Origin of the sequence: Compostibacillus humi, assembly GCF_014637175.1 — a bacterium.
GTDB classification, from domain to species: Bacteria; Bacillota; Bacilli; order Bacillales; family Amphibacillaceae; genus Oceanobacillus; species Oceanobacillus humi.
Map to the genome: position 1 here is coordinate 1 of NZ_BMEV01000008.1, position 57671 is coordinate 57671.

Consider the following 57671-nt stretch of genomic DNA (forward strand, 5'->3'; position numbering starts at 1 on the left):
CAGGAAGCCACCCGTCCTATTCAGTATAAAGGATTTTTTTATGGACAAACCACTAAATAATTGAACATTCTTAGTATTTTTTGTTTTTAGATTTAATTTATGCAATGCTAGTGTCTCCATCTGTTAAAGTCGTTACTTTCAATACCCATTCTCCGGCTGCAGGCAATAGCACACTCCCTGTATAAGTTCCGTCCCCATGATTCGTAAATTCCACGTCCTGCGTGCCGTAATCCTCTTTTTCCATCTGCATTTCGCCAGTAAGCTCCAATTCCGTTTCTGCTTCGCCCTCGTCATTTTCCGCCCGAAGCACAATTTCCGTCGGCTTGCCCTCTGTAAATACAGGATCATTTTCGACAACGTATGTCAAATCACTTCCGGAACACCCTGCTAAGAAAAGTGTTATTAATAATAGAATAATTAGCTTTTTCAATTTCATAGCACCTGCCCATTTCAGCAAATTTTCCCATACAGTAGTTAGGATAACACATGAAACGAAAAATTCTTCTGCCAATCAAGGAGATTTTCTAACAAATGAATTTCGTAACTTCAAAATAACAGAAAAAAGCTCTCTTTCGCGTTGAGGATAACGCGATAAGAGAACTTAATTTTGTTCCGCTTCAGCCAGCTGTTCGATAAACTTGCACCAGTGCATTCCCTGGTTGTAATAGTCTCTAAACAAACTGTTATGAAGTTCTACACCTTCATGGTCGGAATAAACGTTAATGTTCAAATAAGGAATTTCGCTGCTATTAAAGTAAAGTGTTAAATCTACACGATGGGCCAATTGCCTGCCGTCTTTTCTCGCCGTCACTCCGCCGAGAACAGCTCCAACTCCGCCGGCAAGCACTCCGCCTATAATCGCCCTTCCTGCCGCACTGGATAAGGACGTGCGATATTCCGTATCTTCATCAATTTTTAATTCACATCCAAGAATGTCAGCAGGAGGTGCAGCCATGGCCATTTCCTTACCCGGGTGATATACCCAAAGGAGGTTTTCATGCTCATCATAGATAATATAATGCCCGCTCCAAAAACGGTCCCACTTAGAAATCTGGATTCCCTGTTCCTCAATGAATGCGTCGAAACGTTTGTCGTCCCTTTTTCCTTTGATTGTACCAATGATGATGAGAATCCCAGCAAGCACAAATGCGCCAATGACACAAATAATAAAAAATGCAATAAATACAGCCATTTCTCAACTCATTTCTATTTTGTTTCTATTTATTTATAGATTTACTATTTAAGAATAATCATTACAAGATACAATAACAACTGGAAAATGGTGACAATGGCTAATCTCAAAACGATGCTTATTTTACTGTTGTAACGCCCGCCAGAATAGCAAATATATGGAGGAGGACGACGGTAATAATTATTATGGCAAACAATACGGTAAGACTGGCATTCGCAAAAATAATTGCCAACGCACCAAACACCGCACTGAATCCATAAATTATCAGAATCGTTTGCCGATGGCTGAATCCCTTATCCATAAGCTGATAATGAAGATGCCTCCGGTCGGCCTGCATAATATTTTCATTGCTCTTTGCCCGCTGATAAATAGCAAGCAGCGTATCGAAAATCGGCACAGCCAAGACAATAATCGGCACGATAAAACTAAAGAAGGTTAAATTTTTAAACAATCCGAGCATAGAGATAACCGCCACCATATACCCTAAAAAATTGGAGCCCGTATCCCCCATGTAAATTTTTGCCGGATGAAAATTGTGAAAGAGGAAACCGGCATTCGCTCCTAATAACCCGATAGAAAGCAGCGTCACAATGAACTGTTGATCCAGTATGGACATGATAAAAATACTGATTAGCGCAATAGACGTAACTCCGGTTGCCAGGCCGTCTAGCCCGTCAATTAGATTAATCGCGTTTGTAATCCCGATAACCCAAATAACCGTTATGAGTACGCTAAGAAAACCGAGATCGACCACACCGATAATCGGCAGCGTGATTCGATCGATAATTAGTCCGGAAGAAATCAAAAACGACGTTGCCACAAATTGCCCGACTAATTTTTGCAATGGTTTCAGCGTATATTTGTCATCTAGCACACCGGTAATAATGATGACGAGGGCTCCGAGAAATATTTCCAGCAAATGCTCATGCTCCGGCTCCAAATAAAGCATACCTGCCAACGTTCCGAAAAAAATAGCAAGGCCTCCAAGCCGCGGCATCGCCTTTTGATGGATTTTCCGTTTATTCGGCTTATCCATTGCACCGATACGAACAGCGAGACTTTTAATTGGATATGTTAAAAGCAAAGCGGAAATGAATGCAACAAAAAATCCGATTAACAACTCTTTCCAAAAAATCATACTTTTCTCCTGTTGGATATTGTTACCATTAATTTACCTGTTTTTTGCAAAAATATGTATGGAAACGTGGCGGAAGAATTAGCAGGGAAAGGTGTTATAACGGTTGAACTGGGAGAATCAACCGAGAGAGGGCTATCACGGTCGATTGCAACAGAAAAGTCGGCACAATCTGCCGTGAGAATGCTTATCTCGGTCGATTACAGCGGAAAAGGCAGCACAATCTGCCGTGAGAATGCTTATCTCGGTCGATTACAGCGGAAAAGGCAGCACAATCTGCCGTGAGAACAGTTATCTCGGTCGATTATAGCGGAAAAGGCGGCACAATATGCCGTGAGAACGTTTATCTCGGTCGATTGTTGCGAAAAAGTGAGCAGAATCTGCCGTGAGAACGTTTATCTCGGTCATTGTTGCGAAAAAGTGAGCAGAATCTGCCGTGAGAACGTTTATCTCGGTCGATTGCTGCGGAAAAGGCAGCACAATCTGCCGTGAAAGCGTTTATCTCGGTCGATTATAGCGGAAAAATCGGCACAATATGCCGTGAGAATGCTCATCTCGGTCGATTCCAGAGAAAATATCAGCACAATCTGCCGGGAGAACGTTTATCACGGCTGATATAGCCAAGAGAAGCGGGAAAATCAACCGAGAGAACACCTGTCACAGTTGATATCCTTAAAAAGGTGGAGGAATCGACCGAAAGAAATACAATCCCGTAGAACGAACCCCTTGAGCAACAACACTCACTGCTCCGTCCAAAACGAATATACGCCGGGCTCTATTAATAAAGGAAAATTTTCACCTGGCCTCACCCTAGTTAAAACCAGGAAGCACTTTTTGCCTTTCACTTTTCTGGAAATAGATAAAATATCCTATTTCTTCCTTCCCTTCCATATGATACGCTACTGATTGGAACATAAACGGAGGAGGAGACATATGGTCGAATACATATTTGTACTGGCAGCATTCATTGCTGTTACAGGCATCCTTATTGTTTTTAAAATCAACGTCGAAAAAATTAAGGAAAACCCGGAAACAATTCAAATCGCACAGCGAAACCTGTTTATCGGTTCAGCTATTAGCGAAACCATTCCGATTATTTTGATTGTTTATGGTTTTGCCACCGTCGAAACGGTTGAGAATATTTCAGTTCCGTTCATGTTGGTTATCCTCATATTGGCATTTTCTTTATTTTTTATTTTCTTGCAGTCAAAAGTGGACGTGGACGAGAACAACCGAGGTCCAGTTAAGCAATTCTCCACAATTTCGATGGCATTAGTCAGCGCTATTCCAATTATTGCGATCGTCTTTTTCTTTACATTTTCTTCGTAAAAATAACGATGTCGCCATGAGGCAGCATCGTTATTTAATTTGAATGTTATTTTTAGAAAAAGTCAACACTCGGAGATGGCCCAGAACTTCCGAATCAGTGTGAACTTGCGGATTCAGTTATTCTTCTTTATATTTTCAAAGATTCTTTATCTGCGCTTCGGTCAGTTTTATCAGCAGTTTCCGCCTGATTTCGGTTTTTCTGAATTTTTCCGAGCGCTGAAAAAATTTATCAGCCTTTCCGTATTTTTCGGCGCTTCCCTCAATTTTATCGGCGGTTTTCCACCAGATTTCTCGGACGCTGGAAAATTTTTTATCGGCTTTCCCACATTTTTCGGCGTTTCACACAACTTTTTCGGCGATTATTCGCCAATTTCAATTCGTCTCACCTTTCTATTTTTTCATCTGGCCCCTCACCTATTCCATACTCCTTCGCATTTTATTTATCCGGTCTGCATATCCAGCCTTTTTCCCTTTCCTTCCCTTCTTTCTATCCGTTATAATGGACGATAGACTGTATTTGAAGCAGGTGGGATTATGGAAGAAATCACTGTCGAACAAGTTTGTATATTGGCAGGCAGAATTATGCTGAAAAGCGGCGCGGAGACATACCGGGTGGAAGATACGATGAACCGGATTGCTGCGGCATGCGGTGCATACGATGCCCAAAGTTATGCCACGCCAACCGTCGTTAATTTTTCCATCGACTGGGCATCTACAACGAAATTTTCCCGGATCGAGAAACGCGCCACTGCCGATTTAGATAAAATTGCGGAAGTAAATAGCATCTCCCGGCAAATTGCGGATGGAAAACTGGATTTGGAGGAAGCGTATGAACTGCTGCTGGAAGTAGATAACGCTCCCCTCCAATATACTCCCCTTGTCCAGACAATTGCAGCTGCTTTTGTCAGCGGCGGTTTTGCCGTAATGTTCGGGGGGACGTGGCCAGATTTTCTTCCTGCGTTTATCGCAGGAGGTTTAGGTTTTCTCGGTTTTCTTGTGGTGGACCGGTTATTGGAGATCCGCTTTTTGGCCGAGTTTTTTGGCGCCTTCATTCTAGGGGTGCTTTCTTATCTTTTTATTTCCAACGGATTTGGCAATGCTTTGGATAAAGTAATTATCGGTGCAGTCATGCCCCTAGTGCCGGGACTGTTGATTACAAACGCCGTTCGGGATTTAATTGCCGGGCATCTCGTCGCCGGGGTGTCGAAAGGTGTCGAGGCCGTCTTAACCGCCTTTGCCATTGGTGCCGGCGTAGCCTTGATTTTTGCTTTTGTGTAGGGTTGCAGAGGTTTTGAGGTACTCGGGCAGTCGGGATGCTGCTGGGCCGAGCAAGGTGCTACGGAGTATTGGGATTACCGCTGTAGAGCGCTGCGGGGCTGTCGAGATGCTACTGGCCCGAGTGAGGCACCGCGTAGCATTGGGTGAGCGCTGCGGGGTTGTCGAAGCACTTCGGAGCCTTAGAGGTGCTGCTGAAGAGCGCTGCGGGCTGTTTCGATGCTGCGGGTGCCGTGGAGCAGGCGCTTGTCGAATTTTGTCGGGAGCGTAACGGGTGTTGTTAGTTTCTCGAATTTTGTCGGAGGTGCCACAAGCGATCAGAGTGTTCCCGAATTTAGTCAGAAGTGCCACAGGTGGCTAGAAATTTCCCGAATGTTGTAAAGAGCGTCACAAGCGGCCAGACTATTCCCGAATGTTGTCGTGAGCATCACAGGCGGCCAGACTGTTCCCGAATGTTGTCGTGAGCATCACAGGCGGCCAGACTATTCCCGATGTTTGTGAAAGAAGGAGGTTTGTCCAATGATTGTTAGCCAGCTGATTACGAGTTTTTTGGCTTCTGCCGGATTCGGCATTCTTTTTAATGCGCCGAAGCGGGCGCTGATTCAATGCGGTGTTATCGGTATGTTTGGCTGGATTCTCTATTACATCCTCGTGCAGGAAGGGATGAATCCGGTGCCGGCAACGATATTTGGTTCTATGCTCGTTTCCATTCTCAGCTTTATCAATGCGAAAATGTTCAAGATGCCCGTCATTACATACAATGTCTCCGGGATTATTCCCCTCGTACCAGGCGGGGTCGCTTACAACGCCATGCGCAGCTTTGTGGAAAACGACTACAGCACCGCCATTCAGCTGTCAGCCCACGTCATGCTCCTTGCTGGTGCCATTGCCATTGGACTCATGATTTCCGAAGTGTTCCATCAAATTTCGCTTAAACTTGGGAGACTGCGGAAAAATCATTTATAAATGTAGAAAAGAATATTCCCTTTCCTTCCTACAAAAACTATAATAGTTTTAATCAGGGCGGTCTGATTGCCGCCGCGGACCAAAATCTTATTAAAGAGAGGAATCATCATGAAAGATATACAACCGAAAGTAACGATTGTCATATTTGGAGCAACGGGAGATTTAGCCAAACGGAAACTTTTCCCTTCCATTTACCAGCTTTTTAAAAAAGGAAAATTGAGTTCTCATTTTGCCGTTGTCGGACTTGCCCGCCGGCCGTGGACAAACGAAGTGCTGCGAAAACATGTGGAGGAGTCCATCCAAAATGCTTTTTCGCCGGAAGAAGATTTGGAAGAGTTTACGTCCCATTTTTATTACCAGCCTTTTGACGTAACAAAAGAAGACACCTATCCCCAATTACATACGCTTCTTCAAGATTTGGAAGCAACTTATGAAACGGGCGGAAACAGACTATTTTATTTGGCGATGGCACCGAACTTTTTCGGCCTGATTGCGAAAAAATTAAAGGAATACGGATTGAAGGAAACTGCCGGCTGGACCCGGCTTGTCATCGAAAAGCCGTTTGGGCATGATTTGGAATCGGCGAAACAATTGAACAGTGAAATCCGCGAAGCCTTTGACGAGGAGCAAATTTTCCGGATTGACCATTACCTCGGGAAAGAAATGGTGCAAAACATCGAGGTCATCCGCTTTGCCAACGGGATTTTCGAACATTTGTGGAACAACCGGTTTATCTCCAACATTCAAATTACGCTCAGTGAAGTGCTCGGAGTGGAAGACCGGGCCCGCTATTACGACGAATCCGGCGCTGTCCGGGACATGCTGCAAAACCATATTTTGCAGATTGTGGCACTGTTGGCAATGGAGCCGCCGATTAAACTGACGACCGATGAAATCCGTTCGGAAAAAATTAAAGTGTTGCGGGCGCTGCGGAAGTTTAAACACGAGCCGATTGCCGACAATTTTGTCCGCGGACAGTATGACGCCGGTACGATTCACGGAAAATCGGTGCCTGCCTACCGGGATGAAGCAGAAGAACTGGCGGATTCTACGACGGAAACGTATGTGGCAGGGAAATTATTGATTGATAATTACCGCTGGGCCGGAGTGCCGATTTACGTCCGGACGGGCAAACGGATGCCGAAAAAATCAATTAAAGTAATCATTCAGTTTAAAGACTTGCCGATGAACTTATATTTTAAGTCGGATAAGGAACGACACCCGAATTTATTGACGATTAACATTCAAAATGAAGGTTTGAGCCTTTGCTTAAATGCGCGAAAAGCAGGGTCAGGAAAATTGGCGGAGCCGATTCATTTGCATTACCACCAGTCGGAAGTGCCAGGGATTAACACGCCGGAAGCTTACGAAAAACTGCTTTATGACTCCATGATCGGCGATGCGACGAACTTTACCCATTGGGATGAAGTGGCGTTATCCTGGCAATTGGTCGACCCGATTTTGGAAGCATGGTCAAAAGAAAAACCAGATTTTCCGAATTATAAAGCAGGCTCCTGGGGCCCTAAAGAAGCCGACGAGCTCCTGGCAAAAGACGGTTTCCACTGGTGGGACATTTAGGCTATTTATGCAGGTTGCGGGGGTGCCGGGGTGTCAGCACTCCGGGAATTTTTTCGAAAATGCCTCCTGAGCCAGGTACCTACTCGTAATTTGTCGAAAGTACCATTTATCTCAGTCATCTACCGAAATTTGCCGAAAAGGCCATTTATCTCAGTCATCTACCGAAATTTGCCGAAAAGGCCATTTATCTCAGTCATCTACCGAAATTTGCTAAAAGTACAACCATGCCAGACACGTATCGAAATTTGTCGAAGGTACTTCCTGTGCCAGGAACCAACTGAATTTCTCTAATGTGCATCTGTGACGGACACCTACTGTTTTGTCGAAAGTGCACCTGTTTCAGGCACTTACCAAAATTTATCGAAAGCCTACCTGTGCTAGCATCTCCCGAAAATTGTCGAAAGGATGATAAATATGAAATTTTACGATGTAACGGCAGAAGTGTATGAAGGGATGCCAGTTTATAAAAATAAAGAAGAGAAACAGCCGAAGTTTCAAACAGTTACCAATGGTCATGTGACGGAAACCCGGCTTTCCCTTGACTTACATACAGGAACCCATGTGGATGCACCCCTCCATATGATCAACGACGGAGAAACGATGGAGACAATCCCGCTTGAGCGCCTCGTGCGTCCGGTCAAACTGTTTGACCTTACCCATGTCAAAGACGGGATTACGAAAGAAGACATTGCGGACTTACCGATTGAAAAAGGGGATTTCGTCCTGTTCAAAACGAGCAACTCCTTTGATGAGGAATTCAATTTTGAATTTATTTACGTGAAGGAAGATGCGGCCCGCTATCTTGCAGAAAAAGGAATTGACGGAGTCGGCATTGACTCCCTCGGCATTGAGCGGGCCCAGGAAGGACACCCGACCCATCGCACCTTATTCAAAAACGATATCATTGTTATGGAAGGCTTGCAGCTGAAGGACGTGGAAGCCGGACAATATTTTATGGTCGCCGCTCCGCTTAAAGTAATCGGAACCGATGCCTCTCCAGCCCGTGTATTGCTGTTTGAACAAAGTCTGTAATTTTTGCATTAGGAAAGTGGAGTCAAACGTTTGTTTGAACTCCACTTTTTTTGTTTTTAGGACAATACCCGTGAGCAGTAGCGCTGATATTTTATTTTTTCCGTTAGAATAATCAGGAGTTACGCTGAATCTTTCCCGATAACCGCTGAATTCTTCAGTATAATCGTTAGAATCGAGTTACTGCGCTGATATTTTATTTTTTCCGTTAGAAAAATCGGGAGTTGCGCTGAATATTGACCGATACCGCTGAATCCTTTAACGAAATCGTTAGAATCGAGATGCTGCGCTGAAATTTTATTTTTTCCGTTAGAAAAATCAGGGGTTGCGCTGAATATTGACTGATACCGCTGAATCCTAAAACGTAATCGTTAGAATCGAGGCGCTGCGCTGAATTTTTTATTTTTCCGTTAGAATAATCAGGAGTTGCGCTGAATCTTTCCCGATAATCGCTGAATTCTTCAGTATAATCGTTAGAATCGAGGCGCTGCACTGAATTTTTTATTTTTCCATTAGAATAATCAGGAGTCGCGCTGAATATTGACCGATACCGCTGAATCCTCTAACGAAAACGTTAGAATCGAGGCGCTGCGCTGAATTTTTTATTTTTCCGTTAAAATAATCAGGAGTTGCGCTGAATCTTCCCAATAACCGCTGAATTCTTCAGTATAATCGTTAGAATCGAGGCGCTGCGCTGATATTTTATTATTTCCGTTAGAAAAATCGGGAGTTGCGCTGAATATTGACCGATACCGCTGAATTCTTTAACGAAAACGTTAGAATCGGGGCGCAGCTTTGCAACCTTTTTCCGTACTCATGACGCGCCCAGCCCAAATAACATGAGAAATGGAATACAAATAGGTTAGATTGCCTGCCCAGGTCCCGTACACAAAACTCCGCAACCAAAAAAGACAACTCCCGCATTGGGAGTTGCCTTCACTTACCTATTACTACGCTTTTTTCCGTTTTTTCCGGTTCTTAAATTTCTGGGACAGGTTGTCAAACATAATGTAGATCACCGGAACGAAGAACAAGGTAAACAGGGCCGACGTCGTTAATCCAAAGATAATCGTAACCGCCAGCGGCTGCTGCATTTCTGCCCCTTCTCCGAGGGCGAGCCCTAACGGAATCATGGCGAGCACTGTCGTCAGCGTCGTCATCAAAATCGGACGAAGCCTGCTACGGCCTGCTTCCACAATTGCTTCCGTGCGCTCGATGCCCCGTCTCCGCAAAATATTAATATAATCAACTAAAATAATCGAGTTGTTCACGACAATCCCGGCCAGCATAATAATCCCGATAAAACCAGGTACGCTGAACGGTATTCTGGTGACCGCCAAACCGAGAACGACTCCAATGACGGACGTCGGCAAGGCGAACATGATAATAAACGGATAGAGGAAGTTTTCAAACTGCACCGCCATCACCGCATAGACAAGAAAGATGGAGAAAAACAGTGCAATCGCTAATTCCGCGAAGGCCTCTACCATATCCTCCGCCTGGCCGGCCATCGTGTAGGAATAGCCTTCCGGAATTGACATTTCCTCTAAAACAGCTTCGATGTCTGTCATTACGCTCCTCAAGTCCCGGCCGGAGATAGCAGAAGAAACATTTATTTGCGGCTGCTGATTATGCCTGTTTAATGCTATCGGTCCTTGAATTTCTTCAATACTGGCCACTTCGGCAAGCGGTATTGCCGCTCCAGAATTTGTGCGGATTTGCATCGTCTCTAAGTTTTCGATACTGCTGCGATATTCTTCCGGATAAATGAGCGTAATGTCAATTTCCTGGCCTTCTTCCCGGTATTTTGCTGCCACCTGGCCCATAAACTGCATTTGCACTTGGCCGATAATTTGCTGTTCGGTCAGCCCAAAGGCGGCCGCTTTTTCCTCATCCACTTTCACCGCCAGCTGCGGAACGCCTTCCGATGCACTCGTCGTCGGATTAAACACCCCGTCGACTTTGGAAATTTCCGCCAGGACGTCCTCGGAAAACTCCCGCAGTTTGTCGTGCTCGGGTCCGTTCAATTGAATTTGAATCGGGTCACCGAGGCTTACGGAATGGTCTACCGCACTTACTGTAATTTCCGCTCCGGCAATTTGCTGGAACTTTTCATCGATTTCCACTACAAAATCATTTGTCGTTATCTCCCGTTCACTGGCAGGGATAAGCTGCATCGTATACATCGCATTGTTGGCAGAACCGCCAAATGGCCCGCCTCCGCCTACTGTTACATAGCTAACGTCGATCAGTTCGTCGTATTCATCCAAAATTTCATTTACCTGTAATACTTTTTCTTCCGTATAAGCAAAGGTCGAGCCCGGCTCTGTTTCCACTGTAATTTGCACTTGGCCCTGGTCGGAAGCTGGAATAAATTCGGCGCCAATCCACGGAATTAACGCTAAACTTCCGATAATTAGAGCGACAGTAACAAATACGCTCGTTTTCCGGAATTTCATCACTTTTCTTAGTCCGCCGGCATATTTGTCCCGCACCCAATCGAGGAACCGGTCAAACCAATACCGCTTTCCTTGACCATCCATTACTTTGGACAGGAATTTCGAGGAAAGCATTGGAACTAGAGTAATGGCCACGACGAGGGATGCGACGAGGGAAAAGACAACCGTCAGACCTAACGGAATAAAGAGATCTGCAGCCATTCCTTCCACAAAAACCATCGGCAGGAATACAACGAGCGTTGTCGTTGTGGAAGCGATGACGGCTGGCGTCAATTCGCTTGCCCCTTCAATGGCCGCATCTTTCAGGCTATATCCCCGCTTGCGGTACGTAAAAATATTTTCCAAAATAACGATGGAACTGTCTACCATCATCCCGACCCCAAGGGCGAGTCCCCCAAGGGATAAGACGTTTAGCGTCTGGCCGCTGAAATACATCAGCGCAAAGGTAGAAATAAGTGCAATCGGGATGGACAGGCCGATGACTAATGTGGCCCGGATGCTCTTTAAAAACAAGAGCAGGATGAAAAAGGCAATGGCTCCGCCGATGACGATGTTCTCCAACACCGAATCAATGGACATGACAATAAAATCGGACATATCAATTAACACTTTTAACTCCACATCGTCCGGCAAATCCCGCTTGAACCGCTCCATATTTTTCTGCACGGTCTCCGCCACTTCCACCGTATTGGCATCCGTCTGCTTCATCACGGAAAGGACTAGTGCTTCCTCGCCGTTGACGAAGGAGTTCGCCGCCTGTTCTTTAAACGTATCCTTCACCGAGGCAATGTCTTCAATATGGACGGTAGCGCCTGTCGGTGTTTGAACAATCGTTTGTTTGATATCTTCCACCGATTCAATTTCGCCGATAATCCGCACTTGCAAGTCCTGGTTTCCTTTATCCACCGTTCCAACTGATGCAGACGAGTTCGTTTCATTTAAAGCACTCATTACTTGCTGCGGGGAAAGGCCGTATTGTTCCAGCTGTACCGGATCCAGTTCGAGCTGAATTTCCCGCACCTTTCCGCCTTCCACGGTTACCGAGGCGACCCCCGGCTGCCGTTCAAAAAACGGAACAATCTGGCTGTCTGCTAAATTCGTAAGAGAAGCTGTATCTTTGCCGCTTAATCCAATGTACAAAATCGGCATTGCCTCAGGGCTGAATCGGAGTATGTTCGGATCATTTGCCTGTTCAGGAAGGAAGCTTTTCACCTGATCAACTTTTTCCCGAACGTCGAGCAATGCCTGGTCTAAATCCGTCCCGTTTTTAAACATCATAATAACGAGGGAAGCGCCTGCCTGGGACTGGGACTGGATCGTGTCGATTCCCTCTACCGTACTTACTGCCGACTCAATCGGCCGGGATATTAAGTTTTCCACGTCTTCCGGTGCTGCATCCTGATAACTCGTCGCAATGACCGCGACAGGCAAATCAATTTTTGGAAACAGGTCTACTGCCAGGTTGCGTACCGAGACTAATCCGAGGGCAATGATAGCAAGGACAATCATCGTTACGCCAACCGGGCGCAGAACCGAAGTTTTAATCAGCTTCAATGTTTATTCCCCTTTCAAAACTTCCACCTGTTGTCCGTCTGCCAAACCGAGCTGGCCGGAGACGACGATTTTGTCCCCCGCTTTTACTTTCCCTTCAATCGCTGAATTTTTTGACTGTACTTCAATCGGCTTTACGGGAACTTTTTTTACATGGTCATTTTGGACAACATAGACAAAGGTTTCCTCTTTTTCTTCTACAAGGCTTGCAGTCGGCACAATGAGGGCAGATTTAACTTTTTCTTCCGGTATGATTAGTTCAGCAACTATACCCGGCGCAATGTCCGTATCTTCCTCATCAATGGCAAAGGCAACCGGATACAGTCCCGTGTCGTCCGGCAGCCGGTCCACACTTGTTACCGTTGCTTCAAATTTTTTTCCGTTTACTTTTGCTGTCACTTTATCATCGACGGCTAAAATATCCAGCATGTTCGCCGTCACCCCGGCTTGAATTCGAATCGCATCCAAATCGGCAATGATTGCCAGCGGTTCTTCGCTGGAAGCCAAGTCTCCTTCTTTTGCTTTTAATCCTAAAATGACTCCGTCTTCCTTTGCGCGAATATTTTGGTTCCCCATTTGCGTTTTGATGACGGCAATCAAATCATTTTCCTCTACTTTGTCGCCGTTTGTTACTTCCAGAGAGTCAATTTCACCGGGAGCTGTAAGCATAACCGGAGCAGAACGATGGGGCTCCGTTCTTCCGTAAATTTTTTTCTCCAAGGTTAAATTTCCTTCCTTTACTTCCGCAGTTTCCACGGCAATAACTTTTTCCTCTTCCGTCTCTTCTTCCTCTGCTGTCTCTCCATTTGTACAAGCAGCCAGCAGGGAGATGAGCAGGATGAAACTTGTCAGTAGCAAAAGTTTTTTCATGTTTTTTCTCCTTTCCGACATTAAGCTTTTTGGCCTGATGCATGCCTTCCATAAGGCGGTGACCGTGCTATCCTTTGGCAATATTTTGTGCATTTATGTACACCATTTATTTGTACAGTTATGGCATATTTTGAGCAGCCTAATTTGAACTATCCAAAATTTGATACACGTATTTTATTATCGCACGGATAATGTCCCCTTTCCACTTTAAAAAACGGCAAAATAAAAAGGAGGGCATCCCCTCCACTTAGTACGAAGCAAGTAAGTGAATGTTTCATCTTTTTACCAACTTTCTGCGTATCCAAATAATTTCTCCCGATTTAAATGGACAATTACTTGACTCGTTCTTTTATATTGTTTGTCAAAAGCTGCTTCAGTAATATTGACAAAATAGCCTGTCCCATCGTAAAAATGGATGTATGTTCCTTTTTTATATGTTTCATAATGATGGACTTGATGATAGGCAATCCAGACGCAGCTGGGGTTTCTTATGGAAGCAGTCGGCATTAGGAAAATGCCATATTCGGGAAAGATTGGGACGGGCAGTTTTGTTGAAGACTTTAAAATTCCTTTAACTACGTCTAACCGCCCTTCCAGGGAGGCTTTGTAACTGAGGCAATTTCTGCCGATAATTTCTTCCGGCCGGTGAACGGAGTAATGCTCGCCTTCTTCTTCGACAATGTAGGAACGGTAATAATTAGAATCGGCATGCGTCAGCAGTTTCGTTTTCTTCGTAATCCGATAAACGGTATGCATTCCTATCCCCACCTACAAAAATGATATTTTCTGTAGACAAGAAATAGCATTTTTACCATTATACTAGCCTTTTTAAGAAATGAAATCAAGAATATTGCGATTAACATGACTGTTTTAAACATTTTTTAAATAAAAAATCAAGTGGATTGGGCTCTGTATCGCCCCTTGGTAACTCCACTTGATTTTTTTGAATAATTTATTCGTTATTTCTATCGTCATCCCCCGGCGGGACATCGTCATCGATTAAGTCATCATCCATATTGCCGTTTTCATCGGTGTTGCCGTTGGTGTCTCCGTCATTGAGACCGTTTCCTCCGTTATCGCCGTTTTGGTCATTGATATCTCCGTCATCATCGAGCATATCGCCGCCGTCATCTTCCATAGGGTTTTCCTCGTTATTATCATCTTCCTGGTTAAGCGGCGCTTCATCCTCCTCGACTGGATCCGGCTCATCATCGGTACCGCATGCAGTTATAAGAGCAAATGCAAACATTGGGATACCTAATTTTAGTAACAATTTTTTCATTGAAAAGTTTCCTCCTTTGATGTATGTTACTGTTTTTAGGTTAACCCATTTTATAAAATGTCATACTCCCATCTTTCCTTTTTTTGACTTTGTGTGAAATTTGCAGATGAGCCATTTATCCAATGAGCTTTGTTAGAGGAAACGATTTTACAATTTAATTGTTACGGTTCTTTTGGGAAATCAGCGGTTATCGGCTGTTTTTCAGCGATAAGCTTATTTATTCCAGCAGAAAAATTAGGTTTTCAGCGGTGTGTTTTGATTCTAACGCTTTGGAACGGGAATTCAGCGAAATTCGATTTTTTTCAGCGAAACTCCCGGTTTTTCTAACGGAAAAAATTATATTTCAGCGGTGCACCCAGATTCTAACGCTTTTGCCCGAGGATTCAGCGGTAATCGTAAAGATTCAGCGCTTCAGCCAATTTTTCTAATGAAAAAAGCAAAAATTCAGCGCTGCGCTTCGATTCTAACGGTTTGGATCGGGAATTCAGCGAAATTCGATTTTTTTCAGCGAAACTCCCGATTTTTCTAACGGAAAAAATTATATTTCAGCGGTGCACCCAGATTCTAACGCTTTTGCCCGAGGATTCAGCGGTAATCGTAAAGATTCAGCGCTTCAGCCAATTTTTCTAATGAAAAAAGCAAAAATTCAGCGCTGCGCATCGATTCTAACGGTTTGGATCGGGAATTCAGCGAAATTCGATTTTTTTCAGCGAAACTCCCGATTTTTCTAACGGAAAAAATTATATTTCAGCGGTGTACCCAGATTCTAATGCTTTTGTCCGAGAATTCAGCGGAAATTGGTAAGATTCAGCGCACCATCCAATTATTCTAATGAAAAAAGCAAAAATTCAGCGCTGCGCTTCGATTCTAACGCTTTGGATTGGGAATTCAGCGGATATCGTAAAAATTCAGCGATGCACAAATTTATTCTATCGAAAAAATAAATAATTCAGCGTTACGATAAGATAAAAAGCCGAAATATAAAAAATAGGCCCTCTCCAGACCTATTTTTAAAGTGCAATATGTACTTATTTTATGGCAAAGGTGATTTCGGCTTCACAGGCTAATTCCCCGTCTACGGTGACGGTTCCTTTTCCTTTGCCGATTGGTCCTTTTACGCGGACGATTTCCACTTCCAGTTTCAGCTGGTCTCCCGGTCTTACTTGGCGTTTAAAACGGCATTTGTCGACGCCGGCAAGAAATCCGAGCTTTCCTTTGTTTTCTTCCTTGTTTAATACGGCAATCGCTCCCGCCTGCGCCATCGCTTCAATCATTAACACGCCGGGCATGACTGCATAGGATGGAAAATGTCCTTGGAAAAACGGTTCGTTCGCCGTGACATTTTTCAGGGCAACGATGCGTTTCCCTTCTTCCATTTCCAGCACTTTATCCACTAAAAGGAACGGATATCGGTGAGGAATCACTTCCTTAATTTGCTCCAAATCCATATTCAACCCTCCTTCGCGATAAACCTCGCCTAAAGCACGAAAGATGACAGGCACTTGGCAAAAAGTGCGCAGGCACTTCCGCTATTTCGTTACAATGTCAATAATGTGCTGCCAGGTTTCGATTCGCAATGCATCGATCGGATTGCCATCGCCGATTACGCCATAGCCGACCATTAATCCGGCTACTAACGCTGCTGCACTAAAAATTAAGACGACAACAATTCGCAGCCAGATGGGGAAAATTCGTCTGCGCGGCAACGTTCTCCAAAGGCTTTTTTCCTTTTGCTGCTTTTTCCGCTGCGCTTTTCGGGAAGATTTCTCCTCTTGTTCCTGTTCTTGTCCAACAGCAACTGCAGTTTTCTCTTCGACTTCTGTTTCCCCTCTTTTTTGCTCCATGGCTTGATCCGATTGCTTCACTGTCATATTTGTAACCCCTTTTTTCCTGACAAAATCCCAAATGCAAAAACTTCACGCTGCGCTAAGAAAGTAATATTATTATTTCCAAAATATCATAAAAACTTGTAACTGCTGCTTAAACAGCGTTTACGTCCGCAATTGATTTATGAGCCCCATCATCTGGTCGCTTGTCGAAATCGTCCGGGCATTAAACTGATAGGACCGCTGGGTTAAAATGAGCTCCGACATTTGTTCGGCAATATCCACGTTCGATTGTTCCAATGCTCCGCTTTTCAGCATCCCATCGATGTTTGCCGGTGCCTGAACTATTTCCCCAAAAGCATAGCCTAAAGCTGCTAAATCCGGCAGGCGGAACATGTTGTTTCCCGCTGCTTCCAAAATCCGTGGCCTAGTAACTTCCACGACCGCTAAAGAGCCGGCCGTTTCTGTTTGGCCATTTCTGGATACGATGATTTGGCCGTTATTTTGAATTTGGATGGAATCGAAGCCCGGCTCAATCACAATCGGACCGTTGGCACCGAGTACCGGATGGCCGTCCTTTGTCACAAGCATCAAATCTCCGTTGTCATTAATCGGACTGAGATAAAAGGCTCCATCCCGGGTATAGCGGATTTCCGTCACGTTATTTTCCGTCACTTGAATTTGATAAAAGTAATTTTCCCGCAAAAGTGCGGTATCGAGCATCCGGTCTGTCGTTACAATATTTCCGGCGTTCATGTTGCTGTTAATGGCTCCCAGCCTTGCTCCGGAACCGATGCGGATTCCGTCGGGAGTAAGACGGCCCGTTCCGTTTGCCGGATGATTCAAGTTCTCGATTTGCTGGAACAACAGCGAGGAAAATTCCGCCTGACGGGATTTATAGCCGGTCGTTTGGCTGTTCGCCAAGTTATGGCCAATTGTATCTAATTTTTGCTGCAACTGTCCCATTGTCACTGCCGCTTGAATCATACTACGTGACATATGAATTCCTCCTAAACTTCCTTATCGCCTGTTCGGGAGTGCCCGTCTATAGTGGCGCCTCCCTGTTTGCCGCTGCCATTATCAAAGCTTTCCGATTTCATTAACTGCTTTTCCGAGGCTTTCGTCATATGCCCGGAGGACCCGCTGGTTTGTCTCAAACATCCGGTAGGCCGTCATCATATCGGTCATCGTCTGGAGAGCATCTACGTTAGACCTTTCCAAATATCCTTGCCGTATATTATACGTTGCCCCGGCAGGAACAGGTACCCCGTCCCCGTTATAGAGGTCATTTCCTTCTTTCGTCAACCCATTGGCATCAGCCACATAACGTATGCGGAGAGGAACCGCTTGGCCATCTGACGTCTGGACAATTCCCTCCGGAGTTACGGTAAAATCCATTCCGTTCGTTTGAATCGGGTTTCCTGCTGCATCCAAGACGTAATAGCCCTGGTTCGTGACCAGGTACCCTTGGCCATCGACGGTGAAGTTCCCGTTTCTCGTCAAGCGCTCTTCTCCCGCCTCATTTTGCACGCCGAAAAACAGTGCTCCTGTTTCATCAGGCATATTCCCCTGGACGAGGGCAATATCCGTCATCAGCCCGGTCTCCCGAATGTCGCCCTGGGAAAAATTCGGAATCGTCTCCTGCACATACACCCCGGTATGAATCGATCCGATTGGCTCCTGCACCGGGAGCTTCAATCCCCTAGTCGTCGGAATCTTGTTCGTACGCATCTCCTGGATAAGCATCTCCGGGAAAGAGCGAATGGCCGTCTGATCCGCTTTGTACCCGGGAGTATTCATATTCGCGATATTGTTTGCGAGCGTCTCTTGAGCCCGTTGCTGGGTTAGCATTCCGCTAGCTGCAGTGTAAAATCCTCGTAACATTAAGACAAGACCTCCTTCCAAGACAGACTGTCTGTCCCGTGCACTTTAGAACTAATCCGCACTTTTACGAACAACGCCGTTTTACGTGAGCCGTTTTAACGGAAAAAATAAGTTGCCATGCACTTTAGCCGATTTTTTTCCGGTCGACTTTATCAATATTTTCCAGCATAATGCCTGTTCCTTTGGCAACACAGCTCATTGGCTCTTCGGCAATAAATACCGGCACTTTCAGTTCCTCAGCGAGCAGCTGGTCCATGCCGTGAATGAGCGCACCGCCGCCGGTAAGAATAATCCCCCGGTCAATAATGTCCGCAGACAATTCAGGTGGAGTTCTCTCCAATACGCTTTTAGCTGCTTGGACAATCATTGAGACCGGCTCCCGTAATGCTTCTTCAATTTCATCGGAACGAACGGTAATCGTCCGCGGCAAGCCGGATACCATATCCCGGCCGCGAATATCCATTTCTTCCTTACGGGAATCTTTGAACACGGTGGCCACTTCGATTTTAATATCTTCGGCTGTCCGTTCCCCGATTAGCAATTTATATTTTTTCTTTATGTATTGCAAAATTTCCACGTCAAATTTGTCTCCAGCCATTTTAATCGATTCAGAGGTGACAATTCCGCCCATGGAAAGTACGGCAACGTCCGTCGTTCCTCCGCCGATATCAACGACCATATTTCCGCTCGGCTGGTAAATTTCCATTCCGGCGCCAACAGCTGCAACTTTCGGCTCTTCTTCCAAATAAACCTTTTTTCCGCCGGATTTTTCCGCTGCTTCTTTAATCGCCTTTTGCTCTACCTTTGTTATGTTCGTCGGGCAGCAAATAAGCATCCGCGGCTTGGAAAAGAAGCCTTTCACATTAATTTTATTGATAAAATGTTTCAGCATGGCTTCCGTTACATCAAAATCGGCAATGACGCCATCTCTCAGCGGGCGAATAGCTTCAATATTCCCAGGCGTCCGGCCAACCATGCGCCGCGCCTCTTCACCGACTTCCAGCACTTTCCCGGTGTTGCGATCCATTGCGACGACGGATGGTTCGTTCAGTACGATCCCTTTTCCTTTGACATGAATTAGTACATTTGCTGTTCCAAGGTCGATTCCTATATCCCTAGAAAACATGAATCTGTTCCTCCTAAGCTTTATCTTCTTGCATCTGTCCGAAAACACAATGCTACTAGTATACTATTTTACCACAAACTTCTACAATTAACTGCAATTTCTTACAAGTTTTTTGCTTCGTATAGGAAAATCTTCCCCGAACGGAAATAGCCAGCCTTACAATGGCTGGCTTTCGTTATGCCTCCTTTTCTTATCGATATTATCCTACCGGTTTTGCAGCATCCTTCTTTTGACCATCTAACTTATATTTTTTCCTGGTGGCCTCACCTCCACGAAGATGACGAATCGCCTTATGATATTCCAAAATTTCCTTCACCTGGGCAGCCAATTCCGGATTTAATTCGGGCAAGCGCTCCGTTAAATCTTTGTGAACCGTACTTTTGGAAACACCAAATTCTTTTGCGATGGTTCGGACTGTCTTTCTCGTTTCCACCACGTATTTGCCTATTTTAAGCGTTCTTTCTTTGATGTAATCATGCACACCATTCGCCTCCCTATGTTGGTTCATTCTGAGGTGCAGAATGAGACAAGGTGTTGATGATGCGGCTTGCTTGGGAGAAAATCCTTGGAGCTTTCGTTAACGCTACAGCGGTAGTGGGAATAAAAATCTATACTTTCTCAACATTTATTGGAATCTTCTGTAATTTTCACGTATAAAGAAATATGTATCGTCATGTCAGTTACCGTCCTTAATATTACAGCCACATGTAATCTCACCTCAGATATTATTGAATGACGGTTTTGTTTCCATTTTATTAACCGGGAGGCGTTTTTATGAATAAAAAAAGGACTTTCTGCAAGAAGAAATGTCCTAGTCATCGCATTTATACCGTTTTCTTTAAAAATCTGCCAGCTTTTTCAGTTCATTTAGCGGCAGCCTGCCGAAAAAATAATCGCTGTAGTTGTGGATAAATTGTTTATACGCTGTCATCAAAATAGCTCTGTCTTTTTTAGCTTTGCCCAAATAATACAATTGAAATGGCGACTTTGACCGGAGGGACTGTAATATTTGAATGGCCTTGTCCTTATTTCCCCGGGCGATTTCCAAATGGGCTTGTTCCTCCAAATCCTTTGTTTTTATATTTTCCGTTTTGCCAAAATGGGCGGCAAGGAAGGGTATCGTATGATTTTCAATTTTATACACTTCGTTGGCAATGTCATTTTCCTTTGCAATCTGAAGTGCCTTTTTCAGATGGTACATCCCTAAATAGTAGGAATCGAAGGTGTAGGATAATCCCAGTTTTTTGTGGGTATCGACGAGAATGTACGGATTCTTTGTTTCATTGATGATTTCATAGGCTGTTTTCCTCGCAATAATGATTTCGTTTCGAGCAAGATAATACGTAAGAAGAATTTGGCGATAACGGATCTGGTAAAACTGCTGCAACAGGTGATCATCGATGCCGGCAAACAACTCTTCGGCAATATTGAGAAAGTTCACCGCTGGTTCGTAGTTAAACAATTTCATGTTCACTTGAATTTTGAGCATTTCCACAAAACAGTACAGTTCCCGATCCGCCGGTGTCAGTTTATTTAATTGTTCCAGCACGTCCTTGGGGGGGAGTTTCTCCTCTCTTAAAAGATTGGAGAGACGATAGGCCTCTGCCCAATGGCGAACTTCCGGATCTTCCGCTTGCAGATTTTTCTCGATCAGTAACTCCTGTTCCTTCTGAAATCCGTGCATGTATAAAAATTCCATACCCTTCTTTTGAATATCCTTGGAAATACACCGATTGCAGTAATTGCTTAGCAGTTTAATTGCTGTACATTCTTCTATCTTCGTCCGCAGCACTTCATATAAATAGGACAGAGTGACATCGCGGGAGTTGACATTTAAATATCTCGTCGGCAAAACAGCTGACTCCTTTCTAGACTGAATATTCGTGAAAATAAATTAATAGTTTCACATGAATGACTCCAGTAACATATTACCAAAAATTTTCCCGCTGCGGAACATGAATCGTTCGACAAATCTCGAAGGAAATCGAGATTATTTCCCAGGAAAAGACATATTTTGCGATAGAATCCTAGGTAGTTCCAAAAAAATACTCTAGCATTTCTGCTAGAGTATTGTCGATTTATTCTTCGTCTTCTGCATTATCATCGTCTTCCGTATTTGCTTCATCGGCTTCTGCGTCATCTTCGGTACTGTCCTCAGATTCGTCTTCTTTCGGCTCTTCAGATGCTTTTTCCGATTGTACTTCTGCCAAACTGCTCACCGGCTGATTGAGGAAGCTTTCCGGATTCAAGGAAACACCATCTTTGCGGATTTCAAAGTGAACGTGGTTTCCATTTTCTTGGCCAAAGCGGTTTTTTCCTGCCGTACCAAGCTTTTCACCTTGCTTCACTTCATCTCCAGCGTTAACTGTAACTTCACCAAGACTTGCATAATAGGTAGTAATATTTTCGCCATGGTCCAGGATAACAACATTTCCTAACAACGGATCTTCCTTCACTTCCATTACCGTACCGCTAATTGCAGCGACAACATCGAATGCATCGCCAGAGGATGAAGAAATATCAATTCCTGTGCTTTGGTAATATCTGTTATTATGAAATACTAAAGCATTTTCCTGATCTTCTTGAGAAGCATTGTAGTCATAGAACTTCGTTACTATTTCCGCTTCTTCGCTGTTCGCAACAGGCATTTGAATAACTTCTTGCTGATCCACTACTGGCACTGCATCATCTTCAGCTGGAGTCGGCGCATAATCTTCAGACTCTTCTTCTGTCACCGCATCTTGAGCATCTGGCACTTCATTATTTAAATTTTGATACCAAATGACGCCTGCAATGAGCAATGCAGCAAGACTCAGATATAGAGCTGGAAAAAACCATTTTTTCCGGAAAATTCGGCTCCATCTCTTTTGGGAACCTCTCTTTTCTTCATTCATGAATTCATCACCTCAGCAACCATTGTTGTCAGAAAAAAGAAAATATATACACGCAAAACAAAAAAATCGCCAAAATTATGTATTTTTTTGGAGTTTTGAGGAAAAGTAAGGGGTTGGGAACAGGGAAATTAGCACAATTTTTACGATAAACACACGGGGCTCACGGTTGAATTAGCTAATCGCGCTGAAATTTTGATTTTTGCGTTAGAAAAACCGAGAGTTTCGCTGAATTCTCCGGCAAAAACGTTAGAATCAGGCCGTAGCGCTGAAATATTGTTTTTTCCGTTAGAATAATCAAGAGTTTCGCTGAATCCCTACGATTTCCGCTGAATTCCCCGGGAAAAACGTTAGAATCAAGTCGTAGCGCTGAAATATTGTTTTTTCCGTTAGAATAATCGAGAGTTTCGCTGAATCCCTACGATTTCCGCTGAATTCTCCGACATAAACGATAGAATCGATGCGCAGCGCTGAATTTTTGTTTTTTTCATTAGAATAATTGGCTGAAGCGCTGAATTTTTTAGATATCCGCTGAATTCTCCGGCAAAAACGTTAAAATCAGGTCGTAGCGCTGAAATATTTTTTTTTCCGTTAGAAAAATCAGGAGTTTCGCTGAATCTCTACGATTTCCGCTGAATTCCCAATCCAAAGCGTTAGAATCGATGCGCAGCGCTGAATTTTTGTTTTTTTCATTAGAATATTTGGCTGAAGCGCTGAATCTTTTAGATATCCGCTGAATTCTCCGGCACAAACGTTAGAATCAGGCCGTAGCGCTGAAATATTGTTTTTTCCGTTAGAATAATCAAGAGTTTCGCTGAATCCCTACGATTTCCGCCGAATTCCCCGGCATAAACGTTAGAATCAGGCCGTAGCGCTGAAATCTTATTTTTTCCGTTAGAATAAACGGGACTTACGATGATTTTTTTCGCTCGCCGCTGAATTCCCTATCCAAAGCGTTAGAATCGATGCGCAGCGCTGATTCTTTCGCTCCTCCGTTAAAATAAATGTACTTATCGCCCCTCCAAAAGCAGCTAGATCTACTATTGACTAAAACGAATCTTGCTATTCTATTGTTTTTAATAAGAAAAAGAGGATTTTTGTAGAATGTTGTAGAATGTATACTTAAAAAACTAGGGAGGGTTTCTATTGATTGTTAAGTCATCTGATTATGCGATAGAAATTCGCAAATTAGAGGCGTTAGAACGGAGATTGCCAGATTACCACCCAAACATTGATTATATTCGCCGGACTTTAAGCAGAAAAAAAGCAGGCATGGAAGGAGAACAGGAAATCCATTATCCCTTATCCTTATTAGATGAAAATAAGTATTATATTTTGCACAACTTGCGATTAGCCGATCAAAACGGATATTTTCAAATGGATACGTTGCTTTTAAACGAGAAGTTTATCTTAATTCTTGAGGTAAAGAATTGGCAGGGGAAAATTATTTTTGGAGAAAACGGTCAAGTTATCCGGGAATACCAAAACCAGGAAGAAGGTTTCCCTAATCCAATCTCTCAGGCAAAAACCCAGCAGTACCGTCTGCAAAGGTGGCTCTATCGATCTGGAATTACCCCTCTTCCTCCAATAGAGTATTTTGTCGTACTTATTTCTTCATCCACCATTTTGAAAACTTCCTCTCCCGACGTTAAAATTTCCAATAAAATCATTTATAATCATGATCTGTTTAATAAAATTCTGGAAATAGATCAAACGTTTGTTTCTGCTCAACGAATGAAAGAGGTACAAAATGTAGCAGAAAAATTAAAACAATCCCACGTTCCCTTGAAGGAAAATATTCTTGAACAGTATGGCTTTCATATTAGTGATTTGATTAAAGGAGTGTTTTGTCCAAAATGCCATTTTAATCCAATGGTCAGGAGAAAGAAAAAATGGTTCTGTGAACGCTGCAAATATTTGTCCACTGACGCTCATGTTGAAGCTTTAGACGATTACAGTTTATTAGTTGGCAGCAAAATAACAAATAGAGAGGCTAGAGATTTTTTGCAAATCGAATCTCCCCATGTTACGAGAAGGTTATTAAAAAGAGGATTGATTTTTACTGGCAATACGAAGGCGAGGACATATCTCCTTTCCCCTTGAAGAATAATACCCCGCATATTGCACTCAAACGTTTGTTTAAATATATTATTGTTGGATTTATATAAACTCCATGTAACGGTTCCCAGCCTTATTCGTCAAATACTGTAGAAAAAATAGGAAAGAAGTGATCCAAATGAATAAAAGTCTATTGGCTGGTTTTGTTCTGGTCTTAGTTCTTTTTATTTCCGGCTGTGGGAGCGATAGCCCGAATAATACAAATGCTGGAAATTCCGCTGAACCGGATACTGAGGTAAGAGTAAGTTTTACCGGGGAGATTGTGGAAATTCATGGTACTGGGGCGGTTGTTTTTGTGAAGGAAGGAGAGATTTTGGCTTCCGGTTCTCGGGTTTCGGTCGACCTCTCCGTCAATAGCGAGGAAACTTTTCAAGTCGGTGATTCCGTCAAAGTTGTCTACGATGGAGTGATACGGGAAAGCGATCCGCTGCAAATTAATACAATCGCAGTGGAAAAAATAAAAGAATAATTGTCCTTTTGTAATCGGTTCGTTTCGGTTTTTCTCCGTTTTCCGAGAAGAAAAACCGATATTTTTATTTGGGAACCGATATTTTGAGATATGCCGATAAATTTACAGATTCGCCGATTTATACATCCTTTCCGCCGATATCCGAGGATATGCCGATTTCTTTTTATAAGTGCTCAATATCTTTGAAGATAAACCGATATCCCCATAGAAAAGCTGATTTTTCCTTTGAAAAAGCCGATATAATGCGCATCGCCAATTTCTCTTTTGAAAAAGACGATATATTTCCCACCGCCAATTTCTCTTGAAATAGCCGATGTATTTTCCAATCGCCGATTTTCCTTATTAATGCTGCTGCATGATAGTTCGAGTCCAAAATCAGGTGCGGGCCCCAAAAGCCCGCACCATCCGCGTCCCTCTCCCTACTTCTTCGCCAAAAGGGTTGGGACGCTGTCTTCAATTGTGCTGATTTCCACGCCTTGATAAAAGTGTTTGACAATATCTTGATACGTTTTTCCTTCCTGGGCCATAAAGTTGGCGCCGTATTGGCTCATTCCCACTCCGTGGCCGTACCCTTCTGTCGTGATGACGAGGTGGTTGTTATTTTGCCGGATGGTGAAATCGCTCGACTTCAAGTTTAATTTTTCCCGGAATTCCCTGCCGCTGAAAAAATGCCCTTCGATGCCGATTTGTTTTACCCGGCCGCTTTCTGTGCGTGATTCTTCCATATAAATGGGGGTATCAAGCGGCAGTTCGATTCCGAGCAATTCGGCGGCTTCTTCAATCGGAATCGTTTTCTGGTCCAAAAATTCCGGGGACTCTTTATCCCAAGGGCTTTCGACGCTCCGTAAATAAGGCACTTCCGTTTCCCAATAGTCTTCTGAGTTTTCGGTGTAGCCGTTGCTTGTTGAGAAAAACGCAGCGGTAATCGGCTGTTCTTCATATACTAAAATTTCCCCAGACGTTTCGTTCACCGCCCGTTTAATTTTATTCATTTTCTCGGTAAATTCGCTGCCCCATTCCAAGAGAAGCTCCTCTTCGCTTTTATACACTTGGTGCTCAACCGTGTCTGTTACATCGTATTCTTCTTCCCCGCCGCCGTGGAGCAGGTGATTGACGGTGTATGTCCTTGCCGCTAATGCTTGCGCCTTTAACGCCTCCAGTTCAAAATCTGCCGGCATTTCCGAGGCAACGACTCCTGCCACGTATTCTTCCAGCGGAATTTCCTCTACCTTCTCTGTCGCCTGGCGCATCACTTCCACGGTAAATGGGGACTCCGGAAATTCGGCCTCCGTTTCTATCGGTCCTTCTACCATTTGCGATTTTTCCCCTTTCTCAATAAAAGGCAGAACGACGAGGGTAGGAATTACTAGAATAATGAGAATAACCATTGATAGAAATGCAACAGGAATAATCCATGGCGGGCGCTGATTCCGGAAATGTCTCGGCGAAATCGGGACAACCTTTTTCGCCTTGTCGAAAACTTGACTCGCCCGTTTTTTCTTGATTTGCTTTAATAATTCGGATTGCCTCTTTTTCCAGCGTTTATTGTTTGCATCGTATTTTTTCACAGTCCTCCCCCTTCGTTTGTCAAAATCTAGTAATCCTATTAATTAATGTATACAGAAAAAGCTAGATTTAGACCAAAAAAATTTTGAAACCGTCCTCCTTCATAAAAAACCCAAGGACGAGATGTCCTTGGGTTACGATACCGGTGCGGCTTCTTTCTTATCCGCTTCCGTCAGCTCCTTGTTATATAAATGGCAGGCGACGTAATGGTTTTGTTTTGCTTCCTGCCAGGCCGGTTTTACTTTCGAACAAATTTCCATCGCCATCGGACAGCGGGTACGGAATACACAGCCGCTTGGCGGATTAATCGGACTTGGCAGTTCGCCTTTCAAAATAATCCGTTCCCGTTTTTCCTCCACGTCCGGGTCTGGAATCGGAATAGCGGAAAGGAGCGCCTTCGTATACGGATGAAGCGGATCCTCATAGAGCGAGTCACTGTCCGTCAGTTCAACGAGATGGCCTAAATACATGACCCCGATACGGTCGCAAAATTGCCGGACCATGGCCAAGTCATGGGCGATAAATAAAAAGGTTAAATCCTTTTCTTTCTGGAGCCGTTTCAAAAGGTTTACGACCTGGGCCTGGACGGACACATCGAGGGCGGAAATCGGCTCATCGGCAATAATAAATTCCGGGTCTAATGCCAAGGCCCGGGCGATTCCAATCCGCTGGCGCTGGCCGCCGCTAAATTCGTGGGGATAACGGTTAACGTGATCCCGGTTTAAGCCGACTTCTTCCAGCAATTCATAGACCCGCTCCAGCCGCTCTTTGCTGTCTTTGTACAGGCCATGAATTTCCATCGGCTCCGAAATAATCTCTTTTACCGTGGAGCGCGGATTTAACGAAGCATACGGGTCCTGGAAAATCATTTGCATTCGGCGGACGAAGGCAAATCTCTCCTTCTCCGACAGTTCATGCACATTCATCCCGTCAAAAATAACGTTCCCGCTCGTTTTTTGGTATAGTCCTAAAATCGTGCGGCCGATGGTGGACTTGCCGCAGCCCGATTCCCCGACCAGTCCGAAAGTTTCCCCTTTATGGACGTCAAAGCTCACTTCATTTACGGCTTTCAGCATTTTTCCTCTGCCCATATCAAAATGTTTCGTTAGCTGTTCGACTTGTAAAATTTTTTCTCGCATTTTTCGCCTTCTCCTTTACCAAAACCGAGTTGCTGCGCATAATTCTTTCTCGTATTTCGTTCCCTGAAGCGGTGTAATTTCTGCTCCCCCGCCGAGCATCGGCGTATGGAGCATTTTCCCGCTGCCGACATAAATGCCGACATGCTGGATGTTCTCCCGTTTTCGATCTGGAGCGAAAAAGAGCAAATCGCCCCTTTCCAATCGGTCGAGGGGGATGTCTCTCCCTGCCTCGGCCTGGTCGCCCGCATCCCGTGGAATTTGATATCCATTCGCCTTATGGGCGGCATAGGTTAATCCGGAACAGTCATAGCCAAATGCGCTCATTCCACCCCATAGGTATCCGAGACCGAGGAAGCGTTCCATCACCTTTGCGATTTGCTCCCCGTCACCTGGCGCAATGCCTTCTGCCGTCGGGAAAATTTCTACCGCTTCCTTCGGCAAAAAGCGGTTCCCGTCTGGAGTGACGACTTCCACTCTTTTTTCCTCCACCTTCTCAACCGGGAGCAGCGTAAGGAAACTGAGCTTTTTTTCTCTTTTTCCAGAAGCGGTTTCCGTCCATGCGGAATCCGTTATGACTGCTGCTGTCTGCGGTTTCATCCACGCGCTCTTTTCCACTTGCTTTAATTGGGCGAGGGGAATCCAGCCGGGATAGCCCCGCCTGTCTTTCCGGGACGCCTGAGTCGGAATATAGACGTAGGCAAAATCCCCTTTTACTTCGGATAATAAGACGGGCTCCCCGTACAATGTTTGAGTTTGGATACGGTTATCATGGCAAAAGGATAATTTTTCCTCCCGGGTGAGCCCGGCCAGCCACGCTTCGATATCGATCGGGTTCGTCGTCCCTCCCCGGTCCACATCCCGGACGGACTCCGGTTTCGTCCATACAGTTGCAACAGGTACAGCGGTTACCCACATTTTATTTGGAAACAGATCAAAATTTTGCCGAAACATATTGGTACTCCTCTCTTCGGTGATGAATGGTTAACTTGCCGATAACGGCTGTGCGACTCCCGGCTCCACCGTTAACGTTTTCTCCTTTGCCGATAAAATTGCTTCTGTCCCTAACGGAATCGCAAAATGGGGAAAACAATGGCCGATTTTAAACCCGGACAGGACGGGAATGGAAAGTTTGCCAAAATACTGCTGGAACACTTCTTCCATCGTAAATGACGGCGTGCTTTTCGGTTCGCTTTCAGCAAAATCACCAACGACGATGCCGCTCGCTTCCGCAATTTTGCCCGCCTGGGTTAATTGCTGGAGCGTCCGGTCCACCTGGTACGGCTGTTCTCCGATGTCTTCGATGAATAAAATTTTTCCTTTCGTATCAATTTCAAAGGGCGTGCCAAGGGTGCTCGCGATTAACGATAAATTGCCGCCGACGAGCTGGCCCTTCGCCGATTCCCCGGAAGTTCCATAACTGATGACCTTTAGCGGAGAAATATTTTCTGAATAGACGAGCCGGGTCGGCTGAAACAATTGGGAAAAGCCGGACGCGGACAAGCTGTCGAATGCTTCCTTATTGATATCCGAGACAACCATCGGTCCGTGGAAAGTAACTAACCCGGTGCGCTGACGAATCGCCGTATGTAAAAAGGTAATATCGCTATATCCCCAAATAATTTTCGGGTTCTTTTTAATGAGGGAATAGTCAATGGCAGGGGCAATTCGTGCTGTCCCATATCCGCCGCGGGCAAAGATGATTCCTTTTATGTCCGGATTTGTTATCATGTCGTGAAAATCTTCCAGTCTTTGTTCATCGGTCCCGGCCAAATAGCCGTACTCTTCATAAAGATGTTTTCCGAGCTGCACTTGAAGGCCTAAATCTTGGAAGAAGCAAATTGCTTTCTCAAAATCGTCGGTTTTAATCGGACTTGCGGGTGCAATGACCCCAATTGTATCCCCTTTTTTTAAGGAAGGCGGCAGCATCATATTCCTTTCCCCCTGTCGATATGTAATGGAAAAAAGGAGCGGCCCAGCATGTTGGGCCAAGCTCCAAAGGTTTTACTGTTTATCTGCATATTTCAAGTCAAAGTATCCGACCGGATGACGGAGGATACCCGTTACCCCTTCCGCTTCCAGCACAACGGTGTTGTAATAGCGGATTGGTGTTGCAATCATTTCTTCGGCCAGCAATTTCTCTGCTTCAAAGAGTGCTTCGTAGCGTGCTTCTTCGTCGGTCTCACTGCGGCCTTTTTCAATGAGTGCATCATATTCTTCGCTGGAGAAACCGGTCCGGTTCATGTACGAATCGGTAATAAAGCTCTCCAAGAAGTTAACCGGATCGTTATAGTCGTTGATGAAGGAGCTGCGGGAGAATTGCAACTCTAAGTTTTGCTGAGCTTCGGCAAATACTGCCCACTCTTGGTTTTCCAGCGATACTTCCACGTCTAAGTGCTGGATAAACATATCTTGCAGCGCTTCTGCAACGGCTTTGTTCAAGTCACTCGTATTATAGGAAAGTGTAATTGGCGGAAGTTCGTCATAGCCTTCCTCTGCCATTCCTTCCTCGAGGAGCTGTTTTGCTTTTTCCGGATCAAAGGCAACAAGGTCGCCGTTGACATCCCGGAAGTCTTCACCGCTAGGAGTGATGAATCCAGGCGATACATAACCAAATGCTGGTTCTACTCCATTTTTCACAACATACTCGGCAATTTCCTGACGGTCAATGGCATAGCTGAATGCCTGTCTAATTTTCTTATTGTGGAATGGTTCTTTCGTGATGTTAAAGCGGTAGAATTCCAAGCCGCCATAAGGTCCGATAAAGACGTTGTCCCCGTCGATCAGCTGATCGCTCATCTCCGGCGGAATGCTGGCAGTATCAAGTTCACCGCTTTCAAACATTTGATACTGGGTATTCGTATCGTTTACCATGGCGAAATGGACTTTATCCAATTTCACCGCATCGGCATCCCAGTACTCTGGGTTTTTCGCAAAGACCATTTCTACGTTATGCTCCCAAGACTCGAGCATAAACGGACCGTTGGCAACGAAAGTATCGGCTTCCGCATGCCATTCTGGATTTTCTTGGGCAACTTTATGGTTTACCGGGAAGAAGGCTGGGTTCGTTAACACATCAAGGAAGAATCCAGTTGGCTGTTCCAGCTCCACTTCCAGCGTTTTTTCGTCAACTGCCCGTACGCCGACATCATCGGCAGAGCCTTCTCCTGTGTTGTATGCTTCTCCACCTTTAATGAAGTATCCTAAGAAGGCTGCTGGAGAAGCAGTGTCCGGATCTAGCATATACTTCCATGCATAGACAAAGTCTTCTGCTACGACCGGATCGCCATTCGACCAGTTGGCATCTTCCCGAAGATGGAACGTATAAGTCAGGCCATCATCGGAAATATCCCAGCTTTCGGCTACTCCCGGACCAGCTTTATGATCCTGATCGAGACGGGTCAGCCCTTCCATTAAGTTGTTGAGCGGATCCCAAGATACAGCGTCAAAGCCGATGGACGGATCAAAGGAAGTTGGTTCAATTCCATTGTTCAAATATAAAATTTTTTCTCCAGAGCTTTCTTCAGCTGTTCCTTCAGATTCCTCTTCCCCTGATTCCGTCTCCGCAGAATCCGGCTCCTCCTGTTCCTCCCCTGCGTTTTCCCCGGTAGTACATGCAGCGAGGAAAAGCACCAGTGCGATTGCGAGTAAAAACAGCAGGTGTTTTTTCACAACCTTTACCCCCTTAAAATTTATTATTTACTAGCTGCAGCAGCTAGCAGCTGTTTAGCCCGCTCATCTTGCAGCCAGCAGTTGACCTGGTGGGTCTCTGACAGGCTCGATGTGGCAGGATAAACTTTATTGCACACCTCCATGGCTAGCGGACATCTTGCTGTAAAAGGACAGCCAATGGGAGGTGAGAATAAATCCGGTGGTGTTCCGTCGATTGGCTCGAGTTCTCCTCGTTCATCCAATCGGGGAACGGAATGAAGCAATCCCTTCGTGTACGGATGCTGGGGCCGATAGAAAATATCCCGTTTCGTTCCGGTTTCGATAATTTTTCCGGCGTACATGACCGCAATTCGGTCGGCAATTTTTGCCACGACCCCTAAATCATGGGTAATGAGAATAATGGAAACTCCAGTTTTCTCCTGTATCTCCCCAAACAATTCCAGGATTTGTGCCTGAATCGTCACGTCGAGGGCCGTCGTCGGCTCATCGGCAATAAGCAGCTCCGGCTCACAAATCAGGGCAATCGCGATGACGATACGCTGGCGCATCCCTCCGCTAAACTGGTGGGGATAATGTTTCAGTCTTTCTTTCGGATTCGGAATCCCGACGAGCTCCATCATTTCGATAGCCCGTTTCTCCGCTTCTTTGGCGGAAACTTTTTTATGCTGAATCAGCCCTTCCATCAGCTGGGTGCCGATGGTTAAGGTTGGATTTAATGCAGTCATCGGATCCTGGAAAATCATCGAAATATCGACACCGCGAATGGTGCGCATTTTCTTTTCCGGGAATTTCGTCAAATCTTCTCCTTTAAAAAGGATGGAACCGTTGACAATCTTGCCGGATGGAGAAGGTATGAGTCCCATAATGGCATTGGAGGTGACGCTTTTTCCGCACCCGGACTCGCCTACGATGGCAAGGGTCTCTCCCCGGTTTAAATGGAAACTTACCCCGCGAACCGCCTGGACGGTTCCTCCGTATGTAGAAAAATGAACGTGCAGGTCGTTGACTTCCAGTATTCTGTCCATGCTTTCACCTACTTTCTAAGTCTCGGATCCAGTGCGTCTTGCAGCCCATCCCCTAGTACGTTAAAGGCAAACATCGTAAAGGAGATGAAGAAGGCAGGGAAGAACAGGGTCCACCAATTCCCCGACAAAATCGCACCGAGGGAATCATTCGCCATCACTCCCCAGCTGGCATACGGCGCCTGAACTCCAAGGCCGATAAAGCTGAGGAAGGCTTCCGCAAAAATCGCTGTCGGAATCGATAGCGTCATTTGCACGATAATCGGTCCCATCGTGTTCGGCAGCAAATGTTTCCGGATAATCCGGCCCGATTTTGCCCCGTAAGATTTCGATGCTTGCACAAATTCATAGTTTTTGATTTGCAGCACCTGCCCCCGGACAATCCGTGCCATGCCGACCCAGCCGGTAATGGCAAGGGCGAGAATAATTGTAAACAAACTCGGTCCGAAGACGACGAGGAGGAGAATCGTTACAAGCAAACTCGGAATGCCGTATAAAATTTCGATGATCCGCATCATGATGTTGTCTGTTCTGCCGCCTTTGTAGCCGGAAATACCTCCCCAAATAATTCCGATAAATACGTCAATAATGGCAGCGACAAATCCGACAAATAGAGAAATGCGGGCACCGTACCATGTCCTCGTAAAGACGTCCCGGCCCATGTTATCGGTTCCAAACCAATGTTCCGCAGACGGCGGCTGGTATTGGTTTGGCCGGTCTTGCACGTTTACGTCATAAGGCGTCATCATCGGCCCGAAGATGGCCATAAAGGTTAGCAAAACAAGGAAAACAAGTCCCATCATAGCCATCTTATTCATCCGCAGGCGTCTCCATGCGTCTTTCCAATAGGAAAGGGAAGGCCGGCTGACCGTTTCTGCTTCCGTTTTATCTACCTCGATAAAGGTAAACCATTCGTCCGGCACGTTGGCGGGAGACAGTTTGGTTACTTCTTCTGCTTGTTTCATCCTTCTCCCCCTTCCTTTTTATGCAATTTAATCCGAGGATCTAAAATCCCGTAAGCGATATCAACGAGAAGCAGCATAAAGATAAGAAAGGCGCTGTAAAAGACGGTCGTTCCCATAATAACCGGGTAGTCCCGCTGGTTGACGCTCTCGACGAAATACTTTCCCATTCCCGGAATGGCAAAAATTTGTTCAATTACAAACGTTCCGGTTAAAATACCCGCAAGCAGCGTCCCCATAATCGTGACAACCGGCATCAGGGCGTTCCGCAATGCATGCTTAATCGTAATTTTCCACGGGGACAGTCCTTTTGCCCGGGCCATTTTAATGTAGTCCTGGGTTAGCACTTCCAGCATCGATGATCGGGTAAGCCGGGCGATAATCGCCATCGGTCCGGTTGCAAGCGCAATGACCGGCAACACCATATGCATCGGGCTGGACCAGGTGGCCACAGGAAAAATTTTTAAATTAACCGCCAGCTGCTGAATTAAAAATGTCGCCAAAATAAAGTTTGGAATTGAGATCCCGAGGACGGCAAAGCCCATGGCCAAATAGTCAATAATGCCGTTATGCCTCAAGGCGGACAAAATTCCTAAGAGGATGCCGGAAATGACGGCGACAATGATCGTCACCATTCCGAGCTCAAAGGAAATAGGAAAGCCCCTTCCAAGCAGATCATTTACCGTTTGGCTCGGCTGTTTAATTGACGGCCCTAAGTCGAGGGTGGCGATTGATTTTAAGTACAGCAAATATTGAATATGGTATGGCTTGTCCAAATTATAATGGGCTTCCAAGTTCGCCTGGATCGCTTCATTGGACGTCTGTTCACTGTTAAACGGCGATCCTGGCACACTGACCATTAAGACAAAGGTAATGGTCACGATAATCCATAATGTAATTAGCGCGATGAGCAGTCGTTTCAAAATATATCGGAACATCTTTTCTCAACCTTTCGTATGCTCTTTCGGTGTTCCCTTTTGTACGCAGTATGAAAATTCTGTTATTTTTCATGAAAATGATGTTTGCACAGCGAGATCCGTCATAACGAGCATCGCCTTATACGCTTCCAGGAAATCGTCAGCTTCATACGTAACGATGGTCGTCCCCGGTTCTATTCTTGTACGCGGCATAAAACTTGCCATTTCCGCTTGTCCGTAATTGTTAAATTCAATTTGCAGCACCGGTTTTTCCGGCGGTGTTAACGGTTTCACTTTATCTTTATTTTCCAATGCTTCTTTTACCTTTTCCGCAAGCAGCTCTCCTGCTTTTTTCGGCGTCAGACTCTTTACTGCGGACCGGGTAATCGTTTCCTTTACTGCGGCGGTTGTTACATTCGGAATCAGCTTTTCTGCCTCCATTGCCGCCTGATCGTCTCCGGCAACGAGCAAAATCGGAACACCGTGGTAGCCGGCGACATAGGCGTTCATTCCCATTTCGCCTACTTGATGATCATTAATATAAATATTGCGGATGGCGTGAATCATCGTATGGGACATAACTCCCCTTTGCCCTGCCCGGGCGTGGTAGCCGATAAACATGGCCCCGTCATATGTATTATCCAAACCTTGAACCATGGAAAAAGGTTTAACTCCCCCTGAGATGAGGTGTACGTCCGGATGCAGTTCGTCAATTAACAGGTTGTTCATTTTCATATGGCTGTCATTGACGAGGATTTCGCTGGCCCCATGCTGAAATGCTGCTTCCACAACGTAGTTCGTTTCCTTCGTCATTATTTTCCTGGCTCGTTCATAATTATGTTTTCGGAAGTCGATAAATGTTTCATCCGGCAGTCCAGTAATCCCTTCCATGTCGACAGACAAATACAGTTTCATGCTGTTATTTGGCCCCCTTTTTCCAGGATTTTTAATTTTCTTTAAATTTTACCATAGTTTTATATTTTTGGGAATCTTTATTTTTTTTCGTCGAATTTTCATGTTTTGCCGAAGAGTGTCGAATCTCTTCCTCCGTAAAAAATGAAGGCCGAAATGGAAAAAGCCGCCCTACTGGACAGCTTATAAAAAATATATTATGTCAGTTTCGCAATCATCGTGCTTTTGTCAAAGTCAACTTCCATGATCATATCGTCATCGGCAACTCTTTCAATGTCAGCACCGAGGCCTCTCAGTTTTCCTTCAAAATTCACATAGCCCCGATCGAGATGCTTCAATTCGGTTACCCTCGTATACCCGTCGGCAGCTAAACCGGCTAGTATTAATGCAGCTGCAGCACGCAAGTCCGTTGCTTGCACTTCTGCCCCTTGCAAATCACAAGGTCCTTCCATGATGACGCTGCGGCCTTCAATCTTCATTTGGGCATTCATCCGGCGGAATTCCTCTACGTGCATAAAGCGATTTTCGAAAACTGTTTCGGTAATGACACTCGTACCCTTCGCCTGAAGCATTAATGCCATCATTTGTGATTGCATATCTGTCGGAAAGCCTGGGTACGGCAATGTTTTAATATCCGTTGCTTTCAAGTTTTCCCGGTCTGGACCAATAACCCGAAGGCCGTTATTTTCTTCGATGATGGTCACGTTCATCTCTTGCAGCTTCGAAATGACCGAACGGAGATGGTCGCTTTCCGCATTTTCAATAAACACATTTCCGCCGGTAATTGCTGCAGCAACCATAAAGGTGCCGGCTTCAATCCGGTCCGGAATAATCGCATGATCCGTACCATGGAGTTCCTCTACCCCCTCGATACGAATCGTTTCCGTGCCCGCACCGACGACTTTCGCGCCCATCTTGTTCAGATAGTTTGCCAAGTCAACTATTTCCGGCTCTTTCGCACTATTTTCAATGATCGTAACCCCCTCTGCCAGGGTGGCCGCCATCATAATATTTTCCGTTGCGCCGACACTCGGCATATCCAAATATATTTTAGCACCTTTCAAACGTCCGTTTGCCTTTGCTTCCACATAGCCATTGCCGACGTGGATCTCCGCTCCCATCGCTTCGAAGCCTTTTAAATGTAAATCAATAGGCCGTGAACCGATGGCACATCCGCCGGGCATGGCCACATTTGCATGGCCGAAACGAGCGAGCAATGGTCCTAACACGAGCACAGAAGCACGCATTTTTCGGACATACTCAAAAGGAGCTTCTGTCAATAAATCCATCGAAGCATCAATCGTAATCGTATTTTTATCCGCATCAAACAGAACTTCCGCATTTAAATTCCGCAATACTTCATTAATCGTGTATACATCTGCCAAGACAGGAACATCATTGATGATGCTTTTGCCGCTACTTGCAAGCAGGCTTGCAGCAATAACTGGTAGAACCGCATTTTTGGCACCTTCCACTTTCACTGTGCCGTTCAATTGGTGTCCGCCTCTTACGATGATCTTTTCCATGTACAAATCTCCTTCAGATCCATTTTCACTATATTAATATTCATGTATTAGGATAGGTGTTCCTATCGTCACTTTTTGAAACCCTGTCTCATCTTCTTCCGTCACTAATTGCAAATTAATTGGGATTTTATCAATGTTGATGGTTTCTTTAATATGTGGGGTAAACCCGTAAGTGAAAGTTTTATTCGCAGTTTTATCATAATGTTTGGTTACATGTTGAAGGTTAAATAAGTTTGTCCAGTGCCCATGCAATGGCACCTTTTTCATTATACCATCGGAACGCAATTCCATCCATGAAAATGTTTTTTTCTCACCTGTAAATAGGGTTCGGTCTAAACGGCCTTTCACGGATTGATATTGTTTTTCAATAGCTTCGTTCCATCCCTTTCCAGACAGGGCGGCAATGACTTCGTGTTTTGCCAGCGGTTCCTTCGGAAAGTGAAAGATTACTTCAAAACGTACTTGATGATTAACCCCAACGATTTTATATTTTACAATATTTTCTTCTTCAATGATAGAGACTTGGTGCCTATTTTTCACTTGTTCCAGCAACGATTGCGCTTCTTCCTTCTCTATTTTCTCTTTCATCACGACGTTCCATCCGTCTATGGCTACATCGGTTTGTTCCGCCGTCATCATTAAATAAGTCAATGCATCCGGCTCTTCCACCGCTTCAGCCGGAATGCCGGCAATAAATAGAACAGCAAGAACTATCATCGCAAATTTCCCCATCTTGATCCCCCCGTGCACATATCCTGGTAATCAGTATGCACAGAGAAATCTATAAATATACTTAAGATGGACTTTGCTAGATTATTAGAAAAGGTAAACTAAATTTCCCGACCATTGAACGATATCAAGAAAGAAGCGGCTGACTCCCGTACCGATGGCAATGGCAATAAACAATAAAAAGATCCTTGCCTCCGTAACTCTTCCTTTGCGAATTATCGCCTCGAAGTTCATGCCGAGCATCGCCCGCCAAGTAATATAAATAAATAACAGATGGGAAATGATCCCGATGAAAGCCCATTGACCAAACTGAAACATAGAAACCACCTTTACTAATTTATCACCTTTGTTCGCTTTTTATTCCTAAAGCACATCATTATTATTTGTCACAAACTAATTGATACTTTGCCATGGTTTCTGCAAAAAGTCAACGGCAAAAAGAGGAAATGTCTAAAAAGGGAAATGAAAGAAGATTTTTGTATTACCCGGGAAATATCGACAGCATTACACAGAAAAACGTGCATGCTTCTGTCGATTACAGACAAGATGTACCATTACAGATAGAAAAATCCCAGTATTTACATATCATGATGCAAATACTGGGACTGATTTTATCTATTTGCGACATTGAGTCGGTTTAATGCTCGTTGGAGTGCTAGTTCTGCCCGCAAGCGGTCAATATGCTCTTCGTTGGATTGCAGGCGGCGTTCCGCTCTCTCCTTCGCACGTCTTGCCCTTTCCACATCAATATCTTCCGGCTTTTCAGCAGACTGGGCAAGGATGGTTACTTTATTCGAGCTAACTTCCATTACTCCGCCATTGACTGCCAGCTTCATTTCCTCGTTTCCGCGGACTAGCCGGACAGCAGCAATCGAAAGGGGAGCAACGAGCGGAATATGGTTGGCTAAAATACCAATTTCTCCACTTTCAGCTCTAGCTACAACCATTTCATATTCGTCTTCTAAAACGGGACCACTAGGAGTAACAACACTCACTGTTAGTGTTTTCAATGTAACCCCTCCTAAAGTTTGAGAGGATGGGATAATGCCCGTTCCCCTTAGATTGTCAAACTTGAACGCAATGGGCGTCCAAAACTTCACGATTAGCGCTTACGCTTGCATTTGTTTTGCTCTTTCCACTACTTCGTCGATGGTTCCGACGAGACGGAAAGCATCTTCTGGAAGGTGGTCATGTTTACCTTCTAAAATTTCCTTGAATCCGCGTACTGTTTCTTTAATTGGCACATAGGATCCAGGCTGACCGGTAAATTGTTCGGCAACGTGGAAGTTTTGTGACAAGAAGAACTGAATACGACGGGCACGTGCAACCGTCAATTTGTCTTCATCACTTAACTCGTCCATACCGAGAATAGCGATAATGTCTTGCAATTCACGGTAACGCTGCAATGTTTGCTGTACTTGCGTTGCCACTTGATAATGCTCTTCCCCGACGATTTGCGGGTCTAAAGCACGGGAGGTGGATGCAAGCGGGTCCACCGCAGGGTAAATCCCTTGCTCAGAAAGTTTCCGGTCCAAGTTTGTCGTCGCATCCAAGTGAGCGAAGGTTGTTGCCGGTGCCGGGTCTGTATAGTCGTCGGCAGGCACGTAAATCGCCTGAATGGATGTAACGGAACCTTTTTTCGTCGATGTAATCCGTTCTTGAAGTGCACCCATTTCCGTTGCCAATGTCGGCTGGTAACCAACGGCAGATGGCATCCGTCCTAAGAGGGCGGACACTTCCGAACCTGCTTGGGTGAATCGGAAAATATTGTCGATAAACAAGAGCACGTCCTGGCCTTGTTCATCACGGAAATATTCCGCCATCGTCAGACCAGTTAAAGCAACACGCATACGGGCACCAGGCGGTTCGTTCATCTGTCCGAATACCATGGCCGTTTTGCTAATAACGCCAGAGTCTTTCATTTCAAAGTATAGGTCGTTTCCTTCCCGAGTACGTTCCCCAACTCCGGCAAATACAGAAATACCGCCGTGCTCTTGGGCGATGTTGTTGATCAGCTCCTGGATCAGTACGGTTTTACCTACACCCGCACCTCCGAAAAGTCCGATCTTGCCGCCTTTAATGTATGGCGCAAGCAAGTCAACAACTTTAATTCCTGTTTCCAGAATTTCTGTTTCTGTTGACAAGTCTTCAAACTGAGGCGGTTCCCGGTGAATCGGATCTCTGCGTACATCCGCAGGGATCGGTTCTTCTAAATCGATATGGTCTCCTAATACGTTAAACACCCGTCCTAACGTTGCTTCCCCAACTGGAACAGAAATTGGGCGGCCTAAGTTCGTCACTTCCGCACCCCGGCGCAATCCGTCGGTAGATGCCATGGCGATCGTACGAACCGTATTGTCCCCTAATTGAAGAGCTGTTTCTAAGGTGAGTTCCGTGCTTTCCGCTCCATCTGCTTCGATTTGGACGGTTAACGCATCATATATTTTAGGGAGTTCGCCGTCTTCGAATTTCACGTCGACGACCGGTCCCATAACTTGAGTTACATGTCCTTTGCTCAAAAGAATTCCCTCCTACTTCTTAGATGGAAACATTAGCTACTCCAGCGCTGCGGCTCCGCTGACAATTTCCGTAATCTGTTGTGTAATTTGGCCTTGGCGTGCTCGGTTATAGGATAGCGTTAATGTATCGATAAGCTCCTCGGCATTATCTGTCGCATTGCGCATTGCCGTCATACTCGCTGCGTGTTCACTCGCTTTTCCATCTAGTAATGCACCGTAAATTAAGCTTTCCGCATATTGCGGAAGCAATACTTTCAAAATTTCTTCCTGACTCGGTTCATATTCATAATCACTGTGCATCGCTTTATGTCCGTCCAAGTTTTCAATCGGCAATAGTTTTTTCATCGTCGGCACTTGGGAAATCGCACTGACATAATGATTGTAAATGATGTACAGTTCATCAATTTCTTCGTCGGCATACATTTGAATCGTCGATTGGGCAATGGCTTTAATGTCGGCAAAATGCGGATGGTCGGCAATGCCGAGAATGCTGTTGGAAACCGGAAGTTCCCGTCTCCGGCAGTAATCATACCCTTTTCTTCCCATGACGATAACCGTATACTCGTCTTGGGACTTGTGCCGTTTTTCGATCGTATCTTGCAGCAATTTCAGCACATGGCTGTTATATGCCCCGACGAGACCACGGTCAGAAGTTATAATCAAGTAGCCGGTTTTCTTTACTTCCCTTTTTTCCAGCATCGGGTGGGATACGTCCGGATTGCTGTTCGCAATATGGGAGACGACTTCCTGGATTTTCTCGCTGTACGGTACATAGCCTCTTGCATTTTGCTCCGCCTTGTTCATTTTCGAAGCCGAGACGAGATGCATCGCCGACGTAATTTGTTTCGTCTTCTTCGTCGATTCAATCCGTGCCTTTATATCTCTAAGGGATGCCAAGTTTCTTTCACCACGCTTTCAAAACAGAGGTCAGATGTCAGAAGCCAGAAGCCGGATACCAAATGTCTGATATCTGACTTCCGTCTCCTGGATTCTGCTCTTTTTTTATATCAGCACTTTATTTTTGATTTGATGGCAAGAATGTTTTCTTAAAGGCTTCGATTGCTGCGTTCAATTCCCCTTCATCCGGCAATTGGCCAGTGTCGCGAATCGTTGCGAGCAATTCCGGATGGTTGGAATCCATCCAGTCGTTCATTTCGCTTTCGAAACGCTGGATATCTTCGACAGCAATATCGTCTAGGAACCCTTTTGTCAATGCGTAAATAATCATGACCTGTTTTTCTACTGCCAACGGCTTGTGCAGCCCTTGTTTCAGCACTTCCACTGTACGTTCCCCGCGGTTCAGCTTCGCTTGAGTTGCTTTATCCAAGTCGGAACCGAATTGGGAGAATGCTTCCAATTCACGGTAGGATGCCAGGTCAAGACGCAGGGTACCTGCAACCTTCTTCATCGCTTTAATTTGCGCGTCTCCACCTACCCGGGATACGGAAAGACCAGGGTTAATCGCCGGACGCACACCGGAGAAGAACAGATCCGACTGCAAGAAAATTTGCCCGTCTGTAATGGAAATAACGTTTGTCGGAATGTAGGCAGAGATGTCTCCTGCTTGAGTTTCAACGAACGGCAATGCGGTTAAGGAACCGCCGCCTTTCGCGTCACTTAATTTCGCAGCCCGCTCCAAGAGACGGGAGTGCAAGTAGAATACATCCCCAGGGAAGGCTTCACGGCCTGGAGGACGGCGTAATAACAGGGAAAGCTCACGATAAGCTACCGCTTGTTTTGATAAGTCATCATAGACAACTAATACGTGCTTTCCGTTATACATGAATTCTTCACCCATTGCTACACCGGCATATGGTGCGAGGTATAGCATTGGAGCAGGATCGGAAGCTCCCGCTGCTACAACGATGGTGTAATCCATGGCGCCGTATTTGCGCAGCGTTTCTACCGTGCCGCGAACCGTTGATTCTTTTTGTCCGATGGCAACGTAGATACAAATCATATCTTGGTCTTTTTGGTTAATGATTGTGTCGACAGCGATTGTCGTTTTTCCTGTTTGCCGGTCACCGATGATCAATTCCCGCTGACCGCGTCCGATTGGAACGAGGGCGTCAATCGCTTTAATCCCTGTTTGTAAAGGCTCTTTAACCGACTGACGGTCCATAACACCTGGAGCTGGAGATTCAATCGGGCGGGTTTTCCCTGTTTCAATTGGTCCTTTTCCGTCAATTGGCTGACCAAGCGGGTTTACAACCCGGCCGAGAAGCTGTTCGCCAACCGGCACTTCCATAATTCTTCCTGTGCGGCGTACTTCATCGCCTTCTTTAATATCTGTATATGGTCCTAAAATAACGATACCGACGTTCGATTCTTCCAAGTTTTGGGCAAGACCCATTACTCCGTTGGAAAACTCAAGAAGTTCCCCGGCCATTGCATTGTCCAGGCCATGGGCACGCGCAATTCCGTCCCCGACTTCGATAACCGTTCCAACGTCACTTACTTCGATGTCCGCATCATAATTTTCAATCTGCTGCTTTATCAGTGTACTGATTTCTTCCGCATTAATGCTCATCGCCTTTCACCCCTATCCTTATATGTTTGCAGTTACGATATTACGCTCGATGCGCTTCAATTTCCCGCTGATGCTTCCGTCGTAAATCGTGTTGCCGACACGAATCTTCACTCCGCCGATTAATGTCGGGTCGACGAGGTTGATGATGTTCAGCGCGTTTTTGTTCAGCTTTTTCGCCAGCGAATCTTGCAGTTTCAGCTTTTCATCATCTGTGAGCGGTCGTAGCGAATACACTTGCGCATCCACGATGCCCTTCTCTTCCTTCACCATTTTTGAAAATTCATCAATTACGGCAGGAATGATGGCGGTGTGGTGGCGTTCCACCAACAGTTTTATCGTATTGACAACGTCTTTCTGCAAACCTTGAAATGCATCTTGAATCAGTTGTTTTTTCTTCGCTTTGCTGACCCCGGGATGGGTTAAGAATTTGTTCAGCTGTTCGTTGCCCGCAAACACTTCACGGACAACGGCAAATTCCTCCATAAATTTATCTAAAGTCAGCTTTTCTTGTCCGAGCTGGAAAAGAGCATCTGCGTAACGTTTTGCAACTACTATACTCATCGCTCTTCTCCTACCTCTTTAATGTACTCTTCAATCAGTTTTTCCTGATCTTGTTCGCTAATTTCCTTTTCGATTACTTTGCTTGCAATCATGACAGACAAGGAAGCAACTTGCGCCTGCAATGCCTGAATGGCTTTTTCTTTTTCGTTTTGAATTTCAGCCTGTGCTTGTTCTTTTATGCGCTCTGCCTCGTTTCTGGCAGCTTCGATAATGGCTTGTTCTTGTTTCACAGCCGTATTTTTGGCATCTTCGATCATTTTCTGTGCTTCTTGTTTCACTTGATTTAATTGTGTTTGCGCTTCTTTGGCAGCTGCTTCTGCCTCTTTCCGGCTTTTCTCGGCAGCTTCAATTTCACCTGCAACATATTCTTCCCGCTTTTGCATCATGTTCATGACCGGGCCCCATGCGAATTTTTTCAGCAAAAGGAGCAATACGACGAAGAAGAATAATTGAACAAGCATATCGCCTACATACAATCCACCAAGTGAAGCATATATTAATGAATTCTCAGCTAATCCTGGCACAGAATTCACTCCTTTCACTTAAACGTGGCTAAACGACAGATACTGCTGATGAAAACAACGGCGAAGCTTCTTACCTGAAGATGATCTTCGCCATTATGAAAAGTTCTATAAAATTACATAACCATTAAGGCAATAACAACGGCGATAATTGGCATCGCTTCTACTAGACCAACCCCGATAAACATGGTTGTTTGCAATTGTCCGCGCAATTCTGGCTGACGTGCAATCCCTTCTACTGTACGACTTACGATTAAACCGTTACCAATACCAGCACCTAGTGCCGCTAAACCTACTGCTAATGCTGCTGCTAAAGCTCCCATAATATGAAATCCTCCTCAATAATTTTTATTAGTTTTTTATTCATCCAAGTTTTAATAGCTTTCCTATTAAAACTGGCTAGAAACAGTATTAATGTTCTTCACTTACTTTATGGGAAATATACACCATGGAAAGCATCGTGAAGATAAATGCCTGAATTCCTCCGATAAACACACTAAATCCTTGCCATGCGAGGAATGGAATGGCTCCGCCAATAAATCCTAAAGCTCCGCTCGTTGTCAGTCCGACAAGCAATGCTAAGAGCACTTCTCCGGCATAAATGTTACCGAATAGACGCAAGCCGAGTGTTAACGTATTAGAAAACTCCTCAATCAGTTTGATCGGGAATAGGAGTGGCAGCGGTGTAAAATAATCTTTTACATACGCTTTTCCGCCACGCAATTTAATACCATAGAAATGGGAGAGGACGATGACCATCATTGCTAACGTTAACGTTAGCCCCGGGTCAGCGGTCGGCGATTTCCACCAAACATCTCCTCCGACAACCCCATTCGTAATAACACCAAGCATATTTCCTACTAAAATATAAGAAAATAGCGTAATGGCTAACGGCAGAAATAGTTTTCCCGTCTTCCAGTCCATCGTGTCATTGATGATGCCCTTGATGAAATCGAGCACCCATTCCATGACATTTTGTCCACCGGTTGGTTTCATTTCCAGTTTCCTTGCACCAAGTACGCTGATGACAAACACGATGAGAGAAGTAACGATAATCATAAAAACATTGGACAAGTTAAAATCCAACCAACTGATCCCAAAGACATCCTCTACAATTGGTGCAGTATGATCCAAGTCTATCACCCCTTTGCATTGTATTTGCTAGTCGGCCATGGCAATTATAGCTTTACAGGTTTTTCTTATCTGTGATGGATTTTACAAAGAAGTCAAATCCAATGACGACATAAGCTGCCAAAATCCCTATGCCCACAGCCAAAATATGGAAGTAATCCGGGAATCGGAGTGCAATAAGAATCGCCACTGCTACGGCAGCAAGTCGCGAGAAGGAACCTAATCCTCCTCTCGCCTTTCCTGTTGTAAGCGCGGCGTTTCCTAAATCAACAATCTTTCGCTGCAGCAACCAATGATTATAGAAACTTACCACTGTACCGAGAATGAGCCCGTTGAAAACTTCAGTATAGGGAGTAAATCCGGCTCCTAAAAAAAGCAGCGCCAATAAATAAAGCATCCATTTTTGGTGACGTCGAATCATCTGCTTGTATTCCTGCATATCTACTCTCCTGCTTCTCCGGTAGAGGTAAGTTCAATCCATGGCAGAACAGCTTTCGTCCTTGCTAAATCAGTGGAAAATGTGAGGAATTGAAGTGAAAATCGTATGTAAATTGCAAATTGTTTTTGGTGAAAACCTTCTCATCCCACACTAAGTTAGTTTACCGTGCCAAAACACCGTTGTCAATCGGTTTAGTATAGTCTGTCGAAATAAATCGGGCAAGCATTTTTTGCACGGAAAAAACATTAATTCCAACCACATTGCTTAGATTTAGCGAAGGACTTTACCTATCATTATAAAGGAAGAAACTATTCAGATTTTGACATTTTTGTGACATCGGCTTTAAAGAAAAAATTACCAAAAAGAGCAAGCCTGTCCGGCCTGCCCTTTTCTATTCGGGAATGTGAACTTTTGTTTCAAAAAATTCTTCTGTGCCGTCAGCAAGGGTGATCCGGACGATGGCAATGTATGACCCAGGGGGACCCGCATCTTTTCGGGAAATCGTTCCTTCGTTCATTCCGATGTGCAAATCTTCCATTGTGAGCAAAGTACGTACGTGAACGAGGGTTCCCGGTTCGTACAAGTTTACTTCTGCCTTTGGTATTTCCTCTGCTGCATACATCCGGTAAATAAAGGTGTCATCGGAAAGAGACTGCAAGGAAAACTCAAAGCCCATCGCTTTCGGGTAATCTGCCGTTTCATTTATAAATAAGTAAGGCAGCGGATACGTATTGTCGCCTTCCGATAAATAGAGCCAGCCCCGATGGATCCCTTTTTCCAGCTGCTGGGTCGTGACACTTAGGGTAATGGGGACGGTTTTTTTCTCATGTTTCTTCACGGTAAAACTCATCGGCAATTTCCAAGCATACCCTTTTTCTTTTTTCGGAACGTGAAATCGGTATTCCCGGTCCTCATTGCTTCGGTTTTCGATGTCAATTTCAATCGTATGTTCCTCGCGATACTGTTCGATGCGGCCAAATTCTAGCTTTTTATTGTAAATAATGGTAGGGGCGTTTGCCGCTTCTTCCGCCTGTACGATGCCATTTCCCTGCACCGCCGGGTCCATTAGTTCACCATCTACCGTTTCCAAAGGGATGGCAGTCGTTTCCAGGGCGCTGTAAATTTCATCTACCGTCCAATCCGGATGGGCTTCTTTTAGGAGAGCGATGACGCCGGCTACGTGAGGGGCGGCCATGCTCGTCCCCTGCAAAGCCTGGTAACCGTTGGGCACTGTACTTAAAACATTCGTTCCCGGCGCAACAATGTCCGGCTTTATTTGCCAATTGACCGTTACCGGCCCCCGGGAACTGAATGGAGCAATCGTCACATCCGCATCTTCATACACTGTTTTCAGCATCGTATCCTTTTTCTGGATATTTTCAAAAAGCCATTCCCCGTCTTCCTTTGTGACCATGGCGACAGGAATCGTAACCGGATCATCTGCGTTTTGCACGGAGCCTTGAATCATATTTTCTTCATTGTTGGCAATAATGACGGCGTCTGCTCCTAATGATTCCGCCTTTTTCGCCATTTCGTAAAATGGAACCTCTCCCCGGGAAAGGAGGGCGATTTTCCCGTGTAAATCACTAGGCTTCTTTCCATCGACAACTGGGGAAGAGGGATGGACGTCCCAAGAAACAGAGCCGTGCATGATATGGAGCGGAATTTTTTTCTTATGTAAGCTTTCGTATAAGTAAGGAATTTTCCTCGGATGCGTCGATGCGCCGACAGATATCGCCTTTGCCGCCGTTGCCGGGGAACCTACTGTCCACAAATCCGGGCCGCTGTTGCCGTTGGCGATGACAACCGGAATTCCCAATTCCACCGCTCTGTTTACTGCTGTGCTCGTCGGATAATCGGGTCCGTTTACCGAATTCCCCAAGGATAAATTGATAACATCGGCTCCGTCTTCCACCGCCTGCTCCAGCGCGGCGATAACTTGGATGGACGTCCCAACCCCACCAGGACCGAGGGCGCGGTAGGCGTAAATTTCGGCATCGGGGGCCACCCCTTTTAGATCGCCATTGGCGGCAATAATGCCTGCTACATGGGTTCCGTGGGAAGTTGGAATGCCTTCTTCGGGCAGCGTCTCCATCGGGTCATCGTCGAGATCGACTAAATCATAGCCAGACTGATAGTTTGTTTTTAAATCAGGATGTTCGTAGTCGATTCCCGTATCGATAACGGCAACTTTCACCCCTTTTCCCGTATAGGCAGTCGAATTGAAAGCATGGGGCCAGACGAAATCCTCTTTTTTTAGCTTTTTCATCTCTTCTACCGTCATCGGCTGATACGTTTGCGGAACTTCATACGCTTGCACCGGATGCATCGCTTTAATAAAGTGCAAAGCCTCTATTTTTTTCAATTTATCTTTTGTTCCTTGTAATGCCAGCCCTTTAAAAAGCCGGTCATAAACGGCAACGACTTCGATAAACGGATGATACATACGCAAATATTCCTCGTGTTCCCGGGGGTCCCCTTCCACTTCAATAATTATCGACTGCACGTCTTCCTTTCCTTGGACAGCCGCTGCTGGCAGAAGGGCGACAATGAACATAAAAGCAACCAAAAGTGCACGCATCCGTATCTCTCCTTTATGCTATGTAGTTTGGGAAAAAGACTGAGGATTTATGCATTGGCATGAAGGCAGCGGTCGTAAATGAGGGACTATGCATTGGCATGAAGGCGATGGTCGAAAGCACGGGGATTATGCATTGGTATGAAGGAGGCGGTCGTAAATGAGGGATCCTGCATTGACATGAAGGCAGCGCGGCGGTCGTAAATACGGGGACTATGCATTGACATGAGAGCAGCGGTCGTAAATGAGGGATCCTGCATTGACATGAAAGCGGCGGTCGTAAATGAGGGATTGTGGTGCCGATTTTGCTATGCTGGCTTCAGGGCATTTCTATGAGCTCTTTTAATCCAGATTTCTGCTCCAATTGGGCTTTAGAGCGCCTCTATAAGCACTTTCAAAAGCATTTTCCGCTCCAATTGGGCTTTAGAGCACTTCTATGAGCACTTTTAAACCCGATTTCCGCTCCAATTGGGCTTTAGAACGGTTCTATGAGCACTTCCAAGCTCAATTTCCGCTCAAAACGGACTTTAGAGCGCCTCTATGAGCACTTTTTAGCCCGATTTCCGCTCCAAACGGACTTTAGAACGGTTCTATAAGCACTTTTTAGCCCTATTTCCGCTCCAAACGGGCTTTAGAATGGTTCTATGAGCACTTTTAATCCCGATTTCCGCTCCAATTGGGCTTTAGAACGGTTCTATGAGCACTTTTTAGATAAAGTCCATATAATTGTGTAAAAAGAAAGGTCATCCTTTCATGACCCATGTTACAATGTTTTCGACCAAGAAAATTAGAAACATGGAGGTATGAAAAGATGACCCAAATTCATATTACTATAAATTTAGGAGCACTTAAAGAAAAATAGAGCACCGTTATTGGCATTTTTCCGACTCTATTGTTCTATAAAATATTTTTCCTACAGCACGACTCCCGCTCCTCCGCCTGCAGTTGAATATATAAAAATAGAGTGCCGCTGCCAGCACTCTATTTTTACATCATCACTATCCTATTTTTTCGTGAAGTGCTCGATGATTGCATCGGCAATACGCATCGAGGCTTTTCCGTCACCATACGGATTGGAAGCTTTCGCCATTTTTTCATGGGCTTCTTTATCCGTTAACAGTTCGTTGGCTAAGTTAAAAATCGTATCTTCATCAGTTCCGGCAAGCTTCAGCGTTCCGGCTTCAATTCCTTCCGGCCGCTCCGTCGTATCACGAAGGACCAATACCGGAACTCCCAAGGAAGGCGCTTCTTCCTGCACCCCGCCGGAGTCGGTCAAAATAATATGGGACCGGGCGGCAAAGTTATGGAAATCGATGACACCAAGCGGGTCAATCAGCTGAATCCGGTCGTTGTTGCCTAAAATTTCATTCGCTGTCTCCCGTACTGCCGGATTCAGATGGACCGGATAAACGATATGGATGTCATCGTGTGCTTCAGCAAGCCGGTGGATGGCCCGGAACATTTGCTGCATGTTTTCCCCTAAGTTTTCCCGGCGATGGGCGGTCATCAGCACAAGACGTTTATCACCAATAGCATCTAATATCGGATGACGGTAATTTTCATCCACCGTCGTCTTCAAGGCATCGATCGCCGTATTTCCAGTCACATAAATGCGGTCTTCCGGCTTATTTTCGTTTAATAAATTTTGTTTCGATTTTTCCGTCGGCGCGAAATGAAGGTCGGCCATGGCTCCGGTCAATTGCCGGTTCATTTCTTCCGGATAAGGCGAGTATTTATTCCAAGTTCTTAAACCTGCTTCCACATGACCGATTACAATCTGGTTATAAAAAGCGGCTAAAGACGCGGCAAAAGTGGTCGTCGTATCGCCATGGACAAGGACAATATCCGGATTTGTCTTTTTCATTACCTCATCCAGGCCTTCCAGCGCCCGGGTTGTAATTTGCGCCAGCGACTGGCGTTCTTTCATAATATTTAAATCAAAATCCGGGGTAATGCCAAACACGTCAAGCACCTGATCGAGCATTTCCCGGTGCTGAGCCGTTACGGTAACGATCGTTTCAAATTCAGACGATCGTTTATTTAATTCTAAGACGAGGGGCGCCATTTTAATCGCTTCCGGCCTTGTCCCGAAAATCGTCATTACTTTAATTTTCTTCTGCAAAATCGTGTCACTCCATCCTAAAGATTTTCCTAATACTCATCTCCATTGTACCGTTTCCGTAAAAATTTACCATGAATATTAGGTGAACTTATGTCCAAATGCCTGCAACCCCGTTACTTTGTGCCAAACAGCCGGTCACCGGCATCGCCTAAGCCTGGAACGATATAACCGCGTTCATCCAGTTTTTCGTCCAAGGCAGCTAAATAAATGTCCACGTCCGGATGTTCCTTTTGCACTAATTCGACTCCCTCCGGAGCAGCGATCAGGCACATAAGGCGGATGTGCTTCGCTCCCCGTTTTTTCAACGAATGGATGGCGTCGTTGGCAGACCCTCCTGTAGCCAGCATCGGGTCAATGACGATCAGTTCCCGCTCTTCAATATCGCTAGGTAATTTTATGTAATATTCCACCGGTTTTAACGTTTCCGGATCCCGGTATAATCCGACATGACCTACCTTTGCTGCCGGAATCAGTTTGCGCATGCCGTCCACCATTCCGAGTCCAGCCCGCAAAATCGGCACCAAACCTATTTTTTTGCCGGCAAGCACTTTCGCTTTTGCTTTCGTTACCGGCGTCTCCACTTCTGTTTCCTGTAACGGCAAGTCCCGGGTAATTTCAAAAGCCATTAACATTGCCACTTCATCGACAAGTTCGCGAAACTCTTTTGTTCCCGTATTTTTGTCCCGTATATGTGTCAGTTTATGCTGAATTAGCGGATGGTCAAATACAAATACATTTCCCATATTACCGAACAGCTCCTTTATTTATTTATCTCTCAAATTGTACTGGAAAAAGGTAGTCCTTTCAAGTGAGGGAAAAGAATGATCGAAAACCTGTCATAAATATAGGTTTCCCTTCCAAATAAAATATGCACAACAAGGAGCTGTACGACCTTCCTTCACTTCTACTATAAAAAAATAGTAGCACAAACCTTGGCCTAGGTCTGTACTACTTTTCTATTTCCATCAGGAAGGGATTAAATCGGTATATAACGGGAATCTTTCCGTTAATGCGCTTACCCGCGCTTTTGCTTCGTTCAGCACTTCTGTATTTTCATGGTCTTTTAAGACGTTCGCAATAATTTCGGCAATTTCTTTCATTTCTTCTTCTTTAAATCCGCGGGTCGTTACCGCTGCCGTACCGATACGGAGACCGCTCGTCACAAATGGGCTTTCCGTATCAAACGGAATGGTGTTTTTATTCGTCGTAATGCCGACTTCATCCAATACGTGCTCTGCTACTTTTCCTGTTAACTGAAGAGGGGTTACGTCAACAAGCATGAGATGGTTATCCGTACCGCCAGAAACGATGCGCAACCCTTGTTCCGTTAATGCGTCACTGAGCGCTTTGGCGTTTTTGACAATTTGCTCCTGATATGCTTTAAAATCGTCGGACAATGCTTCTTTCAAGGCAACGGCTTTTGCTGCAATAATATGCATGAGCGGACCGCCCTGTATGCCAGGGAAAACAGATTTATCGATTTGTTTCGCATATTTTTCTTTGCATAAAATCATGCCGCCCCGAGGACCACGCAATGTTTTGTGGGTTGTCGTCGTCACAAAATCTGCATACGGAACTGGATTTTGGTGCAATCCAGCTGCCACAAGTCCGGCAATATGGGCCATATCCACCATGAGATAGGCACCTACTTCATCTGCGATTTCCCGGAACTTGGCAAAATCAATTTTGCGGGAATAGGCGCTGGCACCAGCAACAATCAGTTTCGGCTTCACTTCTTTCGCTTTTGCCAAAACATCGTCATAATCGATTTGTTCCGTTTCTTTATCAACACCATAATCAACAAAATTATACAATTTACCGCTAAAGTTGACCGGGCTCCCATGGGTTAAGTGTCCGCCATGGCTTAAGTTCATGCCGAGCACAGTATCGCCAGGCTCTAAAATAGTAAAGTAAACGGCCATATTTGCTTGAGCGCCGGAATGAGGCTGCACGTTCGCATGTTCCGCACCGAACAGTTCTTTTGCCCGGTCGCGAGCCAAGTTTTCTGCCACATCCACGTATTCACAGCCGCCATAGTAGCGTCTGCCTGGGTAGCCTTCCGCATATTTATTCGTTAATACCGAACCCATTGCTTCCATCACTGCCCGGGAAACAAAGTTTTCGGAGGCGATCAGCTCAATTTTATTTTGCTGACGGTCCCTTTCCTCTTTAATTGCCGCAAATAATTCTGGATCTTGCGTTTTGATATGTTCCATTCACACGTCCCCCTCTGCATAAATTTCAACATGTTGTAAAAATTCTCTCTACTTCATTGTATCGGTTAATAGCGAAAAAAGAAACCGTAAACATATAAATATTTTCTGCATTCCGCTCGACCTTGGCAGCGGCCCACTGCACCCTTCTTTTATGATCTCGTACTCTCGTAATTCGCCCTCCGTCCCCCGATAAGTTTCGGTCTCGTGTAGGCTGCTGTTACCCGGGCGTTTTTCACGAATTTTTTGCTTAAACGAAACGGAACAGCTACATGCTTCAAATGCATGCCGATTAACGTTTCGCCGATATCCATTCCCGCATCCGCCCGAATAAATTCCACCACAACCGGGTCTTCCAAATGTTTATACGCGTAAGAAGCCATGGAGCCGCCGGCATTTGGCACGGGAACGACCGACACTTCCTCCAGCTGAAACCTTTCCATCGTTTCCCTCTCCACGACAAGCGCCCGGTTTAAATGCTCACAGCATTGGAAGGCGAGATGTATTCCTGTTTTTTCTTTCAATTTTTTGACAGCATCAAACACGATAGCTGCCACCTGCTCGCTTCCTGATGTTCCGATCCGTTCCCCGAAAATTTCACTCGTGGAACAGCCGAGGACGAAAACATCCCCTTTCTTTAAATGATCACTTTTTATAAAATCTTCAACAACCGTGTCCATATCTTTTTTAATCGTTTCCATATTTGCCACCTCCACATATTAGGATAGCCAAGCCTTAAATTAGGCTTGGCCATTTTCTTCTTCATTCGGGTCTTCTTCCTTATGTTCTGCAAAGCGGAATTGTCTAATCTGTTCTTTTAAGTTTTTCGCCTGTTCTTCAATTTCAAAGGCGAGGGCATCCACTTCGTCAATCGTTGCCACCTGCTCCTGGATGGATGCATTCACTTCCTCCGTACCTGCCGACGTTTCTTCCGCAATGGCTGCGACTTCCTGGGATTGACGGACCGTATCTTGAATCGACTCCAGCTGCTTTTCTACGAGTCCGGTTATTTCGTCGATTTCCGATGCTACTTCTTCAACGGATGTTGCCATATGTTCAATCGTCACGTTCGTTTCTGCGCCTTTTTCCGATTCTTCCTTGGCAAAGGTGACATTGTCCGTAATTTTCCGGACGACTTCCTGGACGTCTTCTTGAATGGCCAAAATTAACTCCGATATCCGCTGTACATTTTGCGCACTTTGATCGGCAAGTTTCCGGATTTCTTCAGCGACGACGGCAAATCCTTTCCCGTGTTCCCCGGCCCGGGCGGCTTCAATGGACGCATTTAACGCGAGCAAGTTCGTCTGTTCGGCAATTTCCCCGACCATCGTAATAATCGACTCCACCTGCAAGGCGTTTTGCCGCAAATGATCGACGCTTTCGAGGGAAATTTCCTGCTCTTCCGCCAGCTTTTGAATTCCCGAGACTAATTGATGCACCGTTGCTTTGCTCGTCTCCAATGTTTCCAGCATTTTCTCAGATTTGTCCTTTGACTGGCTCGCTTTCTGCTGGACATGTTTCGCCAGTTCCGTTGCCGTTTCCACCGCTTCCGCCGTAAACTGAATCGCTTCCGAGGAACTTTCCGCACCTTTGGAAATTTCATCGATGGAAGTCCCAATCATGGCGGCATGCTGTGCTGCGCTGCTGGATGCTTCTTTCATTCGCAATACGCTTTCATTTGTCTTTTCGAAGTTTTCGTTAATGTTGTAGACGATTTTATTCAAATTCGTCAGCATCGTCTGAAAGGACAAGTAGAGTGCGCGAATTTCATCGTCCGATTTCGGAATCGTCACCGTCTGGTCTAAATTCCCTTCTGCCGCCTCAGAAGCAATTTTTTCCAGCCGCTCCAGCGGTTTCGTTATGACGAAAGCAGCAAAGTAAGCTAAAATCCCAGACCACATAATTCCGAGGGATAGGGTAATAATCGTAAACCATTCGAACGAAATTTGTATGTAAGGTGTAATCCAATCATAAAGAATATAAAGCCAAAAAGCACTCGTTCCGTACGTAATTAGTGCCAATATTGTTGTAAAGAGGACTAATTTTAATCGCAGGCTAAATCGGTATTTTTTCTTTTTCATCCTTCTGACCTCCGCTTCGGCTAAGGCTTCATTTTTTTCACGAGTTCTTCAATGTATTCATCCAGTTCTTCCAGCGTTTCCCGATATACTTGAACATCACCGCCAAAGGGATCGGTAATATCGTAGTCAGCTAATGCCGTTTCCAGCTGGCCGACGTTTTCTCCATCCTTGTCCCGATATTCATTTGCTTCATGTAAGGACCGTTTATCTTCTATGTCTGCATCGTTATTTTCCATATTTTTCCATGTTTCTTCATCCGACTCGATGACAAATTCCTTTAACGTATAATATTTATGCTGATGATCAGGAAATTCCCGGATTAATGCTTGCTTATGGCCGGTCGTCATCGTTAAGACGAGATCGGACCATGTTAACAGTTCAGCGGTAACCGGCTGAGATTCATGGTTTAACGCAATATCCCTTTCCGCCATTACTTGAATCGCCTTCTGATTCGCACTTTCCTTATGGCCGGCAAAAATTCCCGCAGACTGCACTTCCAGATTCGGCATTTTATGCTTTAACAGCGCTTCTGCCATCGGACTTCGGCACGTATTCCCTGTACAGACGAATAGAATCTTCATGTAACGTCCTCCATTACTTGTTATCTAAGTAAAATATACCATATTTAGCGCCTGAGATGCTAAACAAATTATGATAATAATGGAGAATTTCAGAGAATTTTTTATTTGTCCCTTGCATTTCATCATTGCAACGGACGAAACGCGGTAAGATAAGGCAGCTTTGACGGGTTGTCATGCATCTCTTAGAAATTTATTGAATTCGTGTTACAGACAGCAAAAAAGCGATAATCGTTTAGACTATCGCTTCCTTTCCATCATTGATCCGAAGGCAGCTCTTCTTTTCCTTCCGAGTGTTCGGGTTAGGCATAACTTCGATTCATCAGCACGATTCTCCAGCCGTCAGGGTCTTCGATTGTAATTCCTTTTTCCTTCCAGTAGGCATTTTCCGGTTCCACTTCGGTATAGCCCATTTGTTGCAACCGTTGATATACTTTCGTTATTTCACTTTTATCCTCAATATAGAAAACTAACAAATTATCTTTCGTTGGTGCAGGACATGGACTTCCATTAATATGGCGGGTGAATTCCAAGTGATAATGTACATCGGGCAGTCCGATAATTACCCCCTCGTATCCCCTATTTCCTTTAAACCTTTCAATGATTCTAAGACCTAAACCATTCACATAAAAATCAATGACCTCTTCAAACTTATCTGTCGGTCTTGCAATTCGAACTTGCGCTGCGGTAAAATCTTGGAATTCCATTGCTTTATCCTCTCTTTTCTATGAAAAATTCTGCTCTTAAAAAGCAGTATTCGCCAACCGGCAAAAATACAGTACCCTGCCCACAGTAAGTTAAGCTTTCGTTTAAGAAATCAGCATGGCAATGCCAAGCCCGCATAGAATGCTCCCGCCCAGCATTTCGCTGTAAACGCCTAAAAGTCCCCGCACTTTTCGTCCGATTAACAGTCCGGACCAGGTCATACACGTGCTGCAAATACCGAAGAGCAGGACGGCGACTATCGCTTTCACTTGAGACATGCCGAGGCTTAAACCGACGGAAAAGCTGTCGAGGCTGACGGTAAAAGCTAGGAGCACGAGCCCGGCGCCGACGGGGGACAGCCGATCATTCGTGTCAGGAAACAGGGCATGGATAATCATCTGCAAACCGATGGCAATAATAATGCATGCGCCAACAATTGCGGTAAAACTGCCAATTTGACTAGAAATAATCTTGCCGAGGTAAATCCCTAATAACGGCATCACAATATGAAATACCCCGATTATAAAGCCAATGATGGCGATCCGCTTTAGCCGAAGCTGGAGCATTCCCATGCCTAAACTGACGGAAAAAGCATCCATTCCAACGGCAAAAGCGATCATTAATAAGGAAAAAAATTCACCAATGACATATTGTGCCATACGTATCCCCCTAGGACATGCTTATTCAATATATGCATGTCCAAAGGAGATTATGTTGAAAAGGTTCGGTCATATTCCTTTTTCCACATCCTTGTGGATAAGCCGATTAATCAGCCGCGGTTAAAGTGTTGCTTGCTGCTTTTCGGAGGCGGTTCATAATCGCCTGGCCAATCCCTTCTTCCGGAAACGTTTCACAGAGAATCAGGTCATAATCGCCTTTTTTAAACGTGCGCAAGCCTTCATACAGACGGGCGGCAATTTCCGCCAAATCTTCCCCTAACGGATATAGGGCATCGCCTTCCAGCTGGGAGCACGTCATTGTGCTTGCGAGCACTGCCACCTTCAGTCCTGCTTTCCGTTTTTTATCGATCAGCTTTTGCAAGACAGAAGGTCCCCCTTCCACAAGCCATAAAGGGATTTCGGGAGCATAATGACGATATTTCATTCCCGGAGATTTCGGTTTTTCCTTTTGATCTGTCAGTCCCGGGTCGATTACGACCGTTCCTGCCACTTCTTCCAGCTGTTCCTTCGTAATGCCTCCTGGTCTTAAAATAATTGGAACGTCGCCGGTGCAGTCGATGACCGTTGATTCAACGCCGACACCAGTTGGGCCGCCGTCAATTAGCCCGGCAATTTTACCTTGTAAATCTTCCCAAACATGGTCGGCAGTCGTCGGACTCGGCTTCCCGGAAATGTTGGCGCTTGGAGCCGCGACGGGCCGGCCTGTTTTTTTCAGCAGCGCAAGCGCCACCGGATGGTCAGGAATTCGGACAGCAACCGTCTCCAGTCCGGCTGTAACATTTTCGGCACATGTTCCATTATCTTTTAAAACATATGTAATCGGCCCCGGAGAATAGGCTTCGATTAACTTTTCCGCATATGGAGGGATATATGTAACTAACTGTTTTAGCTGTTCTATAGTTGCAACATGGGCAATAAGCGGATTATCCTGGGGTCTCCCCTTCGCCCGGAAGATGTTATCCACAGCTTGTGGATTTGTCGCATCCGCCCCAAGGCCGTACACCGTCTCGGTAGGGAAAGCAACCGTCTTTCCTTCCTTCAGCATCGCTGCTGCTGCTTCGATGGCTTCGAGAAAATCCGTTTCACCCGTGTTGATCTTCCATCGTATCGTTTTCATGTTCCAACCTCTTTTCTCAAAACTATTGTAGAGGATTCCCTTTATTTACGCAAAATGTTTTTCCGGGGGTGATTTGCCGAAAATAAAAATACCTGTGTACTTTATCCACAGGCAAATCGTTGTTTTTTTCCGATTTTATTTGTAAGCATCGAGAAAATATACACAACTATACACAAGTTTTTAACAAGTTATGCACAATGACTTGTGGATATTGTGCATAAACTTTCGCTAATTGCTAGGACACTTGGTAGTACCACCAGTTTCCCTTCGTTTTCGGCTGCGGGTTGGCGAAGACGTTTTCCCGCTGCAGATGGAATTGCATCGCTTCCAGCAAAATATCCACAATTGGCTGATGGCTGTGCACATACACGCTTTTTGCCTGTTTCGCTTTGGCGAGTGCTAGAATTGCTTCTAAAAGCACCGGCAGTTTATTCGCTTCATTCTTCGTAATGTACAGCTGCTTCAGCCAATACA

General features: G+C 45.1%; 56 protein-coding genes (1 of these 56 running past the window's edge). 8 read left to right on the forward strand and 48 right to left on the reverse strand.

The features are described from left to right. Positions 1–97: 97 nt before the first annotated feature. The 3 genes from IEV18_RS03120 to IEV18_RS03130 form a co-directional block, all read right to left on the reverse strand. Entirely contained in the window at positions 98–430 is a 333-nt protein-coding gene (locus IEV18_RS03120) for a lipoprotein (protein WP_188390919.1), read from the reverse strand. Between the two features lie 171 nt (positions 431–601). Beyond that, complete coding sequence (locus IEV18_RS03125) at positions 602–1192, reverse strand: hypothetical protein (protein ID WP_188390920.1); 591 nt, start codon at positions 1190–1192, stop codon at positions 602–604. A 118-nt stretch (positions 1193–1310) separates the two neighbouring features. Further along, positions 1311–2330, reverse strand: a complete 1020-nt coding sequence (locus IEV18_RS03130) for a glycosyltransferase family 4 protein (protein WP_188390921.1) — start codon at positions 2328–2330, stop codon at positions 1311–1313. 930 nt (positions 2331–3260) lie between these two features. On the opposite strand from IEV18_RS03130, the gene IEV18_RS03135 reads away from it, so the two are divergent. The 6 genes from IEV18_RS03135 to IEV18_RS03160 all read left to right on the forward strand — a co-directional run bounded on the left by IEV18_RS03135 (position 3261) and on the right by IEV18_RS03160 (position 8507). Continuing rightward, positions 3261–3656 (forward strand): hypothetical protein, encoded by a 396-nt coding sequence (locus tag IEV18_RS03135; protein WP_188390922.1) that lies wholly within the window; start codon positions 3261–3263, stop codon positions 3654–3656. 39 nt (positions 3657–3695) lie between these two features. After that, the gene (locus IEV18_RS03140) at positions 3696–4166 is read left to right on the forward strand and encodes a hypothetical protein (RefSeq protein ID WP_188390923.1); all 471 of its coding nucleotides are present in this window, start codon (positions 3696–3698) and stop codon (positions 4164–4166) included. A 24-nt stretch (positions 4167–4190) separates the two neighbouring features. Further along, complete coding sequence (locus tag IEV18_RS03145) at positions 4191–4934, forward strand: threonine/serine exporter family protein (RefSeq protein WP_188390924.1); 744 nt, start codon at positions 4191–4193, stop codon at positions 4932–4934. A gap of 516 nt (positions 4935–5450) precedes the next feature. Continuing rightward, entirely contained in the window at positions 5451–5897 is a 447-nt protein-coding gene (locus IEV18_RS03150) for a threonine/serine exporter family protein (RefSeq protein ID WP_188390925.1), read from the forward strand. Between the two features lie 108 nt (positions 5898–6005). Further along, the gene (zwf, locus tag IEV18_RS03155) at positions 6006–7475 is read left to right on the forward strand and encodes a glucose-6-phosphate dehydrogenase (RefSeq protein ID WP_188390926.1); all 1470 of its coding nucleotides are present in this window, start codon (positions 6006–6008) and stop codon (positions 7473–7475) included. 414 nt (positions 7476–7889) lie between these two features. Next, the gene (locus tag IEV18_RS03160) at positions 7890–8507 is read left to right on the forward strand and encodes a cyclase family protein (protein ID WP_188390927.1); all 618 of its coding nucleotides are present in this window, start codon (positions 7890–7892) and stop codon (positions 8505–8507) included. Positions 8508–9454: 947 nt separating this feature from the next. Here IEV18_RS03160 and IEV18_RS03165 read toward each other — a convergent pair. From IEV18_RS03165 to spoIIQ, 12 genes are all read right to left on the reverse strand, one after another. Beyond that, positions 9455–12517, reverse strand: a complete 3063-nt coding sequence (locus IEV18_RS03165) for an efflux RND transporter permease subunit (protein WP_188390928.1) — start codon at positions 12515–12517, stop codon at positions 9455–9457. Positions 12518–12520: 3 nt separating this feature from the next. Next, positions 12521–13384 (reverse strand): efflux RND transporter periplasmic adaptor subunit, encoded by an 864-nt coding sequence (locus IEV18_RS03170; RefSeq protein ID WP_188390929.1) that lies wholly within the window; start codon positions 13382–13384, stop codon positions 12521–12523. A gap of 282 nt (positions 13385–13666) precedes the next feature. Further along, on the reverse strand, positions 13667–14140 hold the full coding sequence (locus IEV18_RS03175) for a competence protein ComK (protein WP_188390930.1): 474 nt from the start codon (positions 14138–14140) through the stop codon (positions 13667–13669). 196 nt (positions 14141–14336) lie between these two features. Next, entirely contained in the window at positions 14337–14666 is a 330-nt protein-coding gene (locus IEV18_RS03180) for a hypothetical protein (protein ID WP_188390931.1), read from the reverse strand. A gap of 1028 nt (positions 14667–15694) precedes the next feature. Continuing rightward, positions 15695–16114: a 3-hydroxyacyl-ACP dehydratase FabZ gene (fabZ, locus tag IEV18_RS03185; RefSeq protein WP_188390932.1), complete on the reverse strand. Its 420-nt coding sequence runs from the start codon at positions 16112–16114 to the stop codon at positions 15695–15697. A gap of 81 nt (positions 16115–16195) precedes the next feature. Then, the gene (locus tag IEV18_RS03190; protein WP_188390933.1) at positions 16196–16537 is read right to left on the reverse strand and encodes a DNA-directed RNA polymerase subunit beta; all 342 of its coding nucleotides are present in this window, start codon (positions 16535–16537) and stop codon (positions 16196–16198) included. A 120-nt stretch (positions 16538–16657) separates the two neighbouring features. After that, positions 16658–17491 carry a flagellar hook-basal body protein gene (locus tag IEV18_RS03195; RefSeq protein WP_188390934.1) on the reverse strand — a complete coding sequence of 278 codons (834 nt, stop codon included), beginning with the start codon at positions 17489–17491 and terminating at the stop codon, positions 16658–16660. An 81-nt stretch (positions 17492–17572) separates the two neighbouring features. Continuing rightward, positions 17573–18376 carry a flagellar hook-basal body protein gene (locus tag IEV18_RS03200; RefSeq protein ID WP_188390935.1) on the reverse strand — a complete coding sequence of 268 codons (804 nt, stop codon included), beginning with the start codon at positions 18374–18376 and terminating at the stop codon, positions 17573–17575. A gap of 124 nt (positions 18377–18500) precedes the next feature. Further along, a complete protein-coding gene (locus IEV18_RS03205) occupies positions 18501–19502 on the reverse strand; it encodes a rod shape-determining protein (protein ID WP_188390936.1) in 1002 nt (333 codons plus the stop codon). Between the two features lie 199 nt (positions 19503–19701). Beyond that, positions 19702–19983 (reverse strand): sporulation transcriptional regulator SpoIIID, encoded by a 282-nt coding sequence (gene spoIIID, locus IEV18_RS03210; protein ID WP_268235408.1) that lies wholly within the window; start codon positions 19981–19983, stop codon positions 19702–19704. A gap of 357 nt (positions 19984–20340) precedes the next feature. Continuing rightward, positions 20341–21354 carry an AimR family lysis-lysogeny pheromone receptor gene (locus IEV18_RS03215; RefSeq protein ID WP_188390938.1) on the reverse strand — a complete coding sequence of 338 codons (1014 nt, stop codon included), beginning with the start codon at positions 21352–21354 and terminating at the stop codon, positions 20341–20343. A gap of 226 nt (positions 21355–21580) precedes the next feature. Next, the gene (gene spoIIQ, locus IEV18_RS03220; protein ID WP_188390939.1) at positions 21581–22396 is read right to left on the reverse strand and encodes a stage II sporulation protein SpoIIQ; all 816 of its coding nucleotides are present in this window, start codon (positions 22394–22396) and stop codon (positions 21581–21583) included. 1143 nt (positions 22397–23539) lie between these two features. Between spoIIQ and IEV18_RS03225 the strand changes: the two genes are divergently transcribed. Together IEV18_RS03225 and IEV18_RS03230 are read left to right on the forward strand one after the other, a co-directional pair. Next, positions 23540–24496, forward strand: coding sequence for a nuclease-related domain-containing protein (locus IEV18_RS03225; protein ID WP_188390940.1), 957 nt, complete (start codon positions 23540–23542; stop codon positions 24494–24496). Positions 24497–24629: 133 nt separating this feature from the next. Further along, entirely contained in the window at positions 24630–24980 is a 351-nt protein-coding gene (locus IEV18_RS03230) for a hypothetical protein (RefSeq protein WP_188390941.1), read from the forward strand. Positions 24981–25153: 173 nt separating this feature from the next. Here IEV18_RS03230 and IEV18_RS03235 read toward each other — a convergent pair whose 3' ends face one another. The 33 genes from IEV18_RS03235 to IEV18_RS03395 form a co-directional block, all read right to left on the reverse strand. Continuing rightward, entirely contained in the window at positions 25154–25306 is a 153-nt protein-coding gene (locus tag IEV18_RS03235; RefSeq protein ID WP_188390942.1) for a hypothetical protein, read from the reverse strand. A gap of 93 nt (positions 25307–25399) precedes the next feature. Beyond that, the gene (spoIID, locus tag IEV18_RS03240; RefSeq protein WP_229733531.1) at positions 25400–26548 is read right to left on the reverse strand and encodes a stage II sporulation protein D; all 1149 of its coding nucleotides are present in this window, start codon (positions 26546–26548) and stop codon (positions 25400–25402) included. A 132-nt stretch (positions 26549–26680) separates the two neighbouring features. Continuing rightward, positions 26681–27685 carry an ABC transporter ATP-binding protein gene (locus IEV18_RS03245; protein ID WP_188390943.1) on the reverse strand — a complete coding sequence of 335 codons (1005 nt, stop codon included), beginning with the start codon at positions 27683–27685 and terminating at the stop codon, positions 26681–26683. A gap of 15 nt (positions 27686–27700) precedes the next feature. Beyond that, the gene (locus tag IEV18_RS03250) at positions 27701–28636 is read right to left on the reverse strand and encodes a C40 family peptidase (protein ID WP_188390944.1); all 936 of its coding nucleotides are present in this window, start codon (positions 28634–28636) and stop codon (positions 27701–27703) included. Positions 28637–28666: 30 nt separating this feature from the next. Further along, positions 28667–29614 (reverse strand): S66 peptidase family protein, encoded by a 948-nt coding sequence (locus IEV18_RS03255; protein ID WP_188390945.1) that lies wholly within the window; start codon positions 29612–29614, stop codon positions 28667–28669. Positions 29615–29686: 72 nt separating this feature from the next. Then, positions 29687–31354, reverse strand: coding sequence for a peptide ABC transporter substrate-binding protein (locus IEV18_RS03260; RefSeq protein WP_188390946.1), 1668 nt, complete (start codon positions 31352–31354; stop codon positions 29687–29689). Between the two features lie 23 nt (positions 31355–31377). Further along, positions 31378–32379 carry an ABC transporter ATP-binding protein gene (locus tag IEV18_RS03265; protein ID WP_188390947.1) on the reverse strand — a complete coding sequence of 334 codons (1002 nt, stop codon included), beginning with the start codon at positions 32377–32379 and terminating at the stop codon, positions 31378–31380. Between the two features lie 8 nt (positions 32380–32387). After that, positions 32388–33341: an ABC transporter permease gene (locus tag IEV18_RS03270; protein WP_188390948.1), complete on the reverse strand. Its 954-nt coding sequence runs from the start codon at positions 33339–33341 to the stop codon at positions 32388–32390. Next, the gene (locus IEV18_RS03275) at positions 33338–34276 is read right to left on the reverse strand and encodes an ABC transporter permease (RefSeq protein ID WP_188390949.1); all 939 of its coding nucleotides are present in this window, start codon (positions 34274–34276) and stop codon (positions 33338–33340) included. Before IEV18_RS03275 ends, IEV18_RS03270 begins: the two co-directional genes overlap by 4 nt. A 69-nt stretch (positions 34277–34345) precedes the next feature. Next, a complete protein-coding gene (gene dppA / locus IEV18_RS03280) occupies positions 34346–35170 on the reverse strand; it encodes a D-aminopeptidase DppA (RefSeq protein ID WP_188390950.1) in 825 nt (274 codons plus the stop codon). A gap of 194 nt (positions 35171–35364) precedes the next feature. Further along, positions 35365–36693: a UDP-N-acetylglucosamine 1-carboxyvinyltransferase gene (murA, locus tag IEV18_RS03285; RefSeq protein WP_188390951.1), complete on the reverse strand. Its 1329-nt coding sequence runs from the start codon at positions 36691–36693 to the stop codon at positions 35365–35367. 33 nt (positions 36694–36726) lie between these two features. Beyond that, positions 36727–37425, reverse strand: a complete 699-nt coding sequence (locus tag IEV18_RS03290) for a YwmB family TATA-box binding protein (protein WP_188390952.1) — start codon at positions 37423–37425, stop codon at positions 36727–36729. Between the two features lie 84 nt (positions 37426–37509). After that, positions 37510–37740 carry a DUF1146 family protein gene (locus tag IEV18_RS03295; RefSeq protein ID WP_188390953.1) on the reverse strand — a complete coding sequence of 77 codons (231 nt, stop codon included), beginning with the start codon at positions 37738–37740 and terminating at the stop codon, positions 37510–37512. Positions 37741–38033: 293 nt separating this feature from the next. Next, on the reverse strand, positions 38034–38432 hold the full coding sequence (locus tag IEV18_RS03300; RefSeq protein WP_188390954.1) for a F0F1 ATP synthase subunit epsilon: 399 nt from the start codon (positions 38430–38432) through the stop codon (positions 38034–38036). Positions 38433–38531: 99 nt separating this feature from the next. Further along, the gene (atpD, locus tag IEV18_RS03305; protein ID WP_188390955.1) at positions 38532–39941 is read right to left on the reverse strand and encodes a F0F1 ATP synthase subunit beta; all 1410 of its coding nucleotides are present in this window, start codon (positions 39939–39941) and stop codon (positions 38532–38534) included. A gap of 36 nt (positions 39942–39977) precedes the next feature. Further along, the gene (atpG, locus tag IEV18_RS03310; protein ID WP_188390956.1) at positions 39978–40838 is read right to left on the reverse strand and encodes an ATP synthase F1 subunit gamma; all 861 of its coding nucleotides are present in this window, start codon (positions 40836–40838) and stop codon (positions 39978–39980) included. Positions 40839–40956: 118 nt separating this feature from the next. Next, positions 40957–42471 (reverse strand): F0F1 ATP synthase subunit alpha, encoded by a 1515-nt coding sequence (atpA, locus tag IEV18_RS03315; RefSeq protein WP_188390957.1) that lies wholly within the window; start codon positions 42469–42471, stop codon positions 40957–40959. Between the two features lie 18 nt (positions 42472–42489). Continuing rightward, the gene (locus tag IEV18_RS03320; RefSeq protein ID WP_188390958.1) at positions 42490–43032 is read right to left on the reverse strand and encodes a F0F1 ATP synthase subunit delta; all 543 of its coding nucleotides are present in this window, start codon (positions 43030–43032) and stop codon (positions 42490–42492) included. After that, on the reverse strand, positions 43029–43493 hold the full coding sequence (gene atpF / locus IEV18_RS03325) for a F0F1 ATP synthase subunit B (RefSeq protein ID WP_188390985.1): 465 nt from the start codon (positions 43491–43493) through the stop codon (positions 43029–43031). Before atpF ends, IEV18_RS03320 begins: the two co-directional genes overlap by 4 nt. A 176-nt stretch (positions 43494–43669) precedes the next feature. Then, on the reverse strand, positions 43670–43876 hold the full coding sequence (gene atpE, locus IEV18_RS03330; RefSeq protein WP_188390959.1) for a F0F1 ATP synthase subunit C: 207 nt from the start codon (positions 43874–43876) through the stop codon (positions 43670–43672). A gap of 88 nt (positions 43877–43964) precedes the next feature. After that, on the reverse strand, positions 43965–44687 hold the full coding sequence (gene atpB, locus IEV18_RS03335; RefSeq protein WP_188390960.1) for a F0F1 ATP synthase subunit A: 723 nt from the start codon (positions 44685–44687) through the stop codon (positions 43965–43967). A 52-nt stretch (positions 44688–44739) separates the two neighbouring features. Next, on the reverse strand, positions 44740–45123 hold the full coding sequence (locus tag IEV18_RS03340) for an ATP synthase subunit I (RefSeq protein WP_188390961.1): 384 nt from the start codon (positions 45121–45123) through the stop codon (positions 44740–44742). A gap of 391 nt (positions 45124–45514) precedes the next feature. Next, positions 45515–47704 carry a S8 family serine peptidase gene (locus IEV18_RS03345; protein ID WP_188390962.1) on the reverse strand — a complete coding sequence of 730 codons (2190 nt, stop codon included), beginning with the start codon at positions 47702–47704 and terminating at the stop codon, positions 45515–45517. A 1000-nt stretch (positions 47705–48704) separates the two neighbouring features. Next, positions 48705–49802 carry a non-hydrolyzing UDP-N-acetylglucosamine 2-epimerase gene (gene wecB / locus IEV18_RS03350; protein ID WP_188390986.1) on the reverse strand — a complete coding sequence of 366 codons (1098 nt, stop codon included), beginning with the start codon at positions 49800–49802 and terminating at the stop codon, positions 48705–48707. Between the two features lie 134 nt (positions 49803–49936). Next, positions 49937–50566 carry a uracil phosphoribosyltransferase gene (gene upp, locus IEV18_RS03355; protein WP_188390963.1) on the reverse strand — a complete coding sequence of 210 codons (630 nt, stop codon included), beginning with the start codon at positions 50564–50566 and terminating at the stop codon, positions 49937–49939. Between the two features lie 222 nt (positions 50567–50788). Continuing rightward, entirely contained in the window at positions 50789–52039 is a 1251-nt protein-coding gene (glyA, locus tag IEV18_RS03360; RefSeq protein WP_188390964.1) for a serine hydroxymethyltransferase, read from the reverse strand. A gap of 149 nt (positions 52040–52188) precedes the next feature. Then, on the reverse strand, positions 52189–52737 hold the full coding sequence (locus IEV18_RS03365; RefSeq protein WP_188390965.1) for a TIGR01440 family protein: 549 nt from the start codon (positions 52735–52737) through the stop codon (positions 52189–52191). Between the two features lie 39 nt (positions 52738–52776). Then, positions 52777–54117, reverse strand: coding sequence for a methyl-accepting chemotaxis protein (locus tag IEV18_RS03370; RefSeq protein ID WP_188390966.1), 1341 nt, complete (start codon positions 54115–54117; stop codon positions 52777–52779). A 20-nt stretch (positions 54118–54137) separates the two neighbouring features. After that, the gene (locus IEV18_RS03375; RefSeq protein ID WP_188390967.1) at positions 54138–54698 is read right to left on the reverse strand and encodes a low molecular weight protein arginine phosphatase; all 561 of its coding nucleotides are present in this window, start codon (positions 54696–54698) and stop codon (positions 54138–54140) included. A 299-nt stretch (positions 54699–54997) separates the two neighbouring features. Beyond that, positions 54998–55402: a VOC family protein gene (locus IEV18_RS03380; protein WP_188390968.1), complete on the reverse strand. Its 405-nt coding sequence runs from the start codon at positions 55400–55402 to the stop codon at positions 54998–55000. A 102-nt stretch (positions 55403–55504) separates the two neighbouring features. Continuing rightward, a complete protein-coding gene (locus IEV18_RS03385) occupies positions 55505–56059 on the reverse strand; it encodes a manganese efflux pump MntP (RefSeq protein WP_188390969.1) in 555 nt (184 codons plus the stop codon). A gap of 106 nt (positions 56060–56165) precedes the next feature. Then, positions 56166–57197: an L-threonylcarbamoyladenylate synthase gene (locus IEV18_RS03390; protein WP_188390970.1), complete on the reverse strand. Its 1032-nt coding sequence runs from the start codon at positions 57195–57197 to the stop codon at positions 56166–56168. Positions 57198–57432: 235 nt separating this feature from the next. Further along, positions 57433–57671 carry the 3' portion of a hypothetical protein gene (locus tag IEV18_RS03395; protein ID WP_229733535.1) on the reverse strand. 157 nt of this gene lie beyond the right edge of the window, so 239 of the gene's 396 nt are visible here — the last part of the coding sequence; its start codon lies beyond the right edge, outside the window; its stop codon occupies positions 57433–57435.

Bases quoted from the DNA above. Each gene is read 5' to 3' on its own strand.
- IEV18_RS03125 (WP_188390920.1), bottom strand. From the start codon at position 1,192: ATGGCTGTATTTATTGCATTTTTTATTATTTGTGTCATTGGCGCATTT.
- IEV18_RS03130 (WP_188390921.1), bottom strand. From the start codon at position 2,330: ATGATTTTTTGGAAAGAGTTGTTAATCGGATTTTTTGTTGCATTCATT.
- IEV18_RS03135 (WP_188390922.1), top strand. From the start codon at position 3,261: ATGGTCGAATACATATTTGTACTGGCAGCATTCATTGCTGTTACAGGC.
- IEV18_RS03145 (WP_188390924.1), top strand. From the start codon at position 4,191: ATGGAAGAAATCACTGTCGAACAAGTTTGTATATTGGCAGGCAGAATT.
- IEV18_RS03150 (WP_188390925.1), top strand. From the start codon at position 5,451: ATGATTGTTAGCCAGCTGATTACGAGTTTTTTGGCTTCTGCCGGATTC.
- zwf (WP_188390926.1), top strand. From the start codon at position 6,006: ATGAAAGATATACAACCGAAAGTAACGATTGTCATATTTGGAGCAACG.
- IEV18_RS03160 (WP_188390927.1), top strand. From the start codon at position 7,890: ATGAAATTTTACGATGTAACGGCAGAAGTGTATGAAGGGATGCCAGTT.
- IEV18_RS03170 (WP_188390929.1), bottom strand. From the start codon at position 13,384: ATGAAAAAACTTTTGCTACTGACAAGTTTCATCCTGCTCATCTCCCTG.
- IEV18_RS03175 (WP_188390930.1), bottom strand. From the start codon at position 14,140: ATGCATACCGTTTATCGGATTACGAAGAAAACGAAACTGCTGACGCAT.
- IEV18_RS03180 (WP_188390931.1), bottom strand. From the start codon at position 14,666: ATGAAAAAATTGTTACTAAAATTAGGTATCCCAATGTTTGCATTTGCT.
- fabZ (WP_188390932.1), bottom strand. From the start codon at position 16,114: ATGGATTTGGAGCAAATTAAGGAAGTGATTCCTCACCGATATCCGTTC.
- IEV18_RS03190 (WP_188390933.1), bottom strand. From the start codon at position 16,537: ATGACAGTGAAGCAATCGGATCAAGCCATGGAGCAAAAAAGAGGGGAA.
- IEV18_RS03195 (WP_188390934.1), bottom strand. From the start codon at position 17,491: ATGTCACGTAGTATGATTCAAGCGGCAGTGACAATGGGACAGTTGCAG.
- IEV18_RS03200 (WP_188390935.1), bottom strand. From the start codon at position 18,376: ATGTTACGAGGATTTTACACTGCAGCTAGCGGAATGCTAACCCAGCAA.
- IEV18_RS03205 (WP_188390936.1), bottom strand. From the start codon at position 19,502: ATGTTTTCTAGGGATATAGGAATCGACCTTGGAACAGCAAATGTACTA.
- spoIIQ (WP_188390939.1), bottom strand. From the start codon at position 22,396: ATGAATGAAGAAAAGAGAGGTTCCCAAAAGAGATGGAGCCGAATTTTC.
- IEV18_RS03230 (WP_188390941.1), top strand. From the start codon at position 24,630: ATGAATAAAAGTCTATTGGCTGGTTTTGTTCTGGTCTTAGTTCTTTTT.
- IEV18_RS03245 (WP_188390943.1), bottom strand. From the start codon at position 27,685: ATGCGAGAAAAAATTTTACAAGTCGAACAGCTAACGAAACATTTTGAT.
- IEV18_RS03250 (WP_188390944.1), bottom strand. From the start codon at position 28,636: ATGTTTCGGCAAAATTTTGATCTGTTTCCAAATAAAATGTGGGTAACC.
- IEV18_RS03255 (WP_188390945.1), bottom strand. From the start codon at position 29,614: ATGATGCTGCCGCCTTCCTTAAAAAAAGGGGATACAATTGGGGTCATT.
- IEV18_RS03265 (WP_188390947.1), bottom strand. From the start codon at position 32,379: ATGGACAGAATACTGGAAGTCAACGACCTGCACGTTCATTTTTCTACA.
- IEV18_RS03270 (WP_188390948.1), bottom strand. From the start codon at position 33,341: ATGAAACAAGCAGAAGAAGTAACCAAACTGTCTCCCGCCAACGTGCCG.
- IEV18_RS03275 (WP_188390949.1), bottom strand. From the start codon at position 34,276: ATGTTCCGATATATTTTGAAACGACTGCTCATCGCGCTAATTACATTA.
- dppA (WP_188390950.1), bottom strand. From the start codon at position 35,170: ATGAAACTGTATTTGTCTGTCGACATGGAAGGGATTACTGGACTGCCG.
- murA (WP_188390951.1), bottom strand. From the start codon at position 36,693: ATGGAAAAGATCATCGTAAGAGGCGGACACCAATTGAACGGCACAGTG.
- IEV18_RS03290 (WP_188390952.1), bottom strand. From the start codon at position 37,425: ATGGGGAAATTTGCGATGATAGTTCTTGCTGTTCTATTTATTGCCGGC.
- IEV18_RS03295 (WP_188390953.1), bottom strand. From the start codon at position 37,740: ATGTTTCAGTTTGGTCAATGGGCTTTCATCGGGATCATTTCCCATCTG.
- atpA (WP_188390957.1), bottom strand. From the start codon at position 42,471: ATGAGCATTAATGCGGAAGAAATCAGTACACTGATAAAGCAGCAGATT.
- IEV18_RS03320 (WP_188390958.1), bottom strand. From the start codon at position 43,032: ATGAGTATAGTAGTTGCAAAACGTTACGCAGATGCTCTTTTCCAGCTC.
- atpF (WP_188390985.1), bottom strand. From the start codon at position 43,493: ATGCTTGTTCAATTATTCTTCTTCGTCGTATTGCTCCTTTTGCTGAAA.
- atpE (WP_188390959.1), bottom strand. From the start codon at position 43,876: ATGGGAGCTTTAGCAGCAGCATTAGCAGTAGGTTTAGCGGCACTAGGT.
- IEV18_RS03340 (WP_188390961.1), bottom strand. From the start codon at position 45,123: ATGCAGGAATACAAGCAGATGATTCGACGTCACCAAAAATGGATGCTT.
- IEV18_RS03345 (WP_188390962.1), bottom strand. From the start codon at position 47,704: ATGCGTGCACTTTTGGTTGCTTTTATGTTCATTGTCGCCCTTCTGCCA.
- wecB (WP_188390986.1), bottom strand. From the start codon at position 49,802: ATGACGATTTTCGGGACAAGGCCGGAAGCGATTAAAATGGCGCCCCTC.
- upp (WP_188390963.1), bottom strand. From the start codon at position 50,566: ATGGGAAATGTATTTGTATTTGACCATCCGCTAATTCAGCATAAACTG.
- glyA (WP_188390964.1), bottom strand. From the start codon at position 52,039: ATGGAACATATCAAAACGCAAGATCCAGAATTATTTGCGGCAATTAAA.
- IEV18_RS03365 (WP_188390965.1), bottom strand. From the start codon at position 52,737: ATGGAAACGATTAAAAAAGATATGGACACGGTTGTTGAAGATTTTATA.
- IEV18_RS03370 (WP_188390966.1), bottom strand. From the start codon at position 54,117: ATGAAAAAGAAAAAATACCGATTTAGCCTGCGATTAAAATTAGTCCTC.
- IEV18_RS03375 (WP_188390967.1), bottom strand. From the start codon at position 54,698: ATGAAGATTCTATTCGTCTGTACAGGGAATACGTGCCGAAGTCCGATG.
- IEV18_RS03380 (WP_188390968.1), bottom strand. From the start codon at position 55,402: ATGGAATTCCAAGATTTTACCGCAGCGCAAGTTCGAATTGCAAGACCG.
- IEV18_RS03385 (WP_188390969.1), bottom strand. From the start codon at position 56,059: ATGGCACAATATGTCATTGGTGAATTTTTTTCCTTATTAATGATCGCT.
- IEV18_RS03390 (WP_188390970.1), bottom strand. From the start codon at position 57,197: ATGAAAACGATACGATGGAAGATCAACACGGGTGAAACGGATTTTCTC.